Here is a 56,328-nt window from a genome sequence, read left to right on the forward strand (position 1 = left end):
ACGGCCACCGCCGAGGAATAGGCCCGCCGCCTAGGTGTAGGCCCGCCGCCTAGGAGTAAGCCCACCGCCCCTAGGTGTAAGGCCGCAACGAACCGCGCCATCCATCGTGGTGGCGCGGTTCGTTCATATGCCCGGCTCAGGAATACAGGCGGGCGAGGTCGACGAGGAGGATCCGGTCGTCGGTTGCGGCGGCGGCCGTTAGTTCGGCGGTGAACCCGGCGCCCCCGTAGAGAGCGAGCACCGTGGTTTCGGTGTCGTAGCCCTTCGGCCGCAGGAGGTCGCGGGCTGTCGCCAGGCGCTGAAGGTGATGGTGGCCGATGACCTCGCCCCATTTGACCTCGCCCAAGGACAGGATTCGCCGGGGGCCGCTGCCCTGCTGCGCGGCCAGCGCGACCACGTCGATCTCGATCTGGGTGCGGCTCGCCGGGTCGTTGACCGTCCCTGACCCGACCTCGGACGGCTGCTCGGCGAAGAGGGCGTCGCCGGATTCCAGGGCGAAGGCCCGGCACAGGGCTTCGAAGTGCGGGCCGACGACCTGGGTGAGGAAGGTCTGGCGGGTTGTCGTCCAGACCTGCTCGGCGCGGTGGATCTCCAGCTCCGCCCAGCGTTTCCGCATGATCGCCTCGTAGAACGTGATCAGCGGTTCGACGATCCGGTAGCGAGCGCGGCCTGGCCGGAGCAGGTCCGGTTCGCGGGCGATCAGCGCACAGTCCTCGAGGACGTTGAGCGGGTGCGTGATCTGGTCGGATTTCCGCCCGATGAAACTGGCGATCCCGCCGTTGGTGTTGTTGCCGGCGGCGATCGCGGCCAGCACCGAGTGATAGAGGGCGGGGTCGCGGATGGCGGCTTCCTCGGCCAGCAGGTATCGCGCTTCCCTGAACAACGGCGTCTGCGGGTTCAAGGCGGTCCGGATCACCCAGGCGTCGTAGTCGTCGATCGTGGCCGGGGCGTCTCCCTGGGTGAACTCGTAACGATAGGCCGGGGTGCCGCCGACGACCGCGTGGACCAGGATGGCGAGTCTGGGATCGGTGATGCCCCAGAACCGGGCAGATTCGCGGTAGCGGAACGGCTGGACGACGAGCTCGAGGCTTGCCCGGCCACGTAGCGGTGCCTGCCCGGCCAGGAGGCTGCCCATGACCGACATCGCCGATCCGCACAGCACCAGCCGTGCCGAGCTTGCGCGGCCGCTGCCTCCCGGGCCGAGCTCGCGCTGAATGATCGACGGCAGCGCTGGTGAGGTCTTCGACAGGAACGGGAACTCGTCGATCGCGACGACAGTCGGGCGGTCGGTGACGCTGTGGAACATATGAGCTATCGCGTCGTTCCAGTCCCGGAACGGCGCTTCGATGAACTCGTTGGTGTGCCGTGCGAGCGTCTCGGTGAACAACCGCAGCGACTCCGCCTCGGTCGCCTCGGTGGCGGCGAAGTACATGCCTCCGGCGGCTTCGGCGAGAGCTTGCAGCAGGAAGCTCTTACCCTGACGGCGCCGGCCGCTCATCACACCCAGCGCCGCGGCGCCGGCCGTTGCATCGGAGGACCTGGTCGCGAACGCGGCGAGACCGTCCCACTCGCGGGTCCGGCCGAAGATGCGGGGCGGTTTGTCCATCAGCACGGCCTCCATAATGTCACAAGTCACAGAAGTATAGTTCTCAGAACTATACTTCTGCGACCCAAACAGTCCAGGTTCCTAGGACGGTAAAGAGGGTGTGGCGGGCGGTGGGGGACTTTTGCTGATTGCGGCGAAAGTTGTGGACTTCGTGACAGAAGGCGCCTAGCGTCAGCAGGCATCGATGGTTGTCGACCTGTCTGCGGGGCGCTCGATGAAGAGATCGCTGTTCACCCGACCACGCGCCGCCCTTTTGGTGGGCGCCCTTCTGCTGCCTGCAGCACCGGCCGGGGCGGCGGCCGCGCCTCCTCCGCAGGAGCCCGGAGTCACCCTTCGGACCTACGATCTGCAGACGGCGCGGGATGCGATCTGCACGCTCAAGCCCGCGCAGACGCCGAACGTCGACAAGCTGATGCCGGCGATCAACTGGACGACTGAGGCGGACTTCGGGCTGGCGGACCACTTCCAGTCGGAGGTGATCGCGAACATCAGCATCGGGACGGCGGGGGCGTACGCGTTCAGGCTCACCAGCGACGACGGCTCGCGGCTCCTGATCGACGATGCGACGATCATCAACCACGACGGCGCGCACGGGGCGACCGCCAAGGATGGCAGTGTCACGCTCACGACCGGCTACCACGGCCTGCGCGTGGACTACTTCGAGCGCGACGGCGGCCAGCAGCTGACCCTGGCGTGGCAGCCTCCGGGAGCGACCTCGTTCGTGCCGGTGCCGACCAGCGTGCTGAGCACCGATGCCGGCGTGGTCCGGGTGACCGCGCCGGGGCGCAAGGAGTGCGAGGGGTCGGCGGACAGCCCTGGTGACGGTCTTCCGCTGGATGCCGTGTACCCCGGGTACACGCTGAAGGATCTGCGGCCGGCCGGGTTCGAGCCGCAGGTGAGTGCGATGGACTGGTTCCCGGACGGGCGGCTGGCCATCGCGACCTGGGGCGGGAGCGACACCGTGGCGGGGGAGGTGTACATCCTCAACGGGGTCACCGGAGACGGCCCGGTGACGTACCGGAAGATCGCCTCTGGTCTCCGGGAACCGATGGGGTTGAAGATTGTCGACGGGACGATCTATGTCTCGCAGAAGCATGAGCTGACGGAGCTCACCGACACCACCGGCGACGGCGTGATCGACCAGTATCGCCGGGTCGCGACGTGGCCGTTCGACGGCAATTTCCACGAGTTCGCGTTCGGGCTGCTCTACAAGGACGGCTACTTCTACCTGAACCTGTCCGTGTCCATCGATCTCGGTGGCGCGACCACCCAGCCGCAGGGTTCACCGAACCGCGGCACCAGCTTGAAGATCAACCGCGCGACGGGTGCGGTGCAGTACGTTGCGGGCGGGCTGCGTACGCCGGATGGGCTGGGGTGGGGGCCGGAGGGCGACCTGCTCGTCCTCGACAACCAGGGTGGGTGGCTGCCCGCGTCGAAGCTCGTGCAGATCAAGCAGGACCGGTTCTTCGGGCACTACACCAATCCGGACGGACCGTACGACGACCGCCCCGTGACGCAGCCGGTGCTGTGGCTGCCGCAGAACGAGATCGCGAACTCGCCGAGCACTCCGCTGATGCTGGACTCGGGGCCGTACGCGGGGCAGGTGCTCTTCGGTGATGTCACCTACGGCGGGATCCAGCGGGCGTACCTGGAGAAGGTCGGTGGTCAGTATCAGGGTGCGGTTTTCCGGTTGACCCAGGGGCTCGAGTCGGGGGTGCTGCGGCTGACGCAGGGGCCGGACGGTGCGCTCTACTACGGCGGGCTCGGTGCGGGCGGTAACTGGGGTCAGGAAGGCAAGCTGACGTACGGGCTGCAGAAGCTGACACCCAACGGCACAAGCGTTTTTGACATCAAAGCTATGCGTACGATCGCCGGCGGTTTTGAGTTCGAGTACACGCAGCCGGTGTCGGTGGACACCGCCGCGCAGCTCGCCGCGCGGTATCGGGCCGAGCAGTGGCGTTACGTGCCGACCCCGGCGTACGGCGGACCGAAGGTGGATGAGGAGTCGCTGCCGGTGGCGTCGGCGTCGCTGTCCGCGGACCGGTTGAAGGTGACGCTCAAGCTGACGGGGCTCAAGCCGGGCCGCGTGGTGCACGTTCGCTCACCGCGTCCGTTCACGTCGACGTCCGGTGCGTCGTTGTGGAGCACCGAGGCCTGGTACACGCTCAACAGCCTGGCCGATGGTTCGACGTTGCCGACGGGCCGGGTCGAGGCGGAGAATGCCGGGCTCAGCGGGAGCGCCGGGGTGGCTTCCGACCACACCGGGTACACCGGGTCGGGTTTCGTCGCGGGGTATGGCTCGGTGGGGGCCGCGACGACGTTCAGCGTTGACGTGCCGTCGGCCGGGGCGTACCCGGTGTCCCTGCGTTTCAGTAACGGCCCGAATCCGTCCGCGGGTGCCAAGACGGTCAGCCTGTACGTCAACGGCAGCAAGGTCAGGCAGATCAACCTCGCCGACACGGGTACGTGGGACACCTGGGCGACCCAGCTCGACACGGTGACATTGCGGGCCGGGGGCAACACGATCGCGTACAGGGTCGACGAGGGCGACATCGGGCACGTCAACCTCGACAGCCTGACCGTCGGCGACACCACGGCGGCCGCGCCGCGGACAGGAACGCTCACCGGCATTGCTGGCAAGTGTGTCGATGTGGACAACGCGAGCACTGCCGACAGGGCCAAGATTCAGCTGTACGGGTGCAACAACTCGTCCGCGCAGAGCTGGACCCGCGACGGCGACACCCTGCGCGCGCTCGGCAAGTGCCTGGACGTGGACAACGCCGGAACGGCCAACGGCACCAAGGTGCAGCTCTACACGTGCAACAACGGCGCCGCGCAGGTGTGGCGGGCCCAGGCCGACGGGTCGTTGCTGAATCCGCAGTCGGGCAAGGTCCTCGACGCGGCGGGCGGGGCGAGCACGGACGGCACCCAGCTGCAGATCTGGGAACCGGCGGGCGTGGCCCAGCAGCGGTGGACCCACAACGGCCCCGGCCGGGTGACGCTGTTCGACGGCGGCAACCTGCAGGCCTTCCAGAACGCTGACGGTACGCCGGCCACGTGGCCGGTCTCCGGCGGCTCGGCGGAGGCGTTCGGTGGGGACCTGCGCACCAAGCAGACGTACGGCGATTTCCGGTTGCACGCCGAGTTCTGGCTGCCGAACCTGCCCGGCGACGTGACCGGTCAGGCGCGTGCGAACAGCGGCATCTACCTGCAGGACCGCTACGAACTGCAGATCCTCGACACGTACGGTAAACCGGCCCTGGCTGACAACGACTGCGCCGCCATCTACCTGAAACGGGCGCCCTCTGCCAACGCCGGAACAGCCCCGGAGACGTGGCAGACCTACGACGTCACATTCCGTGCGGCCCGCTACGACGGCACCACGAAGATCGACAACGCCCGCGTCACCGTGGTCTGGAACGGCACCACCGTCCACGACAACATCGCCATCGACGGCCCCACCGGCAACGGCGCCGCGGAGGGGCCGTCCTTCCTGCCCGTCCGCCTGCAGGACCACGGCGACCCGGGGGCGAACGTCCGCTACCGCAACCTCTGGATCGAACCGGCCTGACTGTGCTCGCGTACCCGGGCCCGCCCGCTCCAAACGGGCCCGGGTGGGTGACGTGATGCGGCGGCCCGGCTCCGTGTGAAGCGCTGACGTGGGGGTAGCCGGGGCCGACAGCATCTCGGCTACCGGAGGATTCCCATGGCGAAAGACACCCTGTCCCGTTCCCTGCACGACGTCGGCCTCGCCGCCTGGTTCGGCGGCACCCTGGCCAACGCGGTAGCCCTCAACCCGGCCGCCGCGCAAGCGGACACGGCGAGCGGCACCGGCCGCGTCGCGAACACCGGCTGGAACAAGTGGACCCCGGTCAACGCGGCCGCCATCGGCGCGCACCTCGTCGGCAGCGTCGGCGAGCTCGTCGGCAACCGCTCGCGTCTGGCCGGGCAGAGCGGCGTCGGCTCGATGGCGATCGCGAAGACCGGCCTGACGGTGGTGGCACTCGCCGTGACCGGCTACAGCCGCCTGCTCGGCCGCAAGGTCGCCCAGGAGGAGTCGGTGCCGGCCCTGGCGGGCACCGAACCGGCCAGCAGCACCCCCGGCGACGTGGCCACCGCGCAGAAGCGGCTGTCCACCCTGCAGTGGGCCATTCCGCTGCTGACCGGCGCCCTGATCGTCGTCAGCTCCTTCGCCGGCGAGCAGCAGCGCGCCGGCGAGGTCAAGAAGGGCGTACTCTCCCGCTTCACCAGCTGACCGGCGCCCGGTTACCGCGCTGGCCCCGGGCCCGGCTGGATTACGCTGGCCCCGATCGGGCCGTGATCTGGTGACAACGGGCCCGGCGGCAGGCGAGGGGGATGCCCGGTGTACATCAAAGAGATCAAGCTGCGAAACGTGCGAGGATTTCACGACGCCCGTGACGTGTCGCTTGACCTCACCCGGCCGGACGGATCCCTCGCCGGCTGGACCGTGCTGGCCGGGCGTAATGGTTCGGGTAAAACGTCACTGCTGCGGGCTGTGGCCCTCGCTGTCGGCGGTCCCGGCGTAGCCCGCAACCTGGTCTCCGACTTCTCCAACTGGGTGTCGTTCGGCAAGCTTCACGCCGTCGCCACGGTGCAACTCACGCATGACACGGGGGTCGATCTCTTCGCCGGGGACGAGGAGTGGCCGGCGGGGCAGTTCGGGGCCGGTTTGAGCTGGGCCATCCAGGAGGATGCCCGTTATGCCGGACAAGACAGGCAGCCGGCGATGATGGAACACCGTGGCTTGTCCGGCGGTGAACTAAGAGCGTCACAGCGGGGGCCTTGGTCCGACAACCCGGCCGGGTGGTTCTGCGCGGCGTATGGCCCGTTCCGGCGGCTCGCGGGCGGTTCGGGTGACGCTCAGCGGCTCATGGTCAGCAGGGGCCCGGCCACGCGGATGGCCACGGCGTTCCACGAGGATGCGTCCCTCGCCGAGGGCGTGAGCTGGCTCATCGAGCAGCACCTGCGATCACTGGAGAAGCGGTCCGGCGCTGAACAACTCAAGGCGGCCGCTCTGGCAGTCCTGGGCGACGGGCTGCTACCGGACGGATACGCGATTCAGGGGGTCAACTCGGATGGCCTCTGGGTCGAGCGCGGCGGTCACCGTTCTCCCCTGCGAGAGATGAGCGATGGATATCGTACGGTCGCCGCGCTGGTGGTCGACCTGCTCAAACAGGTCTACGAGGCTTACGGCACCCTCGACGTCGTCACCGTCGGTGGGCTGACCACGGTCAACGCGCCGGGCGTGGTCATCATCGACGAGGTCGACGCCCACCTGCACGTCTCCTGGCAGAAGCGGATAGGCGGCTGGCTGAAACAGCACTTCCCCCGGACCCAGTTCATCGTGACGACCCACAGCCCCTACATCTGCCAGGCGGCGGACGAGCGCGGCCTGATCCGCCTGCCCGGCCCCGACGAGGACACCCCGCCCCAGATCGTGGAGCAGGACCTGTACGAGCGGATCGTCTACGGCAGCGGCGACGACGCCGTCATGTCGGAGCTGTTCGGCCTCGACACCCCCTACTCGGACCAGGCCGTCCAACTCCGCCGCGAGCTGGTCATTCTCGAGACGGACGTGCTCACCGGCCACGCCAACGACCAGCAAATCCGCCGCTACGTGCAGTTACGTGACCTGCTTGCCAGCTCGCCACCCGCCAGAGTCGACGAACTCGCGGCACGACTGGTTGCGAACGGGGAGCAGCACCGTCCGTGATTCCGATCCACCGCTTGCCGTTACCCGCCGAGGTCACCGATCGTATGACGACCCTGAGCGGGCACATCCGTTCCGAGGACCCAAGCCATCAGGTTCAAATAGCGCGTGACCTGTGGCGTTCGAAGACCACGCGGTCCCAGGTGGCGACGCCGATCCGTACAGTGCTGCAGCGGATGGCACCCGGTGCTGAACGGTGCATGTACTGCGGCGACAGTTTTGGCACCGACATCGATCACTACGAGCCGATTGCGCAGGCTCCACTGCGTACCTTTGATTGGCCCAACCATCTTCTGGCTTGCTCGCACTGCAACAGTCACCACAAGCGTGACCAGTTCCCCTTAGATGAGCAGGGGATCCCGTTGTTGATCGACCCCACGGTCGAGGATCCTTTTGATCATCTGATGCTGTCGTTGTCGGTCGGGGAGTATCGGGCGTTGTCGGAGAAGGGCCGCCGGACGATCGAGGTGTGCGGTCTGAACCGGTTCGCCCTGGCGAGGGCCAGGCAGAACGTCTTCCAGGTGGTGGTCCTCTGCCTACGGACATGGTCAGCTGCTGTGCGCGGCGAGAACCTCTACGATCCCGCTCAGGTTCTGCACATGATCCGGGAGCAGCCGTGCGCTGACGTCTGCCAGGCGATGCTCCGGCAGGTCGAGCAGCCCGGAGCGGCGGTCGTGTTCTCCGAGGTGCCCGACATCGTTGGGCTGCTCCGTGATCGCCGGGTCCGCGAGGTCCTGCTCCTGACTTTGTGACGAGGGCGGCTGGACTACGTGCGTCAATCGTTCTGATCCAGCGACGACGGTGATCTCCGAGAGGACAGGTATTGACAAATGTGAATTGAAAAGAGTCCTATCTGTGTACCGGTGACAGCGTTGTCACCTTCGGATCTCAGAAGGGACGGCATCCCCCATGCTCCGTACCCTCGCCGCAGCGGTCGTCCTCACCGCTGCTGTGCTTTCCGTTCCGCAGGCGGCAAGCGCCGCGGACCTGGCCCTCACGCAGTACGTCAATCCCCTGATCGGTACGGATGACAGCAACTCGCCCAACCCCGTCGGCGGCGGTGCGGGTGGCAGCACGTTCCCCGGTGCCACCGTGCCGTTCGGGATGGTGCAGTTCAGCCCGGATACGCCGACGGGGTCGCCGTCGGGGTACCGGGACCGGGACCGGACGATCGAGTCGTTCAGTCTCACGCATTTCAACGGGGCCGGGTGCCCGAACAACGAGGATCTGCCGATCCTGCCGGTGACCGGCGCGCTCGGTGCCTCGCCCGGGAATTCCTGGACCAGTTATGCGTCCGCCTACACGAAGTCCAACGAGTCGGCCTCGCCCGGTTACTACAAGAACCGGCTCGACAAGTACGGCGTGGACGCCGAGTTGAGTGCCACCACGCGCACCGGCGCCCTGCGGTTGACGTATCCGGCGAGCACCACCGCGCGGGTGCTGATCAACGCGAGCCGCTCGGCGACCGGGGACCGGGACGGGAACGTGTCGATAACCGGGAACCGGGTCTGGGGTGAGCACACCGCGGGCGGGTTCTGCGGTGGGCGTACGTTCAAGATGTACTACTCGATCCTCTTCGACCGTACGCCCACCGGCTTCGGCACGTTCAACGGCGCGACGGTCAGCGCGGGATCGGCGAGCGCGAGCGGCACGCAGGCCGGCGCGTACGTCACGTTCGACACCACGAGCAACGCCGTGGTGAACGCGACCGTAGGGATCTCGTTCGTCAGTGTCGCCAACGCGCAGAACAACGCCACCGCCGAGGCCGCGTCGTTCGCCGATGTGCGCAGCAACGCGGACGCGAAGTGGAACACCGCGCTCAACCGGGTGCAGGTCACCGGTGGCGCCGCGACGGAGCTGCAGAAGTTCTACACCGCGCTGTACCACGTGCTGCAGAACCCGAACATCGCCAGCGACACCAACGGCGAGTACCGCGGCTTCGACGGCGCTGTGCACACCGCGAGCCATCCCGTCTATCAGAACTATTCGGGCTGGGACATCTACCGGTCCTGGTCGGCGCTGGTCGCGCTGATCGCGCCGGACGTGATGACCGACATCGTGAAGTCCATGGTGCTCGACGGCCAGCAGGGCGGCTCGCTGCCGAAATGGTCGCACCAGAGCATCGAGGACTTCGTCATGCCCGGCGACCCGGGACCGATCGTCGTGGGCAGCGCGTACGCGTTCGGCGTACGCGGATTCGACACCGCGGCAGCCCTGGCCCTGATGAAGAACAGCGCGAACGGTGGCGGCTCGCAGGGCTACGTCCTCCGCGGCAACCAGTCCGTCTACGCGGCGAACGAGTTCATCCCGGGCAACCCTTCGGAGACCCTGGAATACGCGTCCAGCGACTTCGCCATCGCCCAGTTCGCCAAGGCGGTGGGCGACACGGGCGCGTACACCACGTTCAGCACCCGCTCGCAGTTCTGGCGCAGCTCGTTCAACGGTGAGTCGTCCTTCATCCATACCCGCGACGGCGGTGGCGCGTGGTCGACGCCGTTCAACCCCGCGCAGGAAAGCCCCTACGTGGAAGGCAATGCTGCCCAGTACAGCTGGATGGTCCCGCACAACCTCGGCGCGGTCGTCACGCTCATGGGTGGCCCGGCCACGGCGGTGCAGCGTCTCGACCACCACTTCACGGAGCTGAACGGCGGGCTGTCCCGGCCGTACTTCTACATCGGCAACGAACCCGAGCACGGGGTGCCGTGGGCGTACAACTTCGCCCGCAAGCCCGCCGGTGCCAGTGACGCGGTGCGCCGGGTGATGGCCGAGTCCTTCACCACGGGCGCGGGCGGCCTGCCCGGCAACGATGACCTCGGCGCGACATCGGCCTGGTACGTCTGGTCGGCGCTCGGCTTCTACCCCGTCACCCCGGGCGCCGACACGCTCGCCGTGCACGGCGGCTCGTTCCCCAGCGTGCTCATCCAGCGCCCGTCCGGGAACATCACCGTCACCGGTGGCAGCGCCGCGAACCGTTACGTGCAGACACTTTCCGTCGGCGGAACAGCGACGAGCCACAACTTCTTCAGGTACGCCGACATCGCGGCGGGCGGCACCGTCGCGTTCACAATGGGCAGTGCTGCTTCGGCGTGGGGGACCGGCGCGGGTGACGTACCCCCCAGCTTTGCCGAAGGTCGCACACAGCCGCCGGCCGAACCCGACCTCGGGGCGAACCTGGCCCAGGGCCGGTCCGTCACCGGGTCGGCGGCGTGCAACAGCGCGGAGTCCGCGGCCAAGTCCGTCGACGGTGCGATCGCGGGCAACAGCAAATTCTGCTCCGGGACCGCCCCGCAATTCCTGCAGGTGGACCTCGGCTCCGCCCGCACGGTCAGCTCCTTTGTGGTCAAACACGCCGGCCTCGGCGGTGAGCAGACCAACTGGAACACCGGCGCTTTCACCCTTTCCACAAGCCTTGACGGTACGGCGTGGAGCACCGCGGTCAGCATCACCGGCAGCAAGGCCAGCCGCAGCTACCTGCCGATCGCCGCCCGCACCGCGCGCTACGTCCGGCTGGACACGACCCAGCCGGCCGCCGACGGCAGCGGCACCGCCAGAATCTACGAGGTCGAGGTGTACGGCAGCAGCAGTGCCCCGACCGACCTGGCGCTACGCCGCACCGCCACAGCCGACTCTTCCTGCGCCGCCACGGAAAGCCCCGACCGGGCGTTCAACGGCAGCTGGCTGGGCGGCTGGTTCGACAAGTGGTGCTCGCAGGGCACGACGAAATGGCTGCAGACCGACCTCGGCAGCACCCAGCACATCGGCTCGGTCGTGATCCGGCACGCCGGCGCTGGTGGCGAGTATCCGAAGTGGAACACCCGCGACTTCGACGTCCAGACCTCCCCGGACGGCACGACCTGGACAACCCGCGCCCAGGTCCGCGCCAACACGGCGGACACGACGACAACAACGGTCAACGCCGACGCACGCTATCTGCGCGTCGCCGTGGTGACCCCGACCCAGGACGGCACCACCGCCGCCCGCATCTACGAGGTCGACGTCCGCGCCTGACCGAGTGCGCCGGGCGGGTGAGACATGCCCGCCCGGCGCTGTCACGGACGTCACGAAGTTTGGACTTGCTGGTTCACTTTGCGAAGAGCAAAGTATGGACCAGGCGGTCCGATCGGGGCGCCGGATCAGGGGATGAGGCGGTCATGAACAACTACTATCTGCTCGGGCGTTCCGGGCTGCGGGTCAGCCGGTTGGCGCTGGGGACGATGAACTTCGGGGTCGACGGGTTCCACAAGGCGTACGGGAAGACCGAGGAGGAGGCCGAGCCGATCTTCCGCGCGTACGTGGAGTCCGGTGGCAATTTCATCGACACCGCAGACTTCTACACCGCGGGGGAGAGCGAACGCATCCTCGGCAGCCTGATCAAGCGGGCGGGCAACCGCGAGCGGCTCGTGCTGACCGGCAAGTTCACCAACAGCATCGACCCGGGCGACCCGAACGCCAGCGGCAACGGGCGCAAGCACATCGTCCGGGCGGTCGAGGCGTCGCTCAGGCGGCTCGGCACCGACTACCTCGACCTCTACCTGCTGCACACCTGGGACCGGATCACCCCGGTGGAGGAGGTCGTGCGGACGCTGGACGACCTGGTCCGGGCGGGGAAGATCCGCCACGGTGGGCTGTCGGACGTTCCCGCCTGGTACGCCGCCCGCGCCCAGAGCTACGCCGAGGCCCACGCCATGAGCCCCCTGGTCACGGTCCAGTTGCCGTACTCGCTGGTGAACCGGGCCATCGAGGCGGAGTTCGTGCCGATGGCGCAGAACCTGGGCATGGGCGTGACCGTCTGGAGCCCTGTCGCGGGCGGCCTGCTCACCGGCAAGTACCGGCGTTCGGCCGGCGGCATGGACGGCACCGGCCGGCTGACCAACCCCGAGGCGGGCGGCGCGGCCGTCACCGACCACGACTGGCAGGTCATCGAGACCCTCGAGAGCGTCGCCGCCGACCTGGGCCGGCCGATGGCGCAGGTGGCGATCAACTGGGTCGCGACCCGGCCCGGCGTCGCGTCGGTGGTCCTCGGCGCCAGCAGCGCCGCGCAGGTGCGGAGCAACCTCGCCGCGCTCGACTTCGACCTCCCGCCCGATGCCCGGCGCCGGCTCGACGAGGTCAGCGCGACACCACCGGCGCTGCCCTACGCCATGTTCACCCCGGAATACCAGAGCTGGATCGTCAGCCCCGGCCTCGGCATCGGTGACAAGCCGGCCGGCTACCACCAGCCCGTCTTCAACGCCGTGAATTCCTAGCGGCCTATCCTCGACGCCATGACCGGATTGACCGCTAAAGGCGCCGCGACCCGTGAACGGATCGTGCGCGCCGCCACCGAGCTGATCCTGGAGCGCGGGGTCGCCGGGATGACGCTCGACGAGATCCGCGACGGCACGAAGACCAGTAAGAGTCAGCTCTTCCACTACTTCCCCGGCGGCAAGAGCGAGCTGGTCGCCGCGATCGCCGGTTACCAGAATTCCCAGGTCATGGCCGCCCAGGAGCCCTGGATCGACCGGCTCGACTCCTGGCGGGCCTGGCAGGGCTGGCGCGACGCCGTCATCACCCACTACACCGGGCTCACCCACAAGTACTGCTCGGTCAGCGCGCTGGTCAACGAGGTCGCCCCGACCGAGCCGGAGCTGTCCACCCAGATCGCGGCGTATGCCGACCGCTGGCTCGCCCAGCTGGCTGCGGGCCTGCACCTGATGCGCGACACCAAGCTGCTGCGCTCCGACGCCGACCCGGACCGGCTGGCCCTGGCCGTCTTCGCGTCGTTGCAGGGCGGCCTGCTGGTCATGCAGTCCAAGAACAATATCGAACCGCTCGCCGCCGCTCTCGACGGTTCGCTGGCGATGCTGCGCAGTTACGCCACCTGACAAGGCGGCGTTTATCCGCGCCATACATGACGCGGACGACGATGGGTGGATGCGAACCACCTTCACGCGGGTCGCCGTCGGGGCCGCGATCGTTCTCGGGGTCGCGGTGAGTGCGCCGGGGCCCGCCCAGGCGATCGCTCATGGGGAGGACGCTGCCGCGGGGCAGTACGGGTTCTCGGTGCGGCTGAGCATGACCGGTCTTCCGGCCGCCGACCACGGCAGCCGGGACAGCTCGTGCTCCGGGGCGCTCATCGCACCCCGGTGGGTGATCACGGCCGGTCACTGCTTCCGGGACGCGTCGGGCAAGCGCGTCGGGCGTACGGTCGCCGGGCGCACCACCGCCACGATCGGCCGCACCGCCCTGACCGACCACACCGGCCACGAGATCGACGTCGTGGCGGTCCATCAGTCGAAGACGGCCGACGTGTCCCTGGTCGAGCTGGACGAGGCGGTCACCGATGTCGAGCCGCTGCGGATCGCCACCACCCCCGCCGCGCCCGACGAGACCGTCCGGCTCACCGGCTGGGGCCTGACCAGCTACGACGAGGGCGACACCGTCGACCGGCTGCAGACCGGCGAATTCGTCGTCACCGAGCTCGGCGAGGCGACGGTGAGCGTCGCCGGGCGGGCACCCCGGGCCGACACCAGCGCCTGCCCGCACGACTCGGGCGGCCCCTACTTCCGCACCCGCGCCGACGGCGTCCCCGAACTGGTCGCGGTGGTCAGCCGCGGCCCGGCCTGCCCGCACACCGGCGATGACGTGGCCGCCCGCGCCGACAACCTCACCGGCTGGGTGTCGGACACCATGGCCGGCCGGGTCCTGGGCCTCACCCGGAACTGGTGGATCGCTGTCTGCGCGGCGCTCGCGGGTCTGCTCGCGATCGCAGTAGTGATCAGGACCAGCCGCCGAGGTAGCCGGCGAGGCCCGGGTCGGCGTCGAGCGGGGTGACGCCGGCGTTGTCGTCGGCGTGGGTCTCGAACATGTCTTGTCCCCAGGTCGCGCGGCGGGCGCGGGCGCGGGCGGAGTCGATCCGGACAGCTGGTCCGAGCAGCACTGTGCCGAGGGTGCCGACGCCGGCCGCTGACACCGCGTCCCGCAGGGCATCCGCGATGCTGTCGACGCGGATCGCCGCCGGCAGGTCGACGACCACGCGGGCCAGGGGAGCGGCGCCGGCTTTGGTCACCCGCTGATCGGAGCTGAAAAGGCCGAGGAATTCGTCGGGTACGCAGACCACGGCCGCCGGGAGCGCCGCGAGCACCGAATCGACGCACACGAACGCGGCGGCCGGTGACGGTGCCGCGCCGAGCCTGACCACGATGTCCGGGTTCGCGCTGCGCAGACCGTGCCCCCGCGACCCGGCGACCCCGATGACGTCGGCGAGCAGCAGCGTCTCGTTGTCCTTGCGTGCACGGCGGGCCGGGTCGTCCAGCTCGCGCCCCGCCCAGTCGGGCCCGTCGTGCCAGGCCACGGCGTCGGCGGCGTGGGCAAGGATCGCACCGCCGAGCCAGGCGCGGTACGCCCACTCCCAGTCCTCGCCGCCGTACGCGCGGAACTGCTCGTCGAATCCGCCCACCCGCTCGAAGAACCAGCGCGAACAGGCGAGTGCGGCGCTGATGACGTACCTGTAGGCCCGGTCGTCGGCGTCGAGCAGGTCCCGCGTGTTGTGATAGCCGTCCCGGAGCCACTGCGGTTCGGGGAGCTCGGCCGCGGGGCCGGCCTGTTCCACGGGGGCGTCGACGGGGAGTTCGGCGAGGGCGGCGTGCCGCCTGCGGCCTACGACGACGGCCTCGGGTGCGAGTGCCGGGAGCCGTGCCATGCGGGTCAGGTACGAAGGCTCGGGCACGGTGTCGGCATCGAGGAAACACAGCACGTCGCCGGTCGCTGCCGCCGCGCCGAGGTTGCGTGCCGCCGCCGCGCGGAATCCCTCGTCGGCCTGGCGCAGGAGACGGACCCCGGCCGGCACCCGCGGCGGTTCCGGGGATCCGTCGTCGACGACGATCACCTCGGTGCGGGCGGCGGGATGCGTCTGCCGGTTCAGCGCGGCGAGCGTACGGTCCAGCTCGGCCTGTTGCTTGTAGTGCACGACGATGACGGACACGGTCGGTGGTTCGTCGGGGTTGACGCCGTCGAGGAGATCCCAGCGGTTGCCGGGGACTGAGCGGCCGGTCACCATGCGATGTCCTTGCTCCACCAGCGCAGGTACGCGGCGGCGGTGTCGTCGAGATGCGGGCGGGTGACGGCGTGTGCCGGGAGCCAGGTCGACGCCGGGTCGGCGAGCGCGGCGGCGATCGCTTCCGCGAGCCGATCGGGCGCGACGAGATGCACGGTCGCGGGTCGCAGTGCCGCCATCTCCCGGGTGTAACGCCCGTCGATGACCAGGGGACGGCGTCCCGCGGCGATCCAGGTGGCCAGCGACCCGGACGCGGAGAAGTGTCGATGCGCTACGACAGGCACGGCCACCTCCCGGCACCGCGCGATGAGATCCTCCTCGGCCACGAAGCCGGTCACGTCGACGGCGATCCCGTGCGCCGCGGCTTGCTCGGCGAACACCCGGAGATCCTCCTCGTGCCCCGCCGACGGCCCCCCGAGCACGGTCATGCGGGGCCGGTCGGCCAGGGCGGCCACCGCGTCGACGACTTCGGCGTGGCCCTTGCCCGGGTAGAAGAACCCGAGCACAGCGACGTCGGGGGAGCCGGGTCTGGTCCTGGGCGAGGAAAAGGGCGCGGGTGTGACGGGCAGGGGCACGACGGCGAGGACCCGGGGCGCGATGCCGGCCTCGGCGAGGTGGGCGGCTTCGTGGTGGCTGTTGACGACGACACCGCGCGTGACGGCCGCGACTCGGGCGTAACAGTCGGTGCGGCGGGGGAGATTACGCGGGCCGTCGGAGGGCTGCGGGATGTCATGGAGAGTGACGGTGAGCGCTGTGCGGGCGGCGATGCGTTCCACGAGCGCGGCCGCGTGCTCCGGGGAACCGGCCCAGAGCCGGTCCGTGAAGTGGAGGTGGGCACGCTCCGGCGGTTGCTCACCGAGCAGGTCCGCCGCGGAAACCCCCAGCCGGATGCCGGTCTCCGCCGCCACGGCCGCGGCAAGATCCCGCGCAGCGACAGTGACCCCGTGGCGCTGATCATCGGTCACGACGAGCGAGGGCAAACCGTGGCGCTGGCAAGCAGTCCCGGCAGGCGAGGGCGATCCCTGGCGCGGGTCGCTGGTCGCGGCGGGTGCGGGGAGTCCGGTCATGAGTCGCCCAGGATCTTCAGGGAGTCGGCGTGGCGGGTGAGGCCGGCCTGGACGGCGTCGGGGTGGGCTGAATACCAGGCCAGGTGTGCTTCGCGGACGGCGCCGGCCTCGATGACCGCGCCGTCGACCAGCCAGTCCGGGCGCTCGTCCGGCTCATCGAGATCCCAGGCTTCGATGACTGCCGCTTCGCGGGGCGCATGGACGGAGTTGAGCAGCGGCCGGCCCGGATCGGTGGCGTGTGAAGGGAGGCCGAGTGCGGCACGGACGCGTGCCGCCAGGGCTGTGAAGATCGGGTTGCCGGGGTGGTTGAGGGTCCGCATGAGCGCGAACGACGGTGCCGCGAAGAGATCCGAGACGATCACGGTGCCGTGGGCGGCTTCTCGCGTACTCAACTGGGTGAGGGAGTGGTCCGCGATCGCCCGGACCGTCGCGGGGTTGAGGCGCACGGTGGGGAGTCCGGCGGCTTCGGCGAGCACGCGCAGGTCGTGGTATTCGACGAGCGGCGGGACGAGGCCCGGGTCGGACGGGGGACGGATGATGGCGTGCGCGGGGTACAGGCCGGCGAAGCGGATCACCGGCACCCGCACCGTCCGGACTCCGGGGCCGAGGCGCGCGCTGAGCTGCGCCGTGCCGAGCGGGAGGCCGCGGTAACCGTCGCGGATCGGCTGGGAGACCAGGAACGACGCCCGGCCCAGCCAATGGTCCAGGTGGGGGAGGTCGGCTGCGGTCAGTTCGTGGACGGCAGGCAGGCGGACCGTACGCAGACCAGCGCCGTCAAGCATGATCCGTAACGACTCCGCCTGGCAGTTCCCTGTCACGAGAGTGATGGGACCGTCACCGTGCGGCTCGGAAAGTCCGTAGAACTCCCCGTAGTGCCAGGTCCGCGGGGAGTTATCCATGATCCCTCACGCATTCCCGTAAATCCGCTGCTCACACCCGTTCTGCCAAAGCGATGTTGTCAGAAACATCTCAGCGAATCCCGGGACGTTGTGGGCATCCCGTGTCCTGCGCGCATCCCGAGCCTGGCGTCGGTCGCCCGCACCACCTGACCGATCCTCGAGGAGGCCGCTGTGCAGCTCACCGCACCCGTCATCAGAGTGGCTCCGATCCCGTCCGCGCACCCCTACGTGCGGCACGTGCTGACGGGCGGCGGCATCGACCTGCTGCCCGACCCGCCGCCGCCCGGCGCCCCGGACGGCCGGTGGTGGCCGCCGGTGATGTGCGACGCCGCCTGGGTGACGGCGAACCGGGACGACTTCGACGTCATGCACATCCATTTCGGCACGGAGTCGTTCCCGGCGGAGCACCTCCGCTCGCTCGTACGCGCGCTGCGCACGAGCGGCCGCCCGCTCGTCTACACGCTGCACGATCTCGAGAACCCGCAGCTGATCGATCAGGCGCAGCACCTCGAGCACCTCGACATCCTCGTCCCCGCCGCCGACGCGGTCGTGACGCTGACCGCGGGTGCCGCCGCCGCGATCAGGCGGCGCTGGGGCCGCGTGGCCGAGGTCGTCGCGCACCCGCACGTGCTCGCCCTCGACGCGGACGCACCCGCCGGGCGCCGTTCGGACGCCGCGATCCTCGGCGTGCACCTGCGCGACATCCGCCCCGGCACCGACGCCGTGCGCGCGGTGGCGACCCTGCTCGACGCCGTGGACCGCCTCCGGGCGCAGGGCGTCGCCGCGGTCGCCCGCGTGCAGGTCAACGACCGGGTCCGCGACGAGGCCGCCCGCGAGACCGTGACCGCGCTGGTCGCCGCGCACCCCGCAGCGGAGCTGCACCGGAGCGAGCGGCTCGACGACGCCGCTCTCACGCGGTCCATCGCCGACCTGGACGTCGCCGTGCTGCCGTACCGCACCGGCACGCACTCCGGCTGGGCCGAGCTCTGCTGGGACCTCGGCGTCCCCGTCGCCGGCCCGCGTGTCGGGTACGTCGGCGAGCAGCATCCGGAGGACTTCGCCGCGTTCGACGCCGGTGACGGCGACGCGCTCGCCCGCGCCGTGCGGCGCCTCCTCGCCGCGGCACCCCGCGCGGGTTCAGCCGGACGGGTGGCGCGTCTCACCGAACGCCGCCGCCGGCGAACAGCCGACGCCGCCGCGATCACCGCCGCCCACACCGCCGTCTACAAACGAGTCCTGGCCTCGCCGCCCGCGCCTGCCGACCTGGCCGCGCCTGCAGCGCCGCTCGAGCCCGCCGGGCTGGCAGCATGAGCGCCCGTGCCGCGCGTCCCCGCACCATCGCCGTCATCGCGCCGCTGCGGCACCCCATCCGGGAGCCCCACGCCGGTGGACTCGAAGCGATGGTGTGGGATCGCGTCCGGATGCTCCGAGCGCGCGGTCACCGCGTACTCCTCTGTGCCGTAGAGGGTTCGCAGTTCCAGGAGGACGTCCCGGCGGAGTTCCGGCTGCCCGCGGCGGTCTGGCCCGACGAGATGGACGCGACCGACTCGACCTACCCGCCGGGACACCTCGACCGGGCCCTCCCCGCGCTGGAGGCAGCCCTCGACTTCATCCGCTGGAACGCGGACACGATCGACCTGGTCGACAACCACAGCCTGCACCCGCAGCCCCTCGCCCGTGCCGACCAGCTCGGGGTCCCGATGGTGACGACGCTGCACACCCCGCCGCTCCCCGCGCTCGTCGAGGCGGCACGCGCGGCGGTCCCGCCCGGGCGGTTCCTCGCCGTCAGCGCGTACACGGCCGCGGACTGGCGCCGGCACGGTGTCGACGCGCTGGTGATGCCGAACGCGATCGACAGCAGTCGCTGGCGTCTCGGGCCCGGCGGCGAGGGCCTGGTCTGGTTCGGACGGATCGTCCCGGAGAAGGGCGTGCACCTCGCCGTGCAGGCCGCGCGGCTCACCGGGCGGACGTTGCGCATCGCGGGCCGGGTCGGCGACGCGCCGTACTTCCAGAAGCACATCCGCCCGTTCCTCGGCGACGGCGTCGAGTATCTCGGCCCCCTCAGCCAGCCGGAACTCGCGCAGCTCGTCGGTGGCAGCGCCTGCGCCCTGGTCACCCCCCTCTGGGAGGAGCCTTTCGGCCTCGTCGTGGCAGAGGCCCTGGCAACGGGTACGCCCGTAGCCGCATTCGACACCGGCGGCATCGGTGAGGTCGCGGGCACCGCGCCGGCGGTCCGGCTCGTACCCATGGGTGACGTCGAGGCACTCGCGTCGGCAGCCGGCCACCTCGCCAACGCCGGCGGGGACGAACAGCAACGCCGCCGCCGGACCCGCGCGGCGGCCATCGCGCGGTTCTCGCTGGACCACCGGGCAGCCGAGCTCGAAACCGTGTTCGACCTGTCCGCGACGCACGCACGACCGGGAGCCGGCGCATGGGTATGACCGGCTGGTACCTCCACCATCACGGCGCGGGCCACCTGACCCGCTTCCGCGCGGTCCGGCCGCATCTCGCCGGAGACGTCACGGTCTTCAGCTCCCTGCCCGCACCGCAGAACCTCCCGCCGGACACCCGCTGGGTACGCCTCGACCTCGACAACGACGGCACCCCCGACCCGGCCGGCGCCGACCCGACCGCGGGTGGGCTGCTGCACTGGGCGCCCCTCGGTCACGCCGGGCACGCGCGCCGGCTCGCCGTCATCGCCGACGCGATCGCCGGGCAGCGCTTCGACCGGTTCGTCGTCGACGTGTCGGTCGAGGTGGCGCTGTTCGTGCGGCTCCTCGGCGTCGCCACCGTCGTCGTCACCCAGCCCGGCGACCGGGGCGACGGGCCGCACCGGCTCGCGTACGCATCAGCGGCCCGCGTCCTGGCACCGTGGCCCGCAGGCGCGCACCGCTCACCCGCGCAGCACGGACTCGTCGAGGTCGGCGGCATCTCGCGCTTCGACGGGCGTACCCGTGATGGTGAGCCGGACCCCGGCACGGTGCTCGTGCTGGGCGGCGGCACCGCCGAGAGCGACCTCACCGACCGCGTCGCCCGCGCGGCCGCCGCGACCCCGGGCACCCGCTGGAGCATCGCCGGCGGCTCGACATGGATCGAGGATCCCTGGGAGGCATTGCTACGCGCCGAGGTCGTCATCGCCGCAGCGGGCCAGAACAGCATCGCCGACCTCGCTGCCGCCGGTGCGCGGGCGGTGGTGGTGCCGCAGCCGCGACCGTTCGACGAGCAGGTGGCGACCGGCCGCTTCCTCGCCGACCACCAACTCGCCGTCGTCGAGGCGCGCTGGCCCGACGACGACGCCTGGCCCGTAGTGCTCGACCAGGCCCGGGCGCTGGAACCCGACTGGGCACTGTGGGGTGTCACCGGCGCCGCGCACCGGGCCGCCGACGCGATCGCGCAGGTCAGATCATGATCGCAGTCATCACCATCTGTTCCGCGTCCCGCCTCGACCACGTACGCCGCCAGCAGCGATTGCTCACGCCCGAGCCCGTACGCCGCATCGTTGTCTGGCTCGACGCGGACGCGCCGCCGTCCGTCCCGGAGTTCGCCGGCGCCGAGATGCTGCACGTCCCGCCGGGGGAGCAGGGCCTGCGCCTCGCCGCCGGACGTGACCGTGGCGCCGAGGCTGCTCTCGAAGCGGGCGCCACCCTGCTCGTCCTGCTCGACGCCGACTGCCTTCCCGGCCCGGACCTCCTCGCGCGGTACAGCGCCGCGGCCGCCGCGCATCCGGGCGCATTGCTGTGCGGCCCGGTCACGTACCTGCCGGAAGGCGTCCTGCCCGAGGACGCGGGTGACCTCCCGGCCCTGACCGCACCGCACGCCGCCCGTCCCGCGCCGCCCGACGGGGAGAACGTGCCGGGGGAGCACCGGTTGTTCTGGTCGCTGTCGTTCGCGGTGACGGCGGAGGCCTGGCGTACGGTCGGCGGCTTCGACGAGTCCTATGAGGGGTACGGCGGGGAGGACACCGACTTCGCGTTCACCGCGCGGGCGGCAGGCGTACCCCTCGTCTGGGTCGGGGGTGCGCACGCCTACCACCAGCACCACCCGACGTCGACCCCGCCGTGGCAGCACCTCGACGACATCCTGCGCAACGGCCGGCTCTTCGCGGACCGCTGGGGGACCTGGCCGATGCGGGGCTGGCTCGACGCGTTCGCCGAGGCGGGCGCTATCGAGCGGACGCCGGCGGGGTGGAGGCGATCGCCGGCAGCGCCTGACCGGTCCGGGCCACATGGCTGAGGCGTGATGTGAGTTTACGGAGCACGCCGAGGCTGCCGATCCGGGCCACCGTACGCAGGACCCCCACGCCGGCCGCGGACGCGGGGTAGAACAGCCGGGGCGTGCCGGGCGGCAGCTTCTGCGCATCGTCGATCAGGGGCCGCATCCAGCGTTCGTACAGCTCCAGGGCGGCGCCGTGGTGTTCCCGGCTGAGGTATGCGGCCAGGACGTAGCCGCCGATCATGGCGAGCGAGGTGCCGCCCCCACCGAGCGGTGTCACGCACCACGCGGCATCACCGGTGACGCAGACGCGCCCCTTCGCCCACGACGGCATCATGATCTGGGTCAGGTAGTCCATGTAGACGTCGCCGGAACCCTTGAAACCGTCGACGACGCGCTGAGCCTGCCAGCCGGCGTCGCCGAACACCTCGCCCAACGCGTCGCGGGCCTGGTCGAGTGGCAGCTCGGCAAGATTCTGCCCGCGGGTGGTGAACGCCAGCGTCGCCCGGGTGGTGCCCGCGTTGTCGGGGCGCAGGGTGATCTGCCGGCCGCCGCTCGCGGAGTACCAGCGCCACCACCGGTCATCGTCCCCGGTCCGCGGGATGGTTCCGTAGGCCATGTTCAGCCCGAGCTCGCGGCGCGCGACGGCGGATCCGAAGACCAGGTCACGGGTACGCGACCGGACCCCCTCCGCGATCACCAGCAGCTCGTAGTCCGCCGTGGCACCCCGCTGGAACGTCACCTCCACGTGGGAGTCCTGGTCGCGTACCCCGGTGATCTGGTCGTCGTAACACACCTGGACGCCGGCGGGCAGCGCGTCGAGGATGATCCGCGCGAGGTCGCCCCGCAGGATCTCGAGCTCGGCGGTGAGACCGTCCGGATCCTCGACCGGGAACCGTGCGACGGCGCGGCCGCGGGCGTCGAGCACCGCCGTGCCCTGTTCCGTGGTGCTCCGGCGGCGTACCGGCTCCTCGAGGCCCATCTCGGCGAGGACTTCGCGCGCCGCGCCGCGGATGTCGATGTTCTGGCCGCCGTCGCGGAACACTTCGGACCGTTCGACGACGTCGACGTCCCATCCGGCGCGTCCGAGCCAGTAGGCGGTGGTGAGGCCGGCGATGCTGGCGCCGGAGATCAGCGCACGGGGACCGGTCATGGCGTACTCCCACTCTAAAGCTTGAAAATCTAATCACTTGATTATCAAGCCACTATAGGGGAGCAGTTTCGCAGAACGTAATCCTTCCGTGTGATCATGGGCGCGCGAGTGACATCGGGGCCCCGATGGTTCGCCGAGTCGGGGAGTGGCCGGATGGGCTTGACGTCGTTGGTGTCCGCGGTTCGTTCACAGGTGCTGGGGTCGCTGGCCCGCAGGTTCGCCGGCGACGGCCCGTACGCCGGCCTGGCCCTGCTCCCGGACCGCATCCTGTGGCCGCTGCACCGCGACGGCCTCGACCCGGTCGAGCGGATGGCCGAGATCCGCGGGCGCGAACCGGTCAGCAAGTTGCCGGTGCCGTTCGGGATCCGGGCCTGGCTGGTGACCGGCGACGACGCGACCCGGGAGGTCCTGGGCAGCCTCGACGGGTTCAGCAACGACTTCGGCAAGTTCGCGGGCAAGGTCGGGATCAAGATCAGCGCCGACCCGGGCGGTCTCGGGTTCGCCGACCCGCCGGACCACACCCGCCTGCGCCGGATGCTGACCCCCGAGTTCACCATGCGCCGGCTGAGCCGCCTGCAGCCGCGGATCGAGGCCATCGTCGCCGACCGGCTCGACGCGCTGGGAGCCGCCGGCGCGCCCGCCGACCTGTGGCACGAATGGGCGCTGCCGATCCCGGCGCTGACCATCTGCGAACTGCTCGGGGTGCCGTACGCCGACCGCGAGTACTTCGAGAAGGTCAGCATGTCCAGGTTCGACATGGGTGCCGGCGCGCACGCACCCCTCGACGCGGTCTCCGAGTCGCTGAACTACCTCGACGGGCTCATCAAGGAGCAGCGCCGCATCCCCGGTGACGGCCTGCTCGGTGCGCTGATCCGGACCCACGGCGACGCGATCGACGACCGCGAGCTGGCCGGCCTGGCCGACGGGGTGCTGACCGGTGGCCTGGAGACCTCGGCCAGCATGCTGGCGCTGGGCGCGATGGCCCTGATGGAGGACCCGGCTATGGCCGCGCAGCTGCGGGCCGGCGAGAACGTCGACGCGATCGTGGATGAGCTGCTGCGCTACCTCACCGTCGTCCAGGTGGCCTTTCCCCGCGTGGCGATCCGGGACCTGGAGATCGGCGGGGTGCCCATCCGTACGGGCGACGTGGTGATCTGCTCGCTCAGCGGCGCCAACCGCGACCAGCAGGTCGGCGCGGAACCGGAACGGATCGACCCGGCCCGCCGCCCCGGCCGGTCCCACCTCGCGTTCGGGTACGGCGTGCACCGCTGCATCGGCGCCGAGCTGGCCAAGATGGAGCTGCGTACGGCGTTCCCCGCCCTGGTGCGCCGCTTCCCGGATCTGCGGATGGCGGTCGACCCGGCCGACCTGCAGTTCCGCCGGGCCTCGATCGTCTTCGGCGTCGACAGCCTCCCGGTGCACACGGTGTAGACAACTTGCCGCGCACTCAGCCTGCCGTCAGCCTGCCGACCAGGGAATGCGCTGCCGCGGTGACCAGTTCGCGGTCGTAGGTGACGACGAACTCGAACTCGCGGTCGCCGTCCGACCCGGCGTCGCCCATGTCCCGGGCGATCAGGGCAGCCGACGTGTGACCGCCGAGAACAACCACGGTCCACTCGCTGGCGAGCGGATCCTGAACGGCCAGGGCCGAACCCCGCACGCCGGGAGCGGGGCTCGCCGGCATGTCCACACCGAGGACGCCGATGAACGGCAGCTTCGCCGCGAGCTCGGTGTAGTCCTGGACCGTGGACGGCCGGAAATACCTGGCATGCTCGAACGCCGCGAGCAGGACCGGCGGCACCGCGGCCTGCACCGCCATCAGCTCCAGCGTCTTCGACACCGGGATGAGCAGATGTTTCGGGGCGTGCCGGACCCGGTGGCGCGGTCCCACGAGCCCGTACGGCGTGGCGTGCAGGGCCGGCCCGATCGGTCGCGCGGTGAACCGCTCCGGCCGGAACGCCGACGGTGCGAAACCGCGCTCACCCCGGCCCCACAACCAGCCCTGGCCCAGCGTCGCGCCGAGGACCAGCGCGCGGGTCAGGTCGTCCTGGGTCTCGATACCCTCGGCGACCACCTCGGCCCCGGACTGCTCCGCGTACGCCCGCACGGCACCCGCCACGGTGACGGTGGCCGGATCCTTGACCGTACGCAGCAGCTGCAGGTCGAGCTTGACCACCTCGGGCCGCAGCAGCGGGATGAACGCGAGCGACTCGGGCTGCGCCCCCACATCGTCCACGGCGATGGCGCACCCGGCGGCCCGGAGCCGCTCGGCACCGGCCAGCATCCCGGCGGGATCGGCGGCCAGGGCCCGCTCCGTGATCTCGACGACCACCTGCACGTGCGGCGCCCGCTCGGCGAGGGCGCCGAGGACGATGTCCAGCCGCTGGGTGAGGGTGCTGGGCTCGAGATTGACGAACAGCGTCACCGGCCGCCCCTGCGCCAGGGCCCCCGCATCCGTCAGCGACGACCGCAGGGAGGCCAGCTCGAGCTCGGCGAGGCGCCCCTCGGCCCGCGCCGCGTCGAGCAGCACCATCGGCGATTCCCACCTGGTGCCGCTGGGCCCGCGGAGCAGCGCCTCGTAGGCCAGCACCGTCCCGGTGTCCAGATCGATGAACGGCTGATAGACGCAGTGCAGCCCACAGTCACGCAGTACGTCGCCGAGCTCTGCCAGGTGCGTGTCTGTGGCGCTCACTCCCGCCTGATCGGCACACCGCCCCCGTTCCTGAGCCGGGCTTCCGTGCGACCGGTCAGAGCCGTTTCGTGAACGCGCAGAACTCGTTGCCCTCCGGGTCGGCCAGCACCCAGGGCGTATGGATCGCGTCGGGTTGCCGCAGGATGGTCGCACCGGCCAGGAGCAGGGCGGACGGATCCCGGTCCCGCAGGTCGAGGTGCCAGTGCAACCGGTTCCTGGTGACCTTGGGCTCGGGCACCGGGTCGAAGAGCAGGTAATCCCACGGGAAGCCGGGCGCGGCCTTGACCGCGGCCGCCGGACCCTCGGCGATCACGTCACCGCTGAGGATGCGACCCCACCAGCGCGCCTGGGCGTACGCGTCGCGACATTTGACGACGAGCTGGAAGATCCCGCTGGGACGATCGTCGACCGAGGGATAGGCGCAGAGGTGGTTGCCCTCCGGATCGGCCAGGACATACCAGGGGTCAGGACCGGGGGACCGTACGATCTGGGCGCCGGCCGCGACAAGAACGTCCGGGGCCGCCCCGCTGAGCCGCAGGTCCAGATGCGCCCTGGTCGCCTGCGGGCGCAGCTCCCGGACGGTCGTGAGCCGGAGGATCTCGTTCGGCGAGCGCCCGGGCGCGGCATCGATCCGCAACCGCCCGGGGCCGACGTCCTGGACCGTGCCACCGCCGAGCGCGACACTCCAGAACCGCGCGGCCCGCGGTGCGTCCAGCACCTCCAGGCTGAGTCCATCGAACTGCGCCGCCGGCAGGACGTACTTCGCCAGCTCCTCGGTCAGGGTGGATTTGTGCAGCATTGACCCCTCCTGGGACGTGGTCTGAACACACGCCACCGGGGTCTCGAGCGGCTTCTTCGACGGCCGACACTAGCGCCGGGCCGCGTCGGCGGAAAGCCCCCGGCCCCCAAAGAGTGAAGATTGTTTCCTAGAAAATCTATGCTCGCGGTACTAGACATGCTTGGTGGAAGCGGTTAACGTTTCTCTTGTTGAAAGAGAAGCAACAGCAAAGACGCAGACGATCACCACCCTGGCTGAGGGTGAAGGAGCTGGACCGACACCGACCCGGCTCAAGCAGTGGCAAGGAGCAGTGGCAAGGCAGGGCGTTCGTCGCACGTGTTCGGGGCCATGAAGTCGCGTGGGGTTCCGGCGCCGGCGGACGAGTTCAGGTAATCAGAGGAAAGGGAGGGTTTCACACCGTTGGATCGCCCGTTACCGGCTGCTTGTCAGGGCTGGGCACGGACACCGTTGTTTCCATCGAACGAGAGGTGGTCTCCGGTCACGCTTATGCGGTCCTCGCACCCGAAACCCGGATATCGGGCTGGTGCGGATACGACAACCCGGCGATTCTGCCGGTAGATGGTGGTTAAGACCCGTAACCCTTGGGCCCCGGTGCTGATCAAGCACCGGGGCCCTCGTTCTTGCTTGCGTTCCGTGCTTTCCGGCCGCGGCGGGTCAGCCCGGGGGTGGGCCGGGGGCTGTGCGAGGGTGTGTCACCTTCGGGGGCGGGTGGGGTCCGTTCGCTGGGCCGGGCGGCCGGCGGGCCAGGAGTAGCGCTCCACGTGCCGGAACGTTCGGTGGGCTGTGCGCCGGGTGTCGGTGGCCGGGGGTGTCCATCGGCCGCGCTGATCGGGTAACGGGACCCGCTGCTCGTCCAGCAGCCGCCACAATCTGGTGCCGCAATCCGCGCACCGGCCGTGCTGGATGAAGACGCCGGTCGGGTGGGCCGACTCGCTGACCACGACGACCAGGCCGCCGCAGCACGCACATAGGACACCCCGGGCCGCATCCACCCGCTCAGCCTAAGCGCTCACCCCGGAGAACGCGACCGCAGCGAAAGTCGCCGCCGGACCGGCGGGCCCGGATCCTTCCGCGCGGTGACGGGCCTGTGATAGACCCGTATCACTGCGTTACTCGTAACGGGTTGGAAACAGGGAGGCAATGTGGCCACCTCGGTCAGTCGTCGTTCCGTGCTTGCTGCCGGCGCGGGCGCCGCCGTCGGGCTGACTCTTCCGGCCGCGGCGGCTCACGCCGGTGGGCATTCGGGTGTCAGTGTGGGGTTCACGGTCAACGCCGCGACGCTCGACGGCGGGGAGCAGGTCACCTCGCTGACCCTCGCCACCGGACGGCTCGGGCGGATCGACCCGGCGAGCCTGACGACCGGCACGTTCAGCGTCCACGTCAAGGCCACGAGCCCGGTTCCCATCGCGCCGGGTGACCAGATCTTCAGCGAGTACGACCTGGACCGCGTGGTGAGCGGTGTGCGGCTCGACCGGCACGGCAACATCGTGGTGGAGCTCGAGCACGGGGAGGGGCAGGCCGGTGCCTCGACGCTCGGGTACATCGCGGGCAAGGGGCGCAATGTTCGGCTCGTCCTCGCGTACACATTGGTGCAGAATCTGGCATTTGTTGTTGATGGCCGGCGGCGCGTGACCGTTCAGGAGTTTGTGCAGGGGCGGCTGGTCAACCCGGAGGTGGACGCTTTCGGCTATCGCGTCTCGGGGTCGGGGATGAAGTACCGGCTGTATTCGCCGGCGGAGCGGTCCGGCAGGCGGCCGCTCGTCGTCTGGCTGCACGGCGGTGGCGAGGGGGCCTCGTTGCCCGACAACTACTACGACAACGAGACCACCCTGCGGGCCAACCGGGGAGCGCTCGGCTTCGCGACACCGCAGGCACAGCGGATCTTCTCCGGCGCGTACGTCGTGGCCCCGCAGAGCACGTCGTTCTGGCTCGAGGACGGCGACCGCTTCGCACCCCAGATCCTGGAGATCATTCGCGAGGTCGTCCGCCGCAATCCCGTGGACCGCGACCGCATCTACGTCGCAGGCTGCAGCAACGGCGGTTACATGAGCCTCAAGATGACCACTGTCTACCCGGACCTGTTCGCGGCGTCCGTACCCGTCTGTGGTGTGGTCGAGTCCCTGCAACCCGGCGGCCCGACCATGATCACCGACGCCGAGCTCCGCGGCATCTCCACCCCGACCTGGCTCATCGCCTCCCGCGACGACGACACGGTCCCGCCTGAGCCCAACACGGTCCACGCGCACGACCTCATCCCGGGTTCCCTGCTCTCCCTCTACGACCACGTCATCTGGGACGGCTACCAGTTCCCCGGCCACTGGTCCTGGATCTACGCCGCACGCAACGACCCGAGCAACCACGGCACCCACCTCTGGCAATGGATGGCCCGCCAACGCGCTTGACGCACCGCACGCCGTTCGCCGCCGAGGGTGACGGCGGCGTGATCCACCCGCTTCGGCCGGGTCGGTCACGCCGTCGTGTCCGGGTAGGGCGGTGCGGGTCAGCGCACGACGATGGTGTGTGTCCCCGGGCCGATGTCCTGCACCGTCTTTCCGGGGATGGCGGCGCCGTTCAGGGTGGTGCGGGCCCGGGCCGGCAGGGAAACCTGTCCACGGGTTCCGGTGGGTGCCGTGATGCTGAGCGTGAACGTCGACGCCGTACGCTCCCAGGAGACGGTCAGCGGGCCGTGCGGCGTGGGGACGGTGCCGTGGGCCCACGTGACCGTGCCGGGGTGCGGTTCGAGCGTCCAGGTGGCGAAGCCGGGGGCGGTGGGTGTCACGCCGAGGAGTTCGTTGGTCAGGGCTGGGAGGACGCCGGTGGACCAGCCGTGGACCATGCTGGTGAAGCCGTCCTCGTACGGTTCGCCGCCGGGGCCGATGCCCTCCCATGCGGCGCTGCCGGGGTCGTGGGTCGCCATCCAGCCGTAGGTGCGCTTGATCTGGTCGATCGCGCTGTCCGCCGCGCCGGTCCGGAAACGCGCCACGATCTCCGGGTACGACGTGAAGGCGTACACCCGTTCCGAGGCGCCCCCGACGCCGGGGAGGGTGTTGTTGTCCATGAACGCGTTGCCGTAGGGCTGCCGGGTGGTGGCGTCCAGGTAACGCAGCGCGGAGGCCGCCCGGGCGGGGTCGGCGACGTCCGCGGTGATCGCGAGGGAGTTGCCGTCCTGGCCGTGGCGGACCGGGCCGTCGAGCGTGTCCAGGTAGGCGCCCGCGCCGGCGTCCCAGAGCTTGGCGTTGACCGCGGCGGCAACCGTGGCGGCGCGGCGGGTCCAGCGGTCGGCGTCGGCGGTGTAACCGAGGAAGCCGGCGATGCGGGCCGCGTCGCGCAGGGCCTGGACGTACAGCACGTTGTAGTAGGTGACCCGGCCGCTGCGGGGCAGAAAGGCGTAGTCGCCGTACTCTCCGGTGCCGTTGAGGCCCTTGCTCAGCAGGCCGTCGCCGTCGGTGACGCTCGGATACCAGGTGTCGAGGACGGCGGTGAGTGTCGTCCAGTGGTCCGCGGCGTACGCCCGGTCCCCGGTGTACAGCACGTAGTCCCAGCTCGTGGTGATCCACCACAGTGGGTAGTCGAAAAGCTTCAAGCCGTACCCGACGATCGAGGCGGGCGGGAGGAAACCGTCGGACCGCTGGTGGGCGGCCAGGTCGGCGAGCACGTTACGCGCGGCCTCGGCGGCGTCCGGATGGGTCAGATAGAGGGTACGCCCGGAGACGGCCAGGTCGCCGACGTACGGGTCCCGGTCGCGTTTCGCCCCGTCGTGCAGGACGAGCTTGCCCTCGAGGGTGGGACTCGCCGCGTTGCGGGGGTCGCAGTCGGTGGCCCGGAACGTGTCGACGGTGAGCTCGTTGGCGTACGACGCGGCGTACCAGTAGCGGTTGAGCTCGTCGTCGGAGCAGAGGAACGTCCCCGCGTACGACTCGGGCGTGCCGAGGTAGGCGGTGAACTCCAGCGCCACCGCGTCGATGGCGACCTGGCCGTAGGGCAGCGCGGCGGGGGCGTCGGCGGGCAGCGCGTCCAGGGTGATCTTCAGGTAGCGGAAGCCGTGCAACCCCTCGGCGTGCACCTGGGTGCCGCTCTGGTCGCCCGGCTGGTCGAGCCAATCGGCGCCGCCGGCCGGTACGGCGAACTGGTCCGTGCCCGGGCCGCCGGAGCCGTCGCCGCGCGTGTAGTCGGAACGGTCGCCGAGGAACTGCAGCGTCTCGGAGAACGCCAGGCGCACCCCGGGGTTGTTGTCCGACGCCCACGCGAAGACCACCCGCGGGTAGCCGACGACGACCTTGCCGAAGTCGACGGTGACGCTCGGGGCGACCGCCGGCTCGACGATGCCGGGCCACAGCGCGTTCACACGCGTGTACTGCCCGCGCGGCGTGTCCTGGGTGCGGGTCACCGTCAGCCGTAGCGAACCGGTGGTGACCGCCGCGCCGAACGGGACCACCCGCTGGACGTCGCTGTTGCCGGTCACCGTCGCGGCCGGCTGCCAGGCGGTGCCGTCCCAGGTCTCAATCGTGAAATCGACGGGTACGCCGTCCGCATTCGACAGCAGCGTCACCCCGGGCAGCGTCTGTGCCGTGGGCGTGGTGACCGTCAGCACCGCCGGGTAGGTGGCCGGTTCCGCGTCGTTCCAGAACGTCGCGGGATCCGCGTCGACGGCGTTGCCCGGGTCGTACGTGGTGGGTGTGCCGTTGTTGCCGCCGTTGGGGGCGTGGAACGACGAGGCGGTGGCGGTGGTGCCCGCGGGCCACTGTGGCGGCGCCGTGGGCCGGGGCCTGGTGAGGACGGTGACGGTGCCGCCGCGGGTCAGCAGCGCGTCCGGGTCGCGTACGTCCCCGGTGGTCGCCGTCACCAGGGCCGGCGTGACGTGCCGATCGGCCGGGCCCACGACGTAGCGCTGCCAGCCGGGCTCCTCGGCGGGCGCGGCCGCCGGCGCCTCCTGGGGGATCGCGGCTGCGGCGGCCTCCTGGGGGATCGCGGCTGCGGCCGCCTGCTGGGGAATTGCGGCTGCGGCCGCCGTGGCGATGCCTGCTTGCAGCAGGAGGCGGCGCGGGATGCCGGGCTGTGTCGTGAAACGTTTCATGTCACCGATTTTCGTCGCGGACGGCCTCGACGTCCATCAATGGATCATGCGTTGGTCATCGAGTGCAGCACGTTTGCCCGCGTTCGGGGTTGCGGTCAAGTAGACCAGTCGTCTACAGTTCTGGACGTGGCCAACGAGGCCCACAGGTGATCGAAGGGGTTCTGTGATGAACGTTCTGCTGGTTCTGACCTCGCACGACGAGCTGGGCACCACCGGGCGCAAGACCGGCTTCTGGCTGGAGGAGCTCGCGGCGCCGTACTACCGGCTCAAGCAGGCCGGCGCGACCGTCACGCTGGCCTCGCCGAAGGGTGGCCGCCCGCCGCTCGACCCGAAGAGCAACGAGCCCGGCTCCCAGACCGACGACACCCGCCGGTTCGAGGCCGACCCCGAGGCGGAGGCCGCGCTGGACTCGACCGTCGTGCTGAGCACGGTCGACCCCGCCGACTACGACGCGGTGTTCTACCCGGGCGGGCACGGCCCGCTGTGGGACCTGGCCGAGGACACCGACTCGATCGCGCTCATCGAGACCACGCTGCGGGCCGGTAAGCCGGTCGCGCTGGTCTGCCACGCGCCGGGCGTGCTGCGTCACGTCACCAACGCCGACGGCACCCCGCTGGTCCAGGGGCGCCCGGTGACCGGGTTCACCAACAGCGAGGAGGACGGCGTCGGCCTGACCGACATCGTGCCGTTCCTCGTCGAGGACGAGCTCAAGGCCAAGGGCGGCGTCTACTCCAAGGGCGCCGACTGGGGCTCCTACGTCGTCCGTGACGGGCTGCTGATCACCGGCCAGAACCCCGCCTCGTCCGCCGAGGCCGCCGACGTCCTGCTCACCGTGCTCGCCTCCGCCTGATCATCCCGCTCGAGACAAAGGAAACCATCATGCCCTACATCGCTGTCAGCAACGGCGTCGAGCTGCACTACGAGGACTTCGGCACCGGTGACCCGGTCGTGCTCATCCACGGCTGGCCGCTGTCGGGCCGCAGCTGGGAGGCTCAGATCGCGCCACTGGTCGCGGCCGGTAAACGCGTCATCACGTACGACCGCCGAGGCTTCGGTCAGAGCAGCCAGCCCTGGGACGGCTACGACTACGACACGTTCGCCGCCGACCTCGACGGACTGCTCACCACGCTCGACCTGACCGGCGTCACGCTCGTCGGCTTCTCAATGGGCGGCGGCGAGGTCGCCCGTTACCTCGGCAGCTACGGCAGCGCCCGGATCGCCCGCGCGGTGTTCGCCGGTGCCGTTCCGCCGTACCTCTACAAGAGCGACGACAACCCGGGCGGCGGTCTCGACGACGCCACCATCAAGGGCTTCCAGGACGGCGTGATCACCGACCGGATCGCCTTCGTCGACGGCTTCGCGCAGAACTTCTTCACCGCCGGTGGCAAGCAGAAGGTCAGCGACGCCCAGCTCCGCTACGCCCAGGAGCTCGCCCACGTCGCGTCCGCCAAGGGCACCCTCGACAGCATCGCCGCGTTCAGCTACACCGACTTCCGCCCCGACCTCGCGAAGATCGACATCCCCACCCTGGTCATCCATGGCGACAGCGACGCCATCGTCCCGATCGAGGTCAGCGGCGCCCGCACCGCCGAGGCCGTCCCCGGCGCCAAGCTGGTCGTCATCAAGGACGGCCCGCACGGCATCAACGCCAGCCACCCCGCCGAGTTCAACGAGGCCCTGATCGGCTTCCTGAACAGCTGACGCCGTCCTGAGCGCGGGACCGCTGGGGATCTTCCCCGGCGGTCCCGCTCAGTCTGTGGCGCCGGACACCCGACGGCTGTCAACGCCGCGCCCGACGGATGGCATCCACGAGGTGGTGTAGTCGTCGCTTCATGGAACGGGCAACCGAAGCAGGGGTCTTGAGTAACCAGAGGGCGACACACGTCGGCAGTCTGCTGCGTCCCGCGGAGCTTCTCCGCGCCCGGCAGGACCACGCCGCCGGCCGGGTCGACGCGGCCGCGCTGGAGGTGGCCGAGGACACCGCGATCCAGATGATCCTGGCCGTGCAGCGCGACAGCGGCATCGGCCCGTACACCGATGGTGAATACCGCCGTAACGACTTCATGAGCCAGCTCACCAGGGGCACGGACGGCTTCGTCACGCAGGCCCCGACGCTCGATTGGAGCGCGGGCGAGGACGACGCGATCCTGAACCTCATCGGCGGCAAACTGCGGCACCGGGATCGTTTCACCGAGCGCGAGGCCACGTTCCTGGCACGGCACGCACCGGGACCGTTCAAGGTGACCATTCCCGAGGTGACGAACTTCGTGGTGGCCAACTGGCAGGCGGGCGTGAGCGACGGCGCGTACCCGACCCGGGCGGACATCGTCGACGATCTCGCCGCGGTGCTGCGGACCGAGGTTGACGCGCTGGTCCGCGACGGCGTACGGCACATCCAGATCGACGCTCCCTGCTTCACCAGTTTCGTCAATGACAAGCTGATCGCCGTCTTCGAGGCCGAGGGGCTCGACCCGCGCGAGCTGCTGCGGCGTTGTATCGAGGCCGACGCCCGCATCGTCGCCGGTCTCCGCGAGCGCGGCGTGACCGTCGGCATGCACATCTGCCGCGGCAACTACCGGGGACAGTGGTTCAACGAGGGCACGTACGACGGCATCGCCGAGGACGTCTTAGGCGGAATCCCCGTCGACCACTGGCTCCTGGAGTACGACACCGACCGGGCCGGCAGCTTCGCCCCGATCCGCCACGTACCCGCCGGCACCACCGTCGTCCTCGGCCTGGTCACCACCAAGACCGGCGAGTTGGAGAACCCCGACGACCTTGTGCGCCGCATCGACCAGGCGAGCCGGTATTTCCCGCTGGACGCCCTGGCGATCAGCCCGCAGTGCGGCTTCGCCTCGGAGGTCCAGGGCAACCCTCTGAGCTGGGACGACCAGCGCCGCAAACTCGACCTGGTCGTCAGCACCGCCCAGCGGGTCTGGGGCTGAGGATGGGCATGCCCCTGGTCATCGAATCGGGCGGATACACCCTGACACTCGCGGACGGCGAGCTGGTGACGGAGGCTCAGCGTCTGCGCCACGACGTGTTCGCAGCGGAGTACGGAACCCAGCTCCCCACCCTCCGCAACGGACTCGACGTCGACGAGTACGACCCCCACAGCGACCATCTCGTCGTACGCCATGACGCGAGCAACACCGTCGTCGGCACCTACCGCATGATGTCGGCGGCCAGCGCGACTCTCGTCGGCAGGCGTTACGGGGAGCGGACCTTCGACCTGGCCCCGCTCGAACCGCTCGGCGCCGACCTCGTGGAGACCGGCCGGGCAGCGGTCCACCCGGAGCATCGCAACGGGGCGGTCAACGGCCTGATGTGGGCCGGCATCGCCAGGTATCTGAGCATGACGGGCCGGAACTGGCTCGGCGGCTGCGTCTGGGTGCCCGGCGGCTCGGACGCGGGGGAGCGCGCTGCCGGGATCTGGGCGGCCACCCGCGAGAAATATCTGGCGCCACCCGAGTTCCGCGTCGAGCCCCGGTACCGGGCGGCGCTGAGGGAAATCCCGTCCGCGCTTCCGCCGCTGTTGCGCGGCTATCTGCGGCTGGGTTCGTGGATCTGCGGCGAGCCCGCGTACGACCCCGAGGGCGGGATCTTCACGTTCTACGTCCTGTTGTCGGTCGACCGGATGACCCCGCGTTACCGGCGCCATTTCTTCGGCGCGTCAGACCCCAGCTCACAGGAGTGAACAAGTGTCCCTCTGGAATATGATCACCGGCCGTCCGGGCAGGACCGTGGCCGGTGGCGTGCTCGTCGTCGACGGCCTGGTCGGGATCGACACCCCCGGTCGTCAGCGCGGCGGCCTGCTCGGCTCGTTGCTCGCCGGGATCATCGGCATCGTGTTCGTGGGTCTCGGCCTCTACATCCAGCACCATTCGCAGCCGTACGCGGACGGCACGAAGGTGACCGGCCAGGTCACGTCCGTCCACGTGGGCCGCAGCGAGAAGGGCAACAAGCCCATGTACTCCCGCGAGGTCCGGTTCGTGACGGGCGATGGCCAGCAGGTCGACTTCGCAGAGTCGGGTTCGAGCAGCACGCCCGCCAAAGTCGGCGACCCGGTGGAGATCTCCTACCGCGCCGCCGATCCGTCGCAGGCCCGCATCGTCGGCGAGAACACCTGGATCCCGCTGGCGATCATGGGTGTGGGAGCCCTGGTCGCGGTCGTCGGCATCCTGACGTTCATCGTTCGTCTCATCACCCTCATCGCGGGCATCGCGCTACTGGCCAAACGGTAGCGGGACGGCGAGGGTCCGGCTGATCTCCGCCCGGAGCTGAGCCGCGTGCGGCCCGTCGGCACCGGCGACGAGCGTGAGCGCTTCCCAGTAGGCCTCGTCCGCCTCGTTGCTGCGACCGGCGCGGTCGAGCATGGAAGCGAAGGATCGCAGGGACTCGGCGGCGAGGGCCGGGGCCCCGTGCCGGCGATACAGCTCGATGGCCCGGCGATAGCTCTTCGCGCCCTCGACGGCGTCGCCCAGGCCGAAGCAGGCGTAGCCGAGCGTGTCCCAGGTGGCCGCCAGCCGGGACGGGCTCAGGTGCGCAGCCAGCTCGAGGGCGGTCCGGGCGTCCGCCACCGCGTCGGCGTAGCGGCCCAGTTTCGCGCTGGCCCAGGCAGCCGCGTTGAGCGCGCCGGCCCGCTCGGCGGGGTGGGTGCCGGTCCCGGAGAGCGCGAGCGTCAGCCGGTAATGGTCGAGGGCAGCCGCCCAGTCACCCTGCTCGGAGAGTGCGAACGCGGTCAGGACGTGGGTCCGCACCACGGCCTCGCGGTCACCGGACTCCTCGAAGACGGCCAGGGCGCGCCGCAGCCAGACGTGCGCCTGCGGATAGCGGCCCAGCTTCGACTCGACGATGGCCAGCCCCCACATGGTCCGGGCCTCGGCGCGCGGTTCGCCGCCCCGGACCGCGGCGGCGTACCCGGCCTCCTGGGACGTCTGCAGCAGATGCCACAGGCCCTGCCGGTTGAGGTAGTCGCGGATCACCCAGGACAATTGCCAGGCGTGCCGGTCGAAGCCCTGCTGCGCGGCGGCATGCAGCGCGGTGAGCAGGGCGGGATGTTCGGCGTCGAACCACGCGACCGGGTCGGTGTCCGGTTCGATCACGCCGGGGGCGGGCAGATCCGGAACGATGGGCTCCCGTCGTCTGAAGAGCCGCGAGTTGGCGGTCCGGCCCGCGTAGAGATAGTGGTCCAGCAGGCGACGGAAGACCTCCTCCCGCTGTTGCGGCGGGTCCAGATCGAGGCCCACTTCATGTCCGTACGCGCGGACGAGATCGTGAACCACCCACCTGCCCGGCCGGTGCTCGGTCAGGAGCGCGGCAGCGACGAGCTCGGCGAGCAGCCCGCGCGTCTCGGCAACGGGCCGGGCCAGCATGCTGGCGGCCGCGTCGGCGCTGAGATCAGGCCCCGGATGCAGGCAGAGCTGACGGAAGGCTTCTGCCGCACTGTCGCTGAGCGAGCGATAGGACCAGGAGAGTACGGCGGCCACGTCGAACGCCGCATCCGGCCTGCGGAACGCCGACAGCGTGCCGGACGCGGCGTGCAGGTCCGCGGCGATCGCGGAGAGCGGCAAGTGGGTGCTCGCAGCAGCCCTGGCACCGATCACGGCCAGCGCCAGGGGCAGCCGGCCGCTGAGTTCGAGAACGTCCCGGGCAGCGGCGCGCTCGGCGCGCACCCGGTCGTGTCCGGCGCGGGCGGCGAACAGGGCGAGCGCCTCGTCGTGGTCCGGCGGCCGGAGCACGAGCATCGCCGCGCCGGTCCGCACGACCAGGTCCGGGACTGTGCCCCGGCTCGTCACGATCACGAGGGAGGTGCCGGCGCCGGGCAGCAGATCCAGGACCTGGTCCGCGGTGGCCGCGTTGTCCAGCAGGATCAGCATCCGGCGGTCCGCGAGCAGGCTCCGGAACAGTGCGGCGCGGTCGGCGAGCCGGCCCGGAATCCCCGCGGTGGTCACCCCGAGTGCCTGCAGGAAACCGTCGAGCACGTCGGCCGGTGACAGCGGCTCGTCGTACGGACCGTAGCCGCGCAGGTCCGCGTAGAGCTGGCCGCCGTCGTAGTGACGGGAGGCCAGCCGGTGGGCCCAGTGCAGCGCCATCGACGTCTTGCCGACCCCGCCCATCCCCGCGATGACCACGATCGCGGGCCCCGGCCCGAACGCCGCGAGCAGCTCGTCGGCGCGGCGCAACTCGCTGTCGCGGCCGGCGAAAACGGCGGGCGCCGGGGGTAACTGAGCGGGCCGGGTAGCGGGTGCGGGAAGGGGTTCGGGGCCCGGGTCGTTCTGCAGCATGCGGCGGTGGAGTTCCTGCAGCGCGGGCATCGGTTCGATGCCGAGCTCCTCCCTGAGCAGTCGTTCCACAGAGCGGTAGGCGGCGAGCGCCTCGGCTCGCGACCCGGTCTGGTGCAGGGCGAGGATGTGGAGCTCGCGAAGGCGCTCGCGAAACGGGAACTGCTTGATGACCGCGGGGAGTTCGGCGATGGCCCGCGCGTGGTGGCCGGCCTCGAGCTCGGCCGCGAACAGCGTCTCGTAGGTCGCGGCCCGCAGGGAGGAGAGCTGGGCACGATGTGTTTCGGCCCAGACGCCGTCGAGCCCGGCCAGCGGTTCGCCGCGGAAGGTCTCCAGGGCCTGTCGTGCGCGATCGGCCCGGTCAGCGGCCGAGGCGGGCGCGGGGAGTGGGGCGGTCAGTTCCCGGAAGCGCGACAGGTCGAAGGAGTCCGGGCCGGCCCGCAGGACATAGCCGCGTGCCACCGACTCGATGGTGACGCCCGTCGGGGCCAGTACGGCGCGCAGGCGGGAGACGTACGTGCGGACTGTCTTGACGGCCCCAGCCGGTGCCTCGTGTGCCCAGAGCGCCTCGGTCAGCTCGCCGGTCGACGTCACCGCGCCCTCGTTCAGCAGGATCGCCGCGAGAACCGTGCGCTGCTGCGGGGGACCGAGCCGGAGCGGGTGCCCGCCGGCCCAGGCCTCCACCGGCCCGAGAACGCCGAAGGACACGTGCTGCATCGCCGCATCATAGACGACTGGTCTACTGAGTGTTAGAGTGCTCCTCATGCCAGGCGTCAGGGAAGACACTCGTCACCGCATCCTCGACAGCGCGCGTCGGATCGTTGCGAGCAAGGGCTATGCCGCTGTGGGCATCAATGAGGTGCTCGGTGACGCCAAGGTGCCGAAGGGCTCGTTTTACCACTTCTTCGAGTCGAAGGACGCCTTCGGCCGGGCGATGCTCGACGACTACTTCGTCGAATACCTGGCGGAGATGGACGCTTTCCTGGCCGAGCCCGGCCTGACGACAGCCCAGCGCCTCATGAACTACTGGGCGAGCTGGTATGACAACCAGAGCTTCAACGACTGCCAGGGCAAGTGCCTCGCGGTCAAACTGGGCGCCGAGGTCGCCGATCTCTCCGAGCCCATGCGCCTGTCGCTCGAAGCCGGGACGGGCGAGATCATCAACCGGCTGGAGAGCGCGATCACCGCCGGCGTCGGGGACGGCTCGGTCACGGTGGTCAACGACCCCCGCGCGACGGCCCAGATGCTCTACGACATGTGGATGGGCGCGAGCGTCATGGCGAAGATCCGCCGCGACCGGGTCCACTTCGACACGTCCCTCACCGCCACCAGGCAGCTCCTGCACATCGCCTGACACGTCAGCGGAAGACCAGCCCGCCGCCGACTTCGAGCACCTGCCCGGTGAGCGCTCCCGAGCCGTCCGACGCGAGCAACCGTACGGTGGCCACCAGATCTTCCGGGATCAGCTCGCGCGGCACCGCCTGCGTCGCCACCAGATCGGTCCTGCCACGGCCGGCCGCGCGGTCGGACTCCTCCAGCTCGTCCTCACCCTCCGTGCGGATCGCGCCGGGGGAGAGCGCGTTGACCGTGACGCCATGCGGACCGAAAGCCCGCGCCAGCGACCGGGTCAGGCCGATGAGCGCGGCTTTGCTCGACACGTACGCGGGCCCGGACGGCCCGCCGAGCATCACCGTCGGTGACACGACGTTGATGATCCGCCCCCACCCGCGACCGGCCATCCCCGCACCGAGCGCCTGCGCGAGCACCATCGACGCCGTGACGTTGACCGCGAACGTGGCCTGCCACTCGTCGATGCTCAGCTGATCGATCGGCACGTTCGAGGCCCGGGCCGCATTATTGATCAGTACGTCCACCGCGCCGGCCTCACCCGCCAGCTCGCCCACCGCGGCGGGATCGCCCAGGTCGGCGTCGAGTGTCCGGGTCTGCGCCCCCAGCCCGCGGCACACCCGGGCCACCCCCTCGGCCTGCTCGGCGGCGCCGAAATGATGCAGCAGCAGGGTCACCCCGGGCCGGGCGAGCCCGATGGCGAGGGCGGCCCCGATTCCCCGCCGGGCACCGGTGACAAGAATGCGCTGATCCATCTCCCCATCGTCACCGAAACCCGGTCGGGGGCAAAAGGAAAGGCAGCGAGATCTCTCTCCCTGCCACTCCTAACGTATAGCGCAGTGGGGGGCTTGCGGCAAGGCCCGGTTCGCGGGGCAGAATCATCGGCCGGGGCTTTTACCTGCGGAAATGGGGCTTTGTGTGAGTGCGTACCTGCTGGATCTGCACGGGGTGGACGCGACTCAGGTCGCGGTCGCCGGGGGCAAGGGTGCGAATCTGGGGGAGTTGTCGCGGATCGAGGGCGTTGAGGTGCCGCCGGGGTTCGTCGTGACGACGGAGGCGTTCCGGCGGGTGCTGCCGTCGATCGGGGACCAGGTCGATCGGCTGGGCGTGGACTCCATCCGTCAGGTCATCGAGAGCACTCCCCTCCCGGAGGATCTCGCGGCGGCGATCACGGGGGCGCTGACCCCGCATGCGTACGCGGTGCGTTCCAGCGCCACCGCCGAGGATCTGCCGACGGCCTCGTTCGCCGGGCAGCAGGACTCGTACCTGAACGTCATCGGTCCGGAGGCGGTCCTCGAGCACATCAGACGGTGCTGGGCCTCGCTGTTCACCGAGCGGGCGGTGAGCTATCGCGATCACCAGGGCATTGATCACCGTACGGTCAGCATGGCGGTTGTCGTGCAACAGATGGTCGCGGCGGAAGCGGCAGGGGTCCTGTTCACGGCGGATCCCGTCACGGGCAACCGCAAGGTCGCCACGGTGGACGCCGGCTTCGGGCTCGGCGACGCGCTCGTCTCCGGCCTGGTCGACCCGGACGGCTACCGGATCCGCGACGGGGAGATCATTTCCCGATCGGCAGCCGCCGCGCAGCCCGCGCTGACGGATGCGCAGGTCCTGCGGCTCGTGCGGATCGGACGGCACGTCGAAGCGCATTTCGGCCGCCCGCAGGACATCGAGTGGTGCCTGGCCGGCGACGAATTCCAGCTTGTGCAGAGCCGCCCGATCACCACGCTGTTCCCCGTCCCCGGAGCCCCCGACGGGGAGAACCACGTCTACCTCTCGGTCGGTCACCAGCAGATGATGACCGACGCCATGAAGCCCCTCGGCACATCGATGTGGCAGCTCACGGCGATGGCGCCGATGCTCGAGGCGGGTGGGCGGCTGTTCGTCGACGGCACCCGGATGCTGGCCTCGCCGGCGGGCCGGGCCGGCTTCCTGGAGATGGCCGGCAGGATCGACCCGCTGACCAGGGACGCGCTGGAGACAGTCCTCGACCGCGGCGATTTCGTTGCCGAAGCGCCGGACGGGGGCCCCGCGCGCCCGGCCAGGGGTGGGCCCGCAACCCCGATCGAGACCGATCCCGCCATCGTCACCGAGCTGATCGAGCGCAGCCGGACGGCCCTCGCCACCCTGCGGCAGGAGATCGCGGCCAAGTCCGGTCCGGCGCTGTTCGACTTCCTGCTGGAGGCGTTCGAGGAGCACAAGCGGCTCCTCAGTGATCCCCTGAGCATCCAGGTGATCATGGCGGGCATGGAGACCGCCTGGTGGCTCGACGACAAGCTGCGGGAATGGCTCGGCGAGACGAACGCCGCGGGCACTCTGACGCTGTCCGCGCCCGGCAACATCACCGCGGAGATGGGGCTGGAGCTGTTGGACGTCGCTGACGTGCTCCGCGCGTACCCGGAGGCGATCGAGCTTCTGCAGGGGGACGATTTTCTCGACAAGATCGGGGACGTCCCGGGTGGCGCGATCAGGGCCTATCTCGACAAGTACGGCATGCGCTGTGCCGGCGAGATCGACATCACGAGGCCGCGCTGGAGTGAGGAGCCCACCACGCTCGTGCCCGCGATCCTCGACAATGTCCGCAACTTCGAGCCGGGTGCGGCCGGGCGGCGCTTCGAGGAGGGGCGCAGGAAAGCGCACGAGAAGGAGCTGGACGTGCTGGCCCGGCTGCGGGCGTTGCCGGACGGCGAGAACAAGGCCGCCGAGACCAAGCGCATGATCGACCGGGTACGCACTTTCATCGGCTACCGCGAATACCCGAAGTACGCCATCGTCAGCCGCACCTTCGTCTACAAGCAGGCCCTCCTCGCCGAGGCCGGCCGCCTCGTCCGCGCCGGCGTGCTCCCCGACCGCGAGGACATCTTCTACCTCACATTCCAAGAGCTCCATGCCACCGTACGCACACAGCACGCCGATCCCACGCTGATCGCCCACCGCAAAGCCGACTTCCGCGCCCACCGGTCCCTGACCCCGCCCCGGGTCATCACCTCGGACGGCGAAGCCCTGAACGGCGCCTACCGCCGCGACGACGTCCCACCCGGCGCCCTGATCGGCCTCGCGGTCTCCGCCGGCACCGTCGAGGGCCGCGCCCGCGTCATCCTCGACCTCGCCCACGCCGACCTCGCCCCGGGCGACATCCTGATCACGACCTACACGGACCCCAGCTGGTCCCCCCTCTTCGTCGGCATCACCGCCCTGGTCACCGAAGTCGGCGGCCTGATGACCCACGGCGCCGTCATCGCCCGCGAATACGGCCTCCCCGCCGTCGTCGGCGTCGCCCACGCCACCCAGCTCATCGAGGACGGCCGCCGCATCCGCGTCCACGGCACCGACGGCTACGTCGAACTCCTTCCCAGCTGATGCCCGATTACCGGGTCATGCACTGGCACAGTCACATGGACGGACCCTGGGCGCCCGAAAAGTTTCTGGCGGATGGTTAGACCTGACGCTGATCACCGGCTCCAAGCTCCCGGGCCCGGATGTATCCCAGCCGCACCTGACAAGCCTCTGCCTGGTGGACCGGCCGGGCCTGATAATCGCCCCGCGGTGGCCGCGTCTCTCCCGGCTGCGGATCGGCCGCTGGAAGGGCATCGACCTCAGCTTTCTCGACGGCGCTCCCGCCCTATAAAGTCTCCAGCTGGAGGGCCGCCGCCAATCCGGCTCCCTCGACGGCATCCAGTCCTGCGCGTCTCTCGAGTCACTGGAATTGGTCAACTATTCCCTCTCGGACACCGGTCCGCTGGAGGGCTTGCCGGCGCTGTCCGAGGTCAAACTCCTGGCCGCCAAGCCGACACCGCCGCACCCGGAAATCGATCTCGCCGCCTTCACCGGTCCCGCACTCACCACGTTGTGGGTGATGAATGCCGCGAAGGTCGTCCACATCGAATCGCTGAAGAGATTGCCGTTCCTGCGAGAGGTCCGCCTGATCGACTGCGAGCTCTCCCCGGCGGACCTGAGGGCAATAGCGTCCCTGCCGGATCGGCTCGCCAGAGCGATCACAGGCTGACGGGCTTGTTTTCCGGAGTCCGGACTCCGTATTATCCGGAGTGAAGACTTCGCTTAGAAGGGCATCCATCATGCGAACCCCCAAAGAAACGTTCCGAGCCATGCTCGACGGCGCCTGCCGGCTGCAGAACGGTGACCGCGATCAGGTCGACAGGCTGGCCGGCTTCTATGCCGAGGACACCGATGTGCGGCACCCGATGGCCCCGCTCGGCGACACCCCGCTTCCCAGCCGCGAAGCGCTCCGCAAGCACTTCGCCGCAGCGGGGTCGGCCGGCCTGGCAGGCTTCCGCGTCGAGGACGTGCGTGTCCATCACACCACCGACCCTGAAGTGGTCATTGGCGAGTTCACCTATCGCGGCGAGGGGGACTGGGCCGCGCCGTGCATCATCGTCTTCCGGATCCGGGACGGGGTGATCGTCGAGTCACGGGACTACATCGACCATCTCGGGCTCGCTCGTGCCACCAACACGCTCGACGCCCTCTGCGCACAACTGACGAGCGCCTAGTGTCTGCCCGACGCCGCCTGGTGCGACATAGGTGACGCGGTTCTGTTTCCGGACGTAGGACCGTGGCTGGTCATTCCGGCCGGCCCGGATGTGACTCTCCGGCTGGGGACGCTAACGGCCGCAAGGTCGCACGCCCAGATGTTGCGCAGGGCACCGGGATGCGACAACTTCATGCGGTGTTGTTAGTCAAGTCCGGGCAATCGTGTCTGACAGCAGAACCTACGTTTCCTTGCCAGACGTGATTGGTCCGTCCTTGACAGCTGACGGCGCAGGATGTTGCGCCATCGCGGGTTTCGGCGCAACTTCGTGCCCTAAGTGTTCTGGCCACGGACCGCCAACCACCGATCAGCCGCGTCAACAACGGTCCTTACCAATACACCTAGGGCTTGGGGAGGGATCCCCGGTCCAGGACGCTGGCGTAGATGAGTTCGAGGGTGGTGCTCAGGCCGCGGACCGCGTCGGGGGAGAGGCCGTCGAAGAAGAGGCGGCGGACAAGTTCGACGTGGCCTGCGGCGGCGGCTTCGATGGCGTGGCGGCCCGGGGTCGTCAGGGAGACCTCCGTGACGCGGCGGTCGGCCCCGATCAGGCTATTCGCGGGTTCCGGCCAGCGAGATCGGTGTGGCCCGCGTGGCGGAGCGGCTGGTCCAGACGCTGGTCGCTCCGACGACCAGGAACGCGCCGAGGGCGGTCAGCCAGAAGGCGCCCCACGGGATGACCATCGTGCCGGCGACGCCGCTGATGCCGATCAGGGCGGCCATGGCCGAGAGCCAGCCCAGCAGCAGGCCGGTGACGGTGACCACCGCTGATTCGAGCAGGGCGGTGCCGATGACCTGGTTGCGGGTGAAGCCGGTGAGCCGGGCGACGGCGAATTCGCGGCGGCGTTCCCCGGCGGCGATGACGACCGCGTTGACCACGCCGATGACGGCGTAGAGCGCGGCGAGGCCCATGACCACCTTCATGACGCCGGCGTTGAGGCTGTCCTGGGCGCTGTCGCTCTGCGCGATCCATTCGTCGAGCGTGAGCACCGGCTGCGGTAGCGATCGGGCGACGGCTGCGGGGTCGGCGCCCGGTTGGAGGCGGACGATGGACTGCGCGGGGCCGAGGGCGGGCGGTGGGACCAGGTCGCGGGGGAGCAGGTATTCGGGGCTGCCGTTGAGGGCCGGGGGGAGGACCGCCACGACACGTGGGTTCAGGTCCTGGCCGCCGACGTGGATCCGTACGGTCGAGCCGAGTTTGCCACCCGCCGCCGCGACCGTGAGTCCGTGCAGGTCGGCGTAGGAACCGGCGATCAGGGGGAGCTGGTGCGCCTGCTGGTAGGCGGCGGGGTCGATGGCGAGCGCGGGGAAATCGTCGGTTTCGGTGTCGCCCTGGTTGACCGAGGTGACCTTGATCGTCAGGGCGTACTCCGTGGACGCGGTTGCTACGCCGGGAGTCAGGGGGGCGATGGGGCCGGCGGCGACGAGGTCTCCGCGTACATTATCGGTCAGTTGGTGGTGGGCTCCTTCGGAGAGGGTGTCGAACGTGCCGGCCAGGCCGATCAGCAGGGCGACCAGGATGAGCAGCGGCGCGGCGGTGGAGGAGTTGCGGCGTACGCCGTCGCGGAGGTTGGCCCGGGCGAGTCGCCCGATCGTGCCGCGGCCCGCGAGGGTTCCGGTGAGCCGGCCGATCAGCGGGACGATGACAGGGCTGAGAGCGCTGAGGCCGAGCGCGAGGGCGACCATGGCGTTGATCGACAGCGGGATCGCGCCGTTGGGGTTGCTGACCGCGGTCGAGACCAGCATCAGCGTGAGGCCCACGATGACCAGCAGAATTCCGAGGATCCAGCGCGACACGGTCATGACTTTCGCGCCCGCTCCGGTTTCCCGCAGGGCTTCCAATGGGCGTACGCGCGACGCCCGGCGCGACGCGGCGAGCACTCCGGCCTGCGCGACCCCGATGCCTAGGCCCAGCGAGACCCACAGGATCCAGCCGTGCCACGCGGCGCTGAACGAGCCGGGCAGGAAGCCGAGGTTCTCCAGGAGTGCCGTCTGCGCGCTGAGCACGATCTGCCCGGCCGGGATGCCGAGGAGCGTGCCCAGGACGCCGAGCAGGAGCGCCTCGGACAGCAGCAGCCGCCGGATCTGGCCGCGGCTGCCACCGATGAGGCGCAGCAGGGCGAGGTCGCGGCGGCGCTGGGCGATGGTGAACGCGAACGTCGAGCTGACGATGAAGGCCGCGAGGAACGCGGACACGCCCAGCGCGAGGCCGAGGATCGCGATCGCCTCGCCGTAACCGCCCGCGGAGGCGACGATCAGCAGCGACGACTGGACGATGGCCACGCCGAGCGTGACGGTGAGGATGGCGCCGACGAACAGTTGCCAGCGTTCCCGGAACGTGGCGACCGACAGGGTGAACATCAGGCCTCCAGGGCGGCGAGCCGGTCGGCGACCTCGCGGACCGAGGGCCGGACGAGCCGGTCGACGATGCGCCCGTCGCGCAGGAAGACCACGGAGTCCGCGCTGGCAGCAGCCGCCGGGTCGTGGGTGACCATGACGATGGTCTGCTGCGCCTCGTCGACCATCGAGCGCAACAGCCCGAGCACGGTACGCGCGGCGGCCGAGTCGAGCGCCCCGGTCGGCTCGTCGGCGAACAGAACCGCGGGCCGCGTGATCATGGCGCGGGCGATCGCGACCCGCTGCTGCTGGCCGCCGGAGAGCTCGCGGGGCCGATGCCGGAGCCGGTCGCCGAGCCCGACGCCGGTGAGGATGGCCCGGACGTCTTTCATCGAGACCTTGCTCCCGGCGAGCCGCAGCGGAAGGGCGACGTTCTGCTCGGCGGTCAGCGAGCTGACGAGGTTGAAGCTCTGGAAGACGAACCCGATGTCCCTGCGCCGCAGCTCGGTGAGGTCGCGCTCGGAGGCGGTGGCGAGATCCCGATCGCCGAGCAGCACCTGGCCGCTGGTGGGCCGCTCGAGACCGGCCGCGCAGTGCAGCAGCGTGGACTTGCCGGAGCCGGACGGCCCCATCACCGCCGTCCAGGTGCCCCGCGCGAAGCCGATCCCGACCCCGTCGAGCGCCCGGACCCGGGCCTGCCTGCTGCCGTACTCCCGCACCACGTCACGAAGCTCGACCGCGGTGCCCGCCTGTGTCTGAAGCATGCTCATCGTCTCTCTCGTCGGCATTGATCGAGAGAAACCTACGAATGAACGGGCCTCCGGAGCGTCACCCGGCGGTGGGCAAAGTCAGGTAGCTCGCACGGGGGATGGGCTCGCGAAATCCTTCAGCGCGTCGAGCACGCTGGTCAGGTGGGCGCGCATGGCGAGCTCGGCGGCCTCGGGGTCGCGGGAGGAGACCGCGGTGATGATGGCGAGGTGCTCGGGCATCGAGACCGTGGGGCGGCCCGGGAGCAGGGAGAGGCGGAACTGGTGGCGGACCATCTGGCCGTTGAGCTGTTCGATGATGCGGGTGGCGGAGTCGTGCTGGGCGATCGCGCGGACCGTGGCGTGCAGCTGGGCGTTGAGCTCGGAGTAGCGCAGCATGTCGGTGGCCTGGACGGCTGCCTTCATCGACTCGCCCAGGTCGTGCAGGAAGGCGATCTCGTCGTCGGTGACGCGTTCGGCGGCGCGCGCGGCGACCAGTCCCTCGACGACGCGGCGGATCTCGGTGATCTCGATGGCCTCCTGCACCGAGATCTCCCGGACCCGGGCACCGCGGTTCGGCTGGAGCTCGATCAGGCCCTCGGTCTCCAGCCGGGTGAGCGCGTTGCGGAGCAGGAACCTGCTCGTGGCGTACTGCTCGGTCAGCTCGGTCTCGATCAGCCGCTGGCGGGGGGCGAACTCCCCGCGCAGGATGGCTGTCCGGAGCGCCGTGTAGACGTCGCTCATGAGCGGGTTGACCCAGGTGTCGACATTCCGGACGTACTCCTCATCACTGTGGCGGCAGTTCTGCCATCGTATGCGGCGTCGTCCTGGTCAGCTGGGCTCCGGGCGTTCGCCACGCTTCGCCGACTGGACCAGCTCGTACACGTGGGTGCGGATCTTGGTGAACTGGGGTGAGGAGCGGGTGGTGAGCTGGTCGCGGTCGTCGGGCAGGTCGACGGGGACGTCCTCGAGCACGACGGTGGGCCGGTTGGAGAGCACGAGGACGCGCTGGCCCAGGTAGACCGACTCGTCGATGTCGTGGGTGACGAACAGGACCGTGACGCCGAGCCGTTTCCAGAGCGTGCGGACCAGGTCCTCCAGGTCGGCGCGGGTCTGGGCGTCGACGGCGGCGAACGGTTCGTCCATGAGCAGGACGCTGGGCTCGTACGCGATGGCCCGGGCGATCGCGACCCGCTGCTGCATGCCGCCGGAGAGTTGCCACGGGTGGGCGTCGGCGCTGTCGGGCAGCCCGACGGCGTCCAGGGCCTCGGCGACCTTGGCCGCGCGGGCCGCCTTGGCGAGGCCCTTCTCCTTGAGCGGCAGTTCGACGTTGCCGCGGACGGTCAGCCAGGGGAAGAGGCTGCGGCCGTACTCCTGGAAGACCACCGCCATGCCAGCCGGGGGTTCGGTGACCGCGGTGCCGTCCAGCCGGATCTGCCCGCCGGAGAGGTCGAGCAGGCCGGCGATGCAGCGCAGCAGGGTGGTCTTGCCGGCGCCGGACGGGCCGACGATGCAGACCAGCTCACCACGCCGGATCTGGAACGTCAGGTCACGGACCGCTTCGACGTCGCGGCCGGGGCTGCGGTACGTCTTGGCCAGCCCGGCCACGTCGAGGGCGATGGTGTCGCTCATGGGGTGCTCACCTTTCTCGTTCGGCGTCGCGCTGTCCGCGGTACCAGGCCAGTGACCGGTTCTCGACGAGCCGGAACAGCGCGGACAGGACCACGCCGAGCAGGCCGAGCAGGATGATGCCGGTCCACATCTGGGGGATCGCGAAGCTGCGCTGGAACTGCACGATCGAGGCGCCGAGGCCGCGGTTCGCGCCGAACAGCTCGCTGATCACCATGAGGATCACGCCGATCGACAGCGACTGCCGGGCGCCGGCGGCGATCCGGGGGCTCGAGCCGCGCAGCACGACGTGCCACAGCGTCGCGACCCGGCCGAGCCGGTAGGAGCGGGCGGTGTCGAGCAGCACCTCGTCGAGGGAGCGCACGCCTTCGACCGTGTTGAGCAGGATCGGCCAGAGGCAGCCCAGCGCGATCGTGAGGACCTTGCTGGTCGAGCCGGTGTAGCCGGCGAACAGCGCGATCACGGGGACCAGCACCGGCGGCGGGACGGCCCGGAAGAACTCGAGCACCGGTTCGCAGAGCGCCCGCAACGTACGCGAGCGGCCGATCGCGGTGCCCGCGGCCACCCCGACGAGCAGGGCGATCAGGTAGCCACCGAGCAACCGGGCCACGCTGGGCAGCACGTCGTGCAGAAGTGGATCGGCGGTCCAGGTCTCGGGGAAGGCCTGGACGATGGTGGACAGCGGTGGCCAGAAGAAGCTGGTGCTGCCGGCCGACGCGAACCACCAGAGGGCGATCAGGACGACCGGCAGGCCGAGCGCGATCAGGATCCGCCGCGGAAACTCGGAGATCTTCATGCTTCCCCCCGGACCGAGGTGTGCCAGCGCAGGACGCGTCGTTCGACCGCCCGGGTGCAGACATTGATCAGTACGCCGAGCAGGCCGACGACCAGCACCAGCGCGTACGTCTCCGGCACCGCGCCCGAGCTCTGGGCGACGCCGATGGACTTGCCGAGCCCCGGGACGCCGATGATCAGCTCGGCGGTGACCTCGAGGATCAGCGCCACCGACGCGGCCAGCCGGAACCCGGTCACGACGTACGGCATCGCGGTCGGCCAGACCACCGAACGGATGATCGCCCATCGCGAGAACCGGTACGACCGGGCGGTGTCCCGCACGACCGGGTCCACGTCGGCGACGCCGTACAGCACCTGGACCAGCACCTGCCAGAACGCCGCGTAGACGACCAGGATCAGCGCCGACTGCGGCCGGCTGCCGTAGATGAGCACCACCAGTGGGATGAGCGCGACCGACGGGATCGGGCGCAGGAACTCGATCGTGGACGCGGTGACCGCGCGCAGCAACGGGACGCTCCCGATCACCACGCCGACAACGATGCCCGCGACCATGGCGATGGCCAGCCCGGCCGCCCAGCCCGCGAGGGTCTGCCCGAGCCCGGTCCAGAAATCGCCCTCGGTGAGCTGCCCACCCAGCGAGCGGGCCATCGTGCTGAACGGTGGCAGGAACCGGCTGTCGACCACGCCGAGCCGGGGGAGGGCCTCGACGACGGCGACGGCGATCAGACAGCCGAGCAGGCCCAGCGCCGGCTGCCGCCAGCGCCCGGCCGCCCGGACCGGCCTGATCTCAGCCGGTCCGGTCAACGTGGGGGTCGTGGTCGTCACGGCAGCAGGGTGTCCAGGTTCGGCTGCTTGGTGATCAGGCCGTCGGAGGTCGCCAGGTCGCTGAGCACCTGCACCGAGTTGCGGTCGACGTCGGCGGGCCACTTCGGCAGGACAAGGGATTTCTGTACGGCCGGGTCGAGCTTGGTGTACGTCGACAGGATCGCCCGCGCCTCGTCGAGGTGCGTCGACGCGTACTCGAGGGACTTTGCCATCGCCGTGGTGAAGGAGGTGACCGTCTTGGCGTGCTCCGTGGCGTACTTCTGGGAGGTGAAGTACATGCCGACCATGAGGTTGGGGTCGGTGCCCGCGAAGTTGGCGGCCACCACCCGGTCGCCCTGGCTGGACGCGATGGTCAGGAACGGCTCCACGACCTGGCCGGCGTCCACGTCGCCCTTGGCGACCGCGGCGGGGATGTCGGGGAAGGCCAGCTCCACGTAGGTGATCGTCGACGGGTCGCCGCCTGCGTCGCGTACCACCTTGTTGACGGTGGTGGTGTTGATGTTCTTCAGGGTGTTGACCGCGACCTTCTTGCCGGCCAGGTCGGCCGCGGTCTTGATCGGGCTGTCGGCCCTGACGATGACGCCGCCGAAGTCCTTGGCCTTGTCACCGGTCGAGGAGTTGCCGGCCGAGACCACCTTGAGCGGCAGGCCCTGCGAGCTGGCCAGCAGCAGGGAGACGGTATTGCTGAACCCGAACTGGTACTGCTCGCTGACCACGCCGGGCACGATGGCCGCGCCGCCCTGGGCCGTCTCGAGGGTGACGTCCAGGTTTTCGGCGGAGAAGAAGCCCTGCTTGATGCCGAGGTAGAGGGGGGCGACGTCGACGATCGGGATGACCCCGACCTTGATCTTGGTGGGGCCGCCGCCGGAGTCCGTGTCGTCGGACGATCCGGAGCCGCAGGCGGCGATGAGCAGGGCGGCGACAACGGGAAGGGCGGCAAGGGAGAGGCGTCTGAGTCGGAACATGGGACCTCCTGCGCGAGCGCTTGAGAACCGGTGTGGCGGACGTTACACATATCGTCAACAAAATTGAAGCCAATCCTGGCCACGATTTGATCCATCCGAAACATTGTTGACAAAGTTGCTGACAGCGACTTACGTTTCGCCGGCCGGGACGGGTTCCCAATGATGGTCATGGATGCGTTGCCGCCTTGGAAGGGCCGACGCCGACGTCGGCCATCTCTTTCTGCGGGTGGTGCCTGATCGGGCGCCGCGGTCCGTACCGCACGCAACTATTCGGCGGCCCGGTGTGGCCGCGCGTCAGAGAGGTGAGCGAATGAACCATGACCCGGATCGGCCGCGCGACATCGCGCACATCGGGCCGGTGGAGCTGTACACGCCGGTGCTGGAGGAGTCCCGGGACTTCTTCGTCGACGTGCTGTCGCTGCGCGAGGTGCACCGCGACGACACGTCGGTCTATCTGCACACGTGGGACGACTACCAGTCGTGGACTGTTCGGTTGGTGCAGCGCGAACGGGCGGGCATCGGGCGTACCTATCTGCGTGCTTCCGGTCCGCAAGCGCTGGAGAGGCTGCCCGGTCTCGACAGGCGGGTGTCCGATGTGTACGGACTGGGCGAGGTCTCGCTCTTCACCGACCCGGACGGCCACGAGATGGGCGCGTACTGGGACGCCGAGCGCTACCAGGCGGACGACACCGACAGGCCGGCGCTGAAGAACCAGGCGGCGGCCTATCCGGGACGGGGAGCGAATGTGCGCCGCCTCGACCACGTCAACTACCTCACCGCCGACGTGCCGGCGACGTCAGCCTTCCTGGCCGACGTGCTCGGGGCGCGCTGCACCGAGCAGATCGTCAAGGACGACGGGAGCCCGCAGGCGGTCTGGTTCAACCTCGGGCAGAAGACGTACGACCTCGTCTACACCGAGGACTGGACGGGAACGAACGGGCGGCTGCACCACATCGCGTTCGCCACGGACACCCGCGAGGAGATCCTGCGCGCCGCGGACGTCTGCCTCGACGCCGGTGTCCACATCGAGACCGGACCCCACAAACACGCCATCCAACAGACCTTCTTCCTGTACGTCTGGGAGCCCGGCGGCAACCGCATCGAACTCTGCAACTCCGGCGCCCGCCTGATCCTGGCACCGGACTGGGAAACGATCAGCTGGACCCGCGCCGAACGCGCCAAAGGGCAGGCGTGGGGCCTCAAGACCATCGACACGTTCCACACCCACGGCACCCCGGTAGTTCCTCCTCCCGGAAGGTAACCCGCCATGCGCCACAGACCCGCTCCCCTCCTCCTCACCGTTGTCCTGACAGCGCTCCTCGCCGCCACCGGAACCGCCGCGTTCGCTTCCGGCCCCCGCGTCACCCCCGACGGCCTGGCCGATCTACCCGCGCTCCCGCCCGTCATGACCTGCGCGGACGTGACCGGTCTCGACCTGGGCGGCGTCACCGATGCCCCGGTCACCCTGAAGACCGCGACCGTGGTCACGACCGGAGCCGCGCCGTACTGCGAGGTCCGCGGCACGATCGCCCCGGCCAACACGATCGTGGTCCGGCTCCCGATCGACGGCTGGACCCAGCGTTACGTGCAGGCCGGCTGCGGCGGGCTCTGCGGCATGGCCAACCTGAACTACCCCCAGGCGTCCACCTGCCCGGTGATCGCCGACGGCACCGTCGCGGGCGCGACCACCGACATGGGTCACCAGGGTCAGAACGACGGCTCCTGGGCGGCCGGGAACCCACAGGCGCAGATCGACTTCGCCTACCGCGGCGTGCACGTGACGTCCCAGGTGGCCAAGGCGATCATCACGAAGTTCTACGGCCGCCAGCCGGTCTACTCGTACTTCGACGGCTGCTCGGACGGCGGCCGCGAGGCGCTGATGGAGGCGCAGCGCTACCCGCACGACTTCGACGGCATCGCGGCCGGCGCCCCGGCCAGCAACATGGCCCTGCAGAACACCTTCCACCACGCCTGGAACGTCTACGCGAACCTCGACGCCGACGGCAAGTACATCCTGCTGTCGAACAAGCTGCCCCTGATCCACGCGGCCGTCCTCGCCGCCTGCGACACGATCGACGGCCTGCGCGACGGGCTGGTCGACGACCCGCGGCTGTGCCACTTCAACCCGGCGAGCATCGTCTGCACGACCGGCCAGGATTCGGCGACCTGCCTGACCAGCGCCGAGGCGACCGTGGTCCGCAAACTGCACGACGGCGCCACCGACGAGCACGGCAACCGCCTCGAACCGGCGATCGCGCACGAGTGGAGCTCCGAACTCGACTGGACGCTGTTCATCCCGGCCGCGCAGGGCCAGACCGTCGGCAGTGAGATGTTCGCGCTGTCCTACCTGCGTTATCTCGCCCAGCCGAACAACCCGAACCCGGACTACAAGCTGTCTGACCTGAAGTTCACCGTCGCCTCGTTCTGGAAGACGATGCTGCCGTCGACGACGTACATGGCGGCGATCGACCCCGACCTGAGCGCGTTCCAGCGCGCCGGCGGCAAACTACTGCTCTGGCACGGCTGGAACGACCAGCACATCTCGCCCCAGGGCACGATGGACTACTACGACACGATGCGGACGACGATGGGCGCGGCGACCGTCGACCGCTTCGCCAAGCTCTACCTCTTCCCCGGCGTCGCGCACTGCGGCGGCGGCGAGGGCCCGAACACGTTCGACATCCTCACCCCGGTGATGGCGTGGACGGAGAGCGGCCGGAAGCCCACCAGGATCGTCGCCTCGAACATCGCCGGGGGCGCGGTCACCCGCACCCGTCCGGTGTTCCCCTACCCGGCGGTCGCCCGCTACGACGGCACCGGCAGCATCGACGACGCCGCCAACTTCGTGGCTTACACCCCGGAGAACCCGGTCCGCAACGACTACCGCTGGGTCGGTCAGGCGCTGTACTCCCACGGCTACCAGACCTGGCCCAAGGCGGTGGACGGCAAGCTCGTCATCCAGCCGTTCACGACCCGGCACTGAGATCGCACCGCTCGGCCGGGGACCGTTCGCGTCCTGGCCCCCGGCCGAGTGCGTACCGTTGCCGTCTTGCAGGCAGTCCGGCCATGGCTCAAGGACCTGCTCGCCGCCGCAGCGGTGGCCCGGGGTTCAGCGCCCCGTGGGCGGGATGGTCGAGGCGTGGCCGTTCGATTCGTTGCGCTTCTCGCGCTTCGCCGTCTGCTTTTCCTTGATCGTCTTGCCCTTTTTCTTGACGTTCGCCTTGCTCGTCGAGTCCTTGGACATGATCGAACCTCCCTGAACCGGGTCGGTAACGTACGGCGTCCTGCGGTGACCCTACGCCTGTTCAGTGAGGTGCCCGGCATTTCAGCCCTCGTTCGGATCGGCGCTGAGATCGCTGGTCCGCTCAATGGCGCGAGCCGGTGAGTGCGAGGCGGGCCGGAAGTGTGGCAGACAATGGGCGGCCACGGGCTCAGGGCACCAGCGCCGGGGTGCCGCGCCACTGCTCGGAGCCGAAGACCTCGTAGCGGATGCGCTCGTCGGACAGCCCGCGGCGGTGCAGTGCGGCGCGGACGGCCTGCATGAACGGGGCCGGGCCGCAGAGGTAGACCTCGGCGTCGGGGTGCAGGGGGATCAGGTCCGGGTCGATGAGCCCGGCGTGTGCGGTTGTGGAGCCGGCGTGCTCCTCGTACCAGACGAGCGAACGGAAGCTGGCCATCCGCGAGCCGTGGCCGGTCATGTCGTGGCGCAGCGGGTGACGCCCGGGGCTGCGGTCGGCGTGCACGGCGGTGACGTCGCGGGTGGGCTGGGTGCGGGCGACGTGGTCGAGGATCGCGGCCATCGGGGTGATGCCGACCCCGGCGCTGATCAGCACGATCGGGGCCGGGCCGTCGTTCAGGACCAGGTCACCGTACGGTTGGCTGAGGCGCAACAGCTCACCCACCCGGACCCGGTCGTGCAGATGCCCCGAGACCACGCCGTCGGGCAGGCCGCCGGTGCCGCGGACCCGGCGGACGGTGATGCGCAACGTCCCCGCCGCGGGGGCCTGCGAGAGCGAGTATTGCCGCAGCTGATCGGCCACGGCGACGGTGACGTATTGACCGGGCCGGAATGCCGGCGCGGGGCCGCCGTCTGCGGGGGCGAGGATAAACGAGACGACGTCCTCGGCCTCCTCGATGCGAGCCGCGACGACGTATTCGCGCCACGGGTCCGCGCTGTCGACGCCGGCTTCGCCGTAGAGCCGTGCCTCGCGGCCGATGAGCCGTGCGGCGAACAGCCAGTAGACCTCGTCCCAGGCGGCGGCGATCTCCGGGGTGACGGCATCCCCGAGCACGGCACCGACCGCCCGCAGCAGATAACGACCGACCATTGTGTACTGCTCGGGGCGGATCCCCAGCGCGCAGTGCCGCTGCGCGATCCGCTCCACGATGTGGTCGAAGACAGCGGCGTCCGGGCCGGCACCGACCAGATGCGCGGCGTAGGCCGCGACCGCCCCGGCCAGCGCGGACTTCTGCTCGCCGGTCGCCTGCGCGCTCCGGCTGAACAGCGTGAGCAGCTCAGGATTCTCCCCGAGCATCGTGTCGTAGAAAACGCTGGAGATCTCCTCGAGATGCTCCCCGACAACGGGAAGCGTCGCCTCGACGATCGGCGTACTGGACGTGGAGAGCACGGGTTCCTCCTGGATGCTCGGCAGGATTCGACCGTATCGTAAACAGGTATCTGATAGTCCTGTTTATGGCACCCCTCACAGCGCTGAGCCGGGTCGGGTAGTCAGTTGCTGATCCAGCCGTTACGCGCCCAGAGCTCGATCTCTGACCTGATCCTGATCGACAGTGGTCCCGAGGGCTACTCGTCCGATGCGCTCGCTCAGATCCTGCGTGGCGCTTTTGCGATGGAGTCCCCGGCGGTCTGACGGAGTGTCAGGCCGGCGCGCCCTGACCGGTCATCGCTGTAGCTGGGCGTCGATCAGGAGTGCGGCGATCTCGCGGGCGCGGTTGCCGGGGGTGGGGGAGTTGAAGACGACGCTGCGGCTGGAGGCGCCGTCGTAGAGGAGGGCGAGTTGCTCCCCGAGGGCCTCGGGGTCGCGGGCTCCGACTTCCTGTGCCACCTCGATCAGGCGTGCGAGGAAGGCGACCTTGTGCCGGCGGGTGAGCTCGTGGGCCAGGGCCTCCGGTCCCAGCCCGCGGGCCACGCGCAGGGCCGCGACCACGGCTGTGCCGGTGGACGCGCCGACGAGGATGCCCTCCTCGCGGGCGAGCCTGCGGGTCATCGCGATCGAGTCGCGGTCGGTGACGCGTTCGATGCGGTCGATGACCTTGGGATCGTACGACCGGGGCCACACGTCCGTCTCCGTCGCCGGGTGGACATAGTGGCCGATGCTCTCCACGTAGTACGGGCTGCCGTCGCCGCCGCCGTAGACGGAATTTTCCGGGTCGGCGCCGACGATGGTGACCGCGCCGGTGTCGCGCAGGAACGTGCCCGCGCCGCTGATCGTGCCGCCCGTGCCGATGCCGGCGACGAAGTGGGTGACCTTGCCGGCGGTCTGGTCCCAGATCTCGGGGCCGGTCGTGGTCAGGTGGGCCCCGGGGTTCGCGGGGTTGTCGTACTGCCCGGCCAGCCACCCC

At 70.1% G+C, this 56,328-nt stretch carries 47 protein-coding genes; 26 read left to right on the top strand and 21 right to left on the bottom strand.

Annotation, left to right across the window (positions count from 1 at the left end; translation table 11 throughout):
* Window positions 1-136 precede the first annotated feature (136 nt).
* A complete protein-coding gene (locus tag Ahu01nite_RS48300; protein WP_239159763.1) occupies window positions 137-1,636 on the bottom strand; it encodes an ATP-binding protein in 1,500 nt (499 codons plus the stop codon).
* Window positions 1,637-1,820: 184 nt separating this feature from the next.
* Between Ahu01nite_RS48300 and Ahu01nite_RS48305 the strand changes: the two genes are divergently transcribed.
* From Ahu01nite_RS48305 to Ahu01nite_RS48340, 8 genes are all read left to right on the top strand, one after another.
* A complete protein-coding gene (locus Ahu01nite_RS48305; RefSeq protein ID WP_203843522.1) occupies window positions 1,821-5,177 on the top strand; it encodes a 3-keto-alpha-glucoside-1,2-lyase-like domain-containing protein in 3,357 nt (1,118 codons plus the stop codon).
* 135 nt (window positions 5,178-5,312) lie between these two features.
* On the top strand, window positions 5,313-5,861 hold the full coding sequence (locus Ahu01nite_RS48310; RefSeq protein ID WP_203843523.1) for a hypothetical protein: 549 nt from the start codon (window positions 5,313-5,315) through the stop codon (window positions 5,859-5,861).
* Between the two features lie 108 nt (window positions 5,862-5,969).
* Window positions 5,970-7,340 (top strand): AAA family ATPase, encoded by a 1,371-nt coding sequence (locus tag Ahu01nite_RS48315; RefSeq protein WP_203843524.1) that lies wholly within the window; start codon window positions 5,970-5,972, stop codon window positions 7,338-7,340.
* Window positions 7,337-8,089, top strand: coding sequence for an HNH endonuclease (locus tag Ahu01nite_RS48320; protein ID WP_203843525.1), 753 nt, complete (start codon window positions 7,337-7,339; stop codon window positions 8,087-8,089). The genes Ahu01nite_RS48315 and Ahu01nite_RS48320 overlap by 4 nt, the downstream gene beginning before the upstream one ends.
* Before the next feature lie 157 nt (window positions 8,090-8,246).
* The gene (locus Ahu01nite_RS48325) at window positions 8,247-11,345 is read left to right on the top strand and encodes a GH92 family glycosyl hydrolase (protein ID WP_203843526.1); all 3,099 of its coding nucleotides are present in this window, start codon (window positions 8,247-8,249) and stop codon (window positions 11,343-11,345) included.
* Between the two features lie 143 nt (window positions 11,346-11,488).
* Window positions 11,489-12,583: an aldo/keto reductase gene (locus tag Ahu01nite_RS48330; protein WP_203843527.1), complete on the top strand. Its 1,095-nt coding sequence runs from the start codon at window positions 11,489-11,491 to the stop codon at window positions 12,581-12,583.
* A gap of 18 nt (window positions 12,584-12,601) precedes the next feature.
* The gene (locus Ahu01nite_RS48335) at window positions 12,602-13,201 is read left to right on the top strand and encodes a TetR/AcrR family transcriptional regulator (protein ID WP_203843528.1); all 600 of its coding nucleotides are present in this window, start codon (window positions 12,602-12,604) and stop codon (window positions 13,199-13,201) included.
* Window positions 13,202-13,250: 49 nt separating this feature from the next.
* Entirely contained in the window at window positions 13,251-14,150 is a 900-nt protein-coding gene (locus Ahu01nite_RS48340) for a S1 family peptidase (protein WP_203843529.1), read from the top strand.
* Here Ahu01nite_RS48340 and Ahu01nite_RS48345 read toward each other — a convergent pair.
* From Ahu01nite_RS48345 to Ahu01nite_RS48355, 3 genes are all read right to left on the bottom strand, one after another.
* Window positions 14,095-15,375, bottom strand: a complete 1,281-nt coding sequence (locus Ahu01nite_RS48345; protein WP_239159764.1) for a glycosyltransferase family 2 protein — start codon at window positions 15,373-15,375, stop codon at window positions 14,095-14,097. The genes Ahu01nite_RS48340 and Ahu01nite_RS48345 overlap by 56 nt on opposite strands.
* Window positions 15,369-16,337, bottom strand: a complete 969-nt coding sequence (locus Ahu01nite_RS48350) for a glycosyltransferase family protein (RefSeq protein WP_203843530.1) — start codon at window positions 16,335-16,337, stop codon at window positions 15,369-15,371. Before Ahu01nite_RS48350 ends, Ahu01nite_RS48345 begins: the two co-directional genes overlap by 7 nt.
* Window positions 16,338-16,435: 98 nt before the next feature.
* Window positions 16,436-17,338, bottom strand: a complete 903-nt coding sequence (locus Ahu01nite_RS48355) for a WcbI family polysaccharide biosynthesis putative acetyltransferase (protein WP_203843531.1) — start codon at window positions 17,336-17,338, stop codon at window positions 16,436-16,438.
* A gap of 171 nt (window positions 17,339-17,509) precedes the next feature.
* On the opposite strand from Ahu01nite_RS48355, the gene Ahu01nite_RS48360 reads away from it, so the two are divergent.
* The 4 genes from Ahu01nite_RS48360 to Ahu01nite_RS48375 are packed head-to-tail and all read left to right on the top strand — an operon-like array spanning window position 17,510 to window position 21,571.
* A complete protein-coding gene (locus Ahu01nite_RS48360; protein WP_203843532.1) occupies window positions 17,510-18,649 on the top strand; it encodes a glycosyltransferase in 1,140 nt (379 codons plus the stop codon).
* Window positions 18,646-19,779 (top strand): glycosyltransferase, encoded by a 1,134-nt coding sequence (locus tag Ahu01nite_RS48365; RefSeq protein WP_203843533.1) that lies wholly within the window; start codon window positions 18,646-18,648, stop codon window positions 19,777-19,779. Before Ahu01nite_RS48360 ends, Ahu01nite_RS48365 begins: the two co-directional genes overlap by 4 nt.
* The gene (locus Ahu01nite_RS48370; protein WP_203843534.1) at window positions 19,770-20,747 is read left to right on the top strand and encodes a glycosyltransferase; all 978 of its coding nucleotides are present in this window, start codon (window positions 19,770-19,772) and stop codon (window positions 20,745-20,747) included. The genes Ahu01nite_RS48365 and Ahu01nite_RS48370 overlap by 10 nt, the downstream gene beginning before the upstream one ends.
* The gene (locus Ahu01nite_RS48375; RefSeq protein ID WP_203843535.1) at window positions 20,744-21,571 is read left to right on the top strand and encodes a glycosyltransferase family 2 protein; all 828 of its coding nucleotides are present in this window, start codon (window positions 20,744-20,746) and stop codon (window positions 21,569-21,571) included. The genes Ahu01nite_RS48370 and Ahu01nite_RS48375 overlap by 4 nt, the downstream gene beginning before the upstream one ends.
* On the opposite strand, the gene Ahu01nite_RS48380 is transcribed toward Ahu01nite_RS48375, so the two are convergent.
* Window positions 21,501-22,703, bottom strand: coding sequence for an FAD-dependent monooxygenase (locus Ahu01nite_RS48380; protein ID WP_203843536.1), 1,203 nt, complete (start codon window positions 22,701-22,703; stop codon window positions 21,501-21,503). The genes Ahu01nite_RS48375 and Ahu01nite_RS48380 overlap by 71 nt on opposite strands.
* A gap of 153 nt (window positions 22,704-22,856) precedes the next feature.
* Between Ahu01nite_RS48380 and Ahu01nite_RS48385 the strand changes: the two genes are divergently transcribed.
* On the top strand, window positions 22,857-24,134 hold the full coding sequence (locus Ahu01nite_RS48385; RefSeq protein WP_203843537.1) for a cytochrome P450: 1,278 nt from the start codon (window positions 22,857-22,859) through the stop codon (window positions 24,132-24,134).
* A 16-nt stretch (window positions 24,135-24,150) separates the two neighbouring features.
* Here the strand turns inward: Ahu01nite_RS48385 and Ahu01nite_RS48390 are convergent, their stop codons facing one another.
* From Ahu01nite_RS48390 to Ahu01nite_RS48400, 3 genes are all read right to left on the bottom strand, one after another.
* On the bottom strand, window positions 24,151-25,395 hold the full coding sequence (locus Ahu01nite_RS48390; protein ID WP_203843538.1) for a sensor domain-containing phosphodiesterase: 1,245 nt from the start codon (window positions 25,393-25,395) through the stop codon (window positions 24,151-24,153).
* Window positions 25,396-25,450: 55 nt separating this feature from the next.
* Window positions 25,451-26,194 (bottom strand): VOC family protein, encoded by a 744-nt coding sequence (locus tag Ahu01nite_RS48395; protein WP_203843539.1) that lies wholly within the window; start codon window positions 26,192-26,194, stop codon window positions 25,451-25,453.
* Window positions 26,195-26,886: 692 nt separating this feature from the next.
* The gene (locus Ahu01nite_RS48400) at window positions 26,887-27,186 is read right to left on the bottom strand and encodes a hypothetical protein (RefSeq protein WP_203843540.1); all 300 of its coding nucleotides are present in this window, start codon (window positions 27,184-27,186) and stop codon (window positions 26,887-26,889) included.
* Between the two features lie 150 nt (window positions 27,187-27,336).
* Between Ahu01nite_RS48400 and Ahu01nite_RS48405 the strand changes: the two genes are divergently transcribed.
* The gene (locus tag Ahu01nite_RS48405; RefSeq protein ID WP_203843541.1) at window positions 27,337-28,596 is read left to right on the top strand and encodes a carboxylesterase family protein; all 1,260 of its coding nucleotides are present in this window, start codon (window positions 27,337-27,339) and stop codon (window positions 28,594-28,596) included.
* A 98-nt stretch (window positions 28,597-28,694) separates the two neighbouring features.
* On the opposite strand, the gene Ahu01nite_RS48410 is transcribed toward Ahu01nite_RS48405, so the two are convergent.
* Window positions 28,695-31,268: an alpha-L-rhamnosidase-related protein gene (locus Ahu01nite_RS48410; RefSeq protein WP_203843542.1), complete on the bottom strand. Its 2,574-nt coding sequence runs from the start codon at window positions 31,266-31,268 to the stop codon at window positions 28,695-28,697.
* 166 nt (window positions 31,269-31,434) lie between these two features.
* Here Ahu01nite_RS48410 and Ahu01nite_RS48415 point away from each other — a divergent pair, with 166 nt between their 5' ends.
* The 5 genes from Ahu01nite_RS48415 to Ahu01nite_RS48435 all read left to right on the top strand — a co-directional run bounded on the left by Ahu01nite_RS48415 (window position 31,435) and on the right by Ahu01nite_RS48435 (window position 35,512).
* Window positions 31,435-32,118, top strand: coding sequence for a type 1 glutamine amidotransferase domain-containing protein (locus Ahu01nite_RS48415; RefSeq protein ID WP_203843543.1), 684 nt, complete (start codon window positions 31,435-31,437; stop codon window positions 32,116-32,118).
* A 29-nt stretch (window positions 32,119-32,147) separates the two neighbouring features.
* On the top strand, window positions 32,148-32,969 hold the full coding sequence (locus tag Ahu01nite_RS48420) for an alpha/beta fold hydrolase (protein ID WP_203843544.1): 822 nt from the start codon (window positions 32,148-32,150) through the stop codon (window positions 32,967-32,969).
* Window positions 32,970-33,127: 158 nt separating this feature from the next.
* Window positions 33,128-34,213, top strand: a complete 1,086-nt coding sequence (locus Ahu01nite_RS48425; protein ID WP_203843545.1) for a cobalamin-independent methionine synthase II family protein — start codon at window positions 33,128-33,130, stop codon at window positions 34,211-34,213.
* A gap of 2 nt (window positions 34,214-34,215) precedes the next feature.
* Window positions 34,216-34,965 carry a GNAT family N-acetyltransferase gene (locus Ahu01nite_RS48430; RefSeq protein ID WP_203843546.1) on the top strand — a complete coding sequence of 250 codons (750 nt, stop codon included), beginning with the start codon at window positions 34,216-34,218 and terminating at the stop codon, window positions 34,963-34,965.
* Between the two features lie 4 nt (window positions 34,966-34,969).
* A complete protein-coding gene (locus Ahu01nite_RS48435; RefSeq protein ID WP_203843547.1) occupies window positions 34,970-35,512 on the top strand; it encodes a DUF3592 domain-containing protein in 543 nt (180 codons plus the stop codon).
* Here the strand turns inward: Ahu01nite_RS48435 and Ahu01nite_RS48440 are convergent.
* Complete coding sequence (locus tag Ahu01nite_RS48440) at window positions 35,495-38,269, bottom strand: AfsR/SARP family transcriptional regulator (RefSeq protein WP_203843548.1); 2,775 nt, start codon at window positions 38,267-38,269, stop codon at window positions 35,495-35,497. The two genes, Ahu01nite_RS48435 and Ahu01nite_RS48440, sit on opposite strands and share 18 nt — an antisense overlap.
* A gap of 46 nt (window positions 38,270-38,315) precedes the next feature.
* Here Ahu01nite_RS48440 and Ahu01nite_RS48445 point away from each other — a divergent pair, with 46 nt between their 5' ends.
* Window positions 38,316-38,906: a TetR/AcrR family transcriptional regulator gene (locus Ahu01nite_RS48445; protein ID WP_203843549.1), complete on the top strand. Its 591-nt coding sequence runs from the start codon at window positions 38,316-38,318 to the stop codon at window positions 38,904-38,906.
* Between the two features lie 4 nt (window positions 38,907-38,910).
* Here Ahu01nite_RS48445 and Ahu01nite_RS48450 read toward each other — a convergent pair whose 3' ends face one another.
* Complete coding sequence (locus Ahu01nite_RS48450; protein ID WP_203843550.1) at window positions 38,911-39,654, bottom strand: SDR family NAD(P)-dependent oxidoreductase; 744 nt, start codon at window positions 39,652-39,654, stop codon at window positions 38,911-38,913.
* A 151-nt stretch (window positions 39,655-39,805) separates the two neighbouring features.
* On the opposite strand from Ahu01nite_RS48450, the gene rph reads away from it, so the two are divergent.
* The 3 genes from rph to Ahu01nite_RS48465 all read left to right on the top strand — a co-directional run bounded on the left by rph (window position 39,806) and on the right by Ahu01nite_RS48465 (window position 43,413).
* Entirely contained in the window at window positions 39,806-42,262 is a 2,457-nt protein-coding gene (gene rph, locus Ahu01nite_RS48455) for a rifamycin-inactivating phosphotransferase (RefSeq protein WP_203843551.1), read from the top strand.
* 346 nt (window positions 42,263-42,608) lie between these two features.
* Window positions 42,609-42,908 (top strand): hypothetical protein, encoded by a 300-nt coding sequence (locus Ahu01nite_RS48460; protein WP_203843552.1) that lies wholly within the window; start codon window positions 42,609-42,611, stop codon window positions 42,906-42,908.
* Between the two features lie 70 nt (window positions 42,909-42,978).
* A complete protein-coding gene (locus Ahu01nite_RS48465) occupies window positions 42,979-43,413 on the top strand; it encodes a nuclear transport factor 2 family protein (RefSeq protein ID WP_203843553.1) in 435 nt (144 codons plus the stop codon).
* A gap of 587 nt (window positions 43,414-44,000) precedes the next feature.
* Here Ahu01nite_RS48465 and Ahu01nite_RS48470 read toward each other — a convergent pair.
* The 7 genes from Ahu01nite_RS48470 to Ahu01nite_RS48500 form a co-directional block, all read right to left on the bottom strand.
* The gene (locus Ahu01nite_RS48470) at window positions 44,001-45,809 is read right to left on the bottom strand and encodes an FtsX-like permease family protein (RefSeq protein ID WP_203843554.1); all 1,809 of its coding nucleotides are present in this window, start codon (window positions 45,807-45,809) and stop codon (window positions 44,001-44,003) included.
* Window positions 45,809-46,549, bottom strand: a complete 741-nt coding sequence (locus Ahu01nite_RS48475; protein ID WP_203843564.1) for an ABC transporter ATP-binding protein — start codon at window positions 46,547-46,549, stop codon at window positions 45,809-45,811. The genes Ahu01nite_RS48470 and Ahu01nite_RS48475 overlap by 1 nt, the downstream gene beginning before the upstream one ends.
* An 84-nt stretch (window positions 46,550-46,633) precedes the next feature.
* Complete coding sequence (locus tag Ahu01nite_RS48480) at window positions 46,634-47,275, bottom strand: GntR family transcriptional regulator (RefSeq protein WP_203843555.1); 642 nt, start codon at window positions 47,273-47,275, stop codon at window positions 46,634-46,636.
* Between the two features lie 87 nt (window positions 47,276-47,362).
* On the bottom strand, window positions 47,363-48,163 hold the full coding sequence (locus Ahu01nite_RS48485; RefSeq protein ID WP_203843556.1) for an ABC transporter ATP-binding protein: 801 nt from the start codon (window positions 48,161-48,163) through the stop codon (window positions 47,363-47,365).
* 7 nt (window positions 48,164-48,170) lie between these two features.
* On the bottom strand, window positions 48,171-48,956 hold the full coding sequence (locus Ahu01nite_RS48490; RefSeq protein WP_203843557.1) for an ABC transporter permease: 786 nt from the start codon (window positions 48,954-48,956) through the stop codon (window positions 48,171-48,173).
* Window positions 48,953-49,780 (bottom strand): ABC transporter permease, encoded by an 828-nt coding sequence (locus Ahu01nite_RS48495; RefSeq protein WP_239159767.1) that lies wholly within the window; start codon window positions 49,778-49,780, stop codon window positions 48,953-48,955. The genes Ahu01nite_RS48490 and Ahu01nite_RS48495 overlap by 4 nt, the downstream gene beginning before the upstream one ends.
* Window positions 49,777-50,745, bottom strand: coding sequence for an ABC transporter substrate-binding protein (locus Ahu01nite_RS48500; RefSeq protein ID WP_203843558.1), 969 nt, complete (start codon window positions 50,743-50,745; stop codon window positions 49,777-49,779). Before Ahu01nite_RS48500 ends, Ahu01nite_RS48495 begins: the two co-directional genes overlap by 4 nt.
* A gap of 310 nt (window positions 50,746-51,055) precedes the next feature.
* On the opposite strand from Ahu01nite_RS48500, the gene Ahu01nite_RS48505 reads away from it, so the two are divergent.
* Together Ahu01nite_RS48505 and Ahu01nite_RS48510 are read left to right on the top strand one after the other, a co-directional pair.
* Window positions 51,056-52,006, top strand: a complete 951-nt coding sequence (locus tag Ahu01nite_RS48505) for a VOC family protein (protein WP_203843559.1) — start codon at window positions 51,056-51,058, stop codon at window positions 52,004-52,006.
* A gap of 6 nt (window positions 52,007-52,012) precedes the next feature.
* Window positions 52,013-53,728, top strand: coding sequence for a tannase/feruloyl esterase family alpha/beta hydrolase (locus Ahu01nite_RS48510; protein ID WP_203843560.1), 1,716 nt, complete (start codon window positions 52,013-52,015; stop codon window positions 53,726-53,728).
* A 126-nt stretch (window positions 53,729-53,854) separates the two neighbouring features.
* Here Ahu01nite_RS48510 and Ahu01nite_RS51615 read toward each other — a convergent pair whose 3' ends face one another.
* On the bottom strand, window positions 53,855-53,989 hold the full coding sequence (locus Ahu01nite_RS51615) for a hypothetical protein (protein WP_275411854.1): 135 nt from the start codon (window positions 53,987-53,989) through the stop codon (window positions 53,855-53,857).
* Window positions 53,990-54,176: 187 nt separating this feature from the next.
* Window positions 54,177-55,373 carry a globin domain-containing protein gene (locus Ahu01nite_RS48515; RefSeq protein ID WP_239159768.1) on the bottom strand — a complete coding sequence of 399 codons (1,197 nt, stop codon included), beginning with the start codon at window positions 55,371-55,373 and terminating at the stop codon, window positions 54,177-54,179.
* Between the two features lie 105 nt (window positions 55,374-55,478).
* On the opposite strand from Ahu01nite_RS48515, the gene Ahu01nite_RS48520 reads away from it, so the two are divergent.
* Window positions 55,479-55,616: a hypothetical protein gene (locus Ahu01nite_RS48520; RefSeq protein ID WP_203843561.1), complete on the top strand. Its 138-nt coding sequence runs from the start codon at window positions 55,479-55,481 to the stop codon at window positions 55,614-55,616.
* 30 nt (window positions 55,617-55,646) lie between these two features.
* On the opposite strand, the gene Ahu01nite_RS48525 is transcribed toward Ahu01nite_RS48520, so the two are convergent.
* Window positions 55,647-56,328 (bottom strand): pyridoxal-phosphate dependent enzyme (locus Ahu01nite_RS48525; RefSeq protein WP_239159769.1); only part of this gene is annotated, 682 nt, incomplete at its 5' end.

Origin of the sequence: Winogradskya humida (assembly GCF_016862215.1) — a bacterium.
Taxonomy (GTDB): Bacteria; Actinomycetota; Actinomycetes; order Mycobacteriales; family Micromonosporaceae; genus Actinoplanes; species Actinoplanes humidus.

What these genes read in the sequence shown, in the direction of transcription:
- Ahu01nite_RS48485 (WP_203843556.1), bottom strand. Translation starts at nt 48,163, where the DNA reads ATGAGCGACACCATCGCCCTCGACGTGGCCGGGCTGGCCAAGACGTAC.
- Ahu01nite_RS48470 (WP_203843554.1), bottom strand. Translation starts at nt 45,809, where the DNA reads ATGTTCACCCTGTCGGTCGCCACGTTCCGGGAACGCTGGCAACTGTTC.
- Ahu01nite_RS48345 (WP_239159764.1), bottom strand. Translation starts at nt 15,375, where the DNA reads ATGGTGACCGGCCGCTCAGTCCCCGGCAACCGCTGGGATCTCCTCGAC.
- Ahu01nite_RS48365 (WP_203843533.1), top strand. Translation starts at nt 18,646, where the DNA reads ATGAGCGCCCGTGCCGCGCGTCCCCGCACCATCGCCGTCATCGCGCCG.
- Ahu01nite_RS48335 (WP_203843528.1), top strand. Translation starts at nt 12,602, where the DNA reads ATGACCGGATTGACCGCTAAAGGCGCCGCGACCCGTGAACGGATCGTG.
- Ahu01nite_RS48440 (WP_203843548.1), bottom strand. Translation starts at nt 38,269, where the DNA reads ATGCAGCACGTGTCCTTCGGCGTTCTCGGGCCGGTGGAGGCCTGGGCC.
- Ahu01nite_RS48370 (WP_203843534.1), top strand. Translation starts at nt 19,770, where the DNA reads ATGGGTATGACCGGCTGGTACCTCCACCATCACGGCGCGGGCCACCTG.
- Ahu01nite_RS48395 (WP_203843539.1), bottom strand. Translation starts at nt 26,194, where the DNA reads ATGCTGCACAAATCCACCCTGACCGAGGAGCTGGCGAAGTACGTCCTG.
- Ahu01nite_RS48445 (WP_203843549.1), top strand. Translation starts at nt 38,316, where the DNA reads ATGCCAGGCGTCAGGGAAGACACTCGTCACCGCATCCTCGACAGCGCG.
- rph (WP_203843551.1), top strand. Translation starts at nt 39,806, where the DNA reads ATGGGGCTTTGTGTGAGTGCGTACCTGCTGGATCTGCACGGGGTGGAC.
- Ahu01nite_RS48430 (WP_203843546.1), top strand. Translation starts at nt 34,216, where the DNA reads ATGGGCATGCCCCTGGTCATCGAATCGGGCGGATACACCCTGACACTC.
- Ahu01nite_RS48305 (WP_203843522.1), top strand. Translation starts at nt 1,821, where the DNA reads ATGAAGAGATCGCTGTTCACCCGACCACGCGCCGCCCTTTTGGTGGGC.
- Ahu01nite_RS48385 (WP_203843537.1), top strand. Translation starts at nt 22,857, where the DNA reads ATGGGCTTGACGTCGTTGGTGTCCGCGGTTCGTTCACAGGTGCTGGGG.
- Ahu01nite_RS48450 (WP_203843550.1), bottom strand. Translation starts at nt 39,654, where the DNA reads ATGGATCAGCGCATTCTTGTCACCGGTGCCCGGCGGGGAATCGGGGCC.
- Ahu01nite_RS48465 (WP_203843553.1), top strand. Translation starts at nt 42,979, where the DNA reads ATGCGAACCCCCAAAGAAACGTTCCGAGCCATGCTCGACGGCGCCTGC.
- Ahu01nite_RS48480 (WP_203843555.1), bottom strand. Translation starts at nt 47,275, where the DNA reads ATGAGCGACGTCTACACGGCGCTCCGGACAGCCATCCTGCGCGGGGAG.
- Ahu01nite_RS48500 (WP_203843558.1), bottom strand. Translation starts at nt 50,745, where the DNA reads ATGTTCCGACTCAGACGCCTCTCCCTTGCCGCCCTTCCCGTTGTCGCC.
- Ahu01nite_RS48340 (WP_203843529.1), top strand. Translation starts at nt 13,251, where the DNA reads ATGCGAACCACCTTCACGCGGGTCGCCGTCGGGGCCGCGATCGTTCTC.
- Ahu01nite_RS48375 (WP_203843535.1), top strand. Translation starts at nt 20,744, where the DNA reads ATGATCGCAGTCATCACCATCTGTTCCGCGTCCCGCCTCGACCACGTA.
- Ahu01nite_RS48310 (WP_203843523.1), top strand. Translation starts at nt 5,313, where the DNA reads ATGGCGAAAGACACCCTGTCCCGTTCCCTGCACGACGTCGGCCTCGCC.
- Ahu01nite_RS48410 (WP_203843542.1), bottom strand. Translation starts at nt 31,268, where the DNA reads ATGAAACGTTTCACGACACAGCCCGGCATCCCGCGCCGCCTCCTGCTG.
- Ahu01nite_RS48355 (WP_203843531.1), bottom strand. Translation starts at nt 17,338, where the DNA reads ATGGATAACTCCCCGCGGACCTGGCACTACGGGGAGTTCTACGGACTT.
- Ahu01nite_RS51615 (WP_275411854.1), bottom strand. Translation starts at nt 53,989, where the DNA reads ATGTCCAAGGACTCGACGAGCAAGGCGAACGTCAAGAAAAAGGGCAAG.
- Ahu01nite_RS48415 (WP_203843543.1), top strand. Translation starts at nt 31,435, where the DNA reads ATGAACGTTCTGCTGGTTCTGACCTCGCACGACGAGCTGGGCACCACC.
- Ahu01nite_RS48330 (WP_203843527.1), top strand. Translation starts at nt 11,489, where the DNA reads ATGAACAACTACTATCTGCTCGGGCGTTCCGGGCTGCGGGTCAGCCGG.
- Ahu01nite_RS48510 (WP_203843560.1), top strand. Translation starts at nt 52,013, where the DNA reads ATGCGCCACAGACCCGCTCCCCTCCTCCTCACCGTTGTCCTGACAGCG.
- Ahu01nite_RS48325 (WP_203843526.1), top strand. Translation starts at nt 8,247, where the DNA reads ATGCTCCGTACCCTCGCCGCAGCGGTCGTCCTCACCGCTGCTGTGCTT.
- Ahu01nite_RS48380 (WP_203843536.1), bottom strand. Translation starts at nt 22,703, where the DNA reads ATGACCGGTCCCCGTGCGCTGATCTCCGGCGCCAGCATCGCCGGCCTC.
- Ahu01nite_RS48505 (WP_203843559.1), top strand. Translation starts at nt 51,056, where the DNA reads ATGAACCATGACCCGGATCGGCCGCGCGACATCGCGCACATCGGGCCG.
- Ahu01nite_RS48420 (WP_203843544.1), top strand. Translation starts at nt 32,148, where the DNA reads ATGCCCTACATCGCTGTCAGCAACGGCGTCGAGCTGCACTACGAGGAC.
- Ahu01nite_RS48475 (WP_203843564.1), bottom strand. Translation starts at nt 46,549, where the DNA reads ATGCTTCAGACACAGGCGGGCACCGCGGTCGAGCTTCGTGACGTGGTG.
- Ahu01nite_RS48490 (WP_203843557.1), bottom strand. Translation starts at nt 48,956, where the DNA reads ATGAAGATCTCCGAGTTTCCGCGGCGGATCCTGATCGCGCTCGGCCTG.